At 64.1% G+C, this 56,111-nt stretch carries 54 protein-coding genes and 1 pseudogene (2 of these 55 only partly in view); 26 read left to right on the top strand and 29 right to left on the bottom strand.

Going from position 1 to position 56,111, the window contains the following annotated elements:
- On the top strand, positions 1 to 128 hold the 3' portion of the coding sequence (locus GA0116996_RS28310) for a hypothetical protein (protein WP_167355533.1). Its footprint begins 241 nt before the window's first position; only the last 128 of its 369 coding nucleotides appear in the window; its start codon lies beyond the left edge, outside the window; the stop codon is at positions 126 to 128.
- Positions 129 to 139: 11 nt separating this feature from the next.
- Here GA0116996_RS28310 and GA0116996_RS20615 read toward each other — a convergent pair whose 3' ends face one another.
- The 6 genes and pseudogenes from GA0116996_RS20615 to GA0116996_RS20635 form a co-directional block, all read right to left on the bottom strand.
- Positions 140 to 772 (bottom strand): hypothetical protein, encoded by a 633-nt coding sequence (locus GA0116996_RS20615; RefSeq protein WP_244159929.1) that lies wholly within the window; start codon positions 770 to 772, stop codon positions 140 to 142.
- A 317-nt stretch (positions 773 to 1,089) separates the two neighbouring features.
- Positions 1,090 to 1,497 (bottom strand): annotated as a pseudogene (locus tag GA0116996_RS20620) (transposase); the annotation flags it as partial.
- Between the two features lie 102 nt (positions 1,498 to 1,599).
- Positions 1,600 to 2,148: a hypothetical protein gene (locus tag GA0116996_RS20625; RefSeq protein WP_092315324.1), complete on the bottom strand. Its 549-nt coding sequence runs from the start codon at positions 2,146 to 2,148 to the stop codon at positions 1,600 to 1,602.
- A complete protein-coding gene (locus GA0116996_RS20630) occupies positions 2,145 to 2,765 on the bottom strand; it encodes a hypothetical protein (protein WP_092315326.1) in 621 nt (206 codons plus the stop codon). Before GA0116996_RS20630 ends, GA0116996_RS20625 begins: the two co-directional genes overlap by 4 nt.
- Entirely contained in the window at positions 2,762 to 3,322 is a 561-nt protein-coding gene (locus GA0116996_RS28095) for a PAAR domain-containing protein (RefSeq protein WP_141693750.1), read from the bottom strand. Before GA0116996_RS28095 ends, GA0116996_RS20630 begins: the two co-directional genes overlap by 4 nt.
- A 413-nt stretch (positions 3,323 to 3,735) precedes the next feature.
- The gene (locus GA0116996_RS20635; protein ID WP_092315328.1) at positions 3,736 to 4,518 is read right to left on the bottom strand and encodes a GntR family transcriptional regulator; all 783 of its coding nucleotides are present in this window, start codon (positions 4,516 to 4,518) and stop codon (positions 3,736 to 3,738) included.
- Between the two features lie 95 nt (positions 4,519 to 4,613).
- Here GA0116996_RS20635 and GA0116996_RS20640 point away from each other — a divergent pair, with 95 nt between their 5' ends.
- The 3 genes from GA0116996_RS20640 (at position 4,614) to GA0116996_RS20650 (ending at position 7,831) form a co-directional block, all read left to right on the top strand.
- Complete coding sequence (locus tag GA0116996_RS20640) at positions 4,614 to 5,396, top strand: SDR family oxidoreductase (RefSeq protein ID WP_092315330.1); 783 nt, start codon at positions 4,614 to 4,616, stop codon at positions 5,394 to 5,396.
- Between the two features lie 74 nt (positions 5,397 to 5,470).
- Positions 5,471 to 6,403, top strand: coding sequence for a 3,5-dioxohexanoate:acetyl-CoA acetone transferase (gene kce / locus GA0116996_RS20645; protein WP_092315332.1), 933 nt, complete (start codon positions 5,471 to 5,473; stop codon positions 6,401 to 6,403).
- Positions 6,404 to 6,523: 120 nt separating this feature from the next.
- Positions 6,524 to 7,831 carry an MFS transporter gene (locus tag GA0116996_RS20650; RefSeq protein ID WP_092315334.1) on the top strand — a complete coding sequence of 436 codons (1,308 nt, stop codon included), beginning with the start codon at positions 6,524 to 6,526 and terminating at the stop codon, positions 7,829 to 7,831.
- Between the two features lie 46 nt (positions 7,832 to 7,877).
- Here the strand turns inward: GA0116996_RS20650 and GA0116996_RS20655 are convergent, their stop codons facing one another.
- Genes GA0116996_RS20655 through GA0116996_RS20665 form a run of 3 tightly spaced genes read right to left on the bottom strand, consistent with a single transcriptional unit; the run spans position 7,878 to position 12,055 of the window.
- A complete protein-coding gene (locus tag GA0116996_RS20655) occupies positions 7,878 to 8,771 on the bottom strand; it encodes a hypothetical protein (RefSeq protein WP_167355534.1) in 894 nt (297 codons plus the stop codon).
- On the bottom strand, positions 8,746 to 10,245 hold the full coding sequence (locus GA0116996_RS20660) for a hypothetical protein (protein WP_092315338.1): 1,500 nt from the start codon (positions 10,243 to 10,245) through the stop codon (positions 8,746 to 8,748). Before GA0116996_RS20660 ends, GA0116996_RS20655 begins: the two co-directional genes overlap by 26 nt.
- 25 nt (positions 10,246 to 10,270) lie before the next feature.
- On the bottom strand, positions 10,271 to 12,055 hold the full coding sequence (locus GA0116996_RS20665) for an OmpA family protein (protein WP_092315340.1): 1,785 nt from the start codon (positions 12,053 to 12,055) through the stop codon (positions 10,271 to 10,273).
- A 381-nt stretch (positions 12,056 to 12,436) separates the two neighbouring features.
- Between GA0116996_RS20665 and GA0116996_RS20670 the strand changes: the two genes are divergently transcribed.
- Positions 12,437 to 13,270, top strand: a complete 834-nt coding sequence (locus GA0116996_RS20670; RefSeq protein ID WP_092315342.1) for a YdcF family protein — start codon at positions 12,437 to 12,439, stop codon at positions 13,268 to 13,270.
- Positions 13,271 to 13,478: 208 nt separating this feature from the next.
- Entirely contained in the window at positions 13,479 to 16,121 is a 2,643-nt protein-coding gene (locus GA0116996_RS20675) for a bifunctional diguanylate cyclase/phosphodiesterase (protein ID WP_092315558.1), read from the top strand.
- 54 nt (positions 16,122 to 16,175) lie between these two features.
- On the opposite strand, the gene GA0116996_RS20680 is transcribed toward GA0116996_RS20675, so the two are convergent.
- The 4 genes from GA0116996_RS20680 to GA0116996_RS20695 form a co-directional block, all read right to left on the bottom strand.
- Entirely contained in the window at positions 16,176 to 16,499 is a 324-nt protein-coding gene (locus tag GA0116996_RS20680; RefSeq protein ID WP_092315344.1) for a hypothetical protein, read from the bottom strand.
- Entirely contained in the window at positions 16,496 to 17,191 is a 696-nt protein-coding gene (locus tag GA0116996_RS20685) for a hypothetical protein (RefSeq protein WP_092315346.1), read from the bottom strand. Before GA0116996_RS20685 ends, GA0116996_RS20680 begins: the two co-directional genes overlap by 4 nt.
- Before the next feature lie 3 nt (positions 17,192 to 17,194).
- On the bottom strand, positions 17,195 to 17,743 hold the full coding sequence (locus tag GA0116996_RS20690; protein WP_092315348.1) for a PAAR domain-containing protein: 549 nt from the start codon (positions 17,741 to 17,743) through the stop codon (positions 17,195 to 17,197).
- 338 nt (positions 17,744 to 18,081) lie between these two features.
- Positions 18,082 to 18,411 carry a DUF1484 family protein gene (locus GA0116996_RS20695; protein WP_092315350.1) on the bottom strand — a complete coding sequence of 110 codons (330 nt, stop codon included), beginning with the start codon at positions 18,409 to 18,411 and terminating at the stop codon, positions 18,082 to 18,084.
- Positions 18,412 to 19,507: 1,096 nt separating this feature from the next.
- Here GA0116996_RS20695 and GA0116996_RS28100 point away from each other — a divergent pair.
- From GA0116996_RS28100 to GA0116996_RS20715, 4 genes are all read left to right on the top strand, one after another.
- Positions 19,508 to 20,818: a hypothetical protein gene (locus GA0116996_RS28100; protein WP_141693751.1), complete on the top strand. Its 1,311-nt coding sequence runs from the start codon at positions 19,508 to 19,510 to the stop codon at positions 20,816 to 20,818.
- A gap of 343 nt (positions 20,819 to 21,161) precedes the next feature.
- The gene (locus GA0116996_RS20705; protein ID WP_092315354.1) at positions 21,162 to 22,325 is read left to right on the top strand and encodes a hypothetical protein; all 1,164 of its coding nucleotides are present in this window, start codon (positions 21,162 to 21,164) and stop codon (positions 22,323 to 22,325) included.
- Positions 22,285 to 23,436 (top strand): hypothetical protein, encoded by a 1,152-nt coding sequence (locus GA0116996_RS28105; RefSeq protein ID WP_141693752.1) that lies wholly within the window; start codon positions 22,285 to 22,287, stop codon positions 23,434 to 23,436. The genes GA0116996_RS20705 and GA0116996_RS28105 overlap by 41 nt, the downstream gene beginning before the upstream one ends.
- Positions 23,437 to 23,908: 472 nt before the next feature.
- Positions 23,909 to 24,571 (top strand): Eco29kI family restriction endonuclease, encoded by a 663-nt coding sequence (locus GA0116996_RS20715; protein ID WP_092315358.1) that lies wholly within the window; start codon positions 23,909 to 23,911, stop codon positions 24,569 to 24,571.
- On the opposite strand, the gene GA0116996_RS20720 is transcribed toward GA0116996_RS20715, so the two are convergent.
- The 5 genes from GA0116996_RS20720 to dnaA all read right to left on the bottom strand — a co-directional run bounded on the left by GA0116996_RS20720 (position 24,555) and on the right by dnaA (position 32,371).
- Positions 24,555 to 25,721, bottom strand: coding sequence for a DNA cytosine methyltransferase (locus GA0116996_RS20720; protein WP_092315360.1), 1,167 nt, complete (start codon positions 25,719 to 25,721; stop codon positions 24,555 to 24,557). The genes GA0116996_RS20715 and GA0116996_RS20720 overlap by 17 nt on opposite strands.
- The gene (locus GA0116996_RS20725) at positions 25,718 to 26,209 is read right to left on the bottom strand and encodes a very short patch repair endonuclease (RefSeq protein WP_341845115.1); all 492 of its coding nucleotides are present in this window, start codon (positions 26,207 to 26,209) and stop codon (positions 25,718 to 25,720) included. Before GA0116996_RS20725 ends, GA0116996_RS20720 begins: the two co-directional genes overlap by 4 nt.
- A gap of 144 nt (positions 26,210 to 26,353) precedes the next feature.
- On the bottom strand, positions 26,354 to 28,879 hold the full coding sequence (gene gyrB, locus GA0116996_RS20730; protein ID WP_092315364.1) for a DNA topoisomerase (ATP-hydrolyzing) subunit B: 2,526 nt from the start codon (positions 28,877 to 28,879) through the stop codon (positions 26,354 to 26,356).
- A 253-nt stretch (positions 28,880 to 29,132) separates the two neighbouring features.
- The gene (gene dnaN, locus GA0116996_RS20735) at positions 29,133 to 30,248 is read right to left on the bottom strand and encodes a DNA polymerase III subunit beta (protein ID WP_092315366.1); all 1,116 of its coding nucleotides are present in this window, start codon (positions 30,246 to 30,248) and stop codon (positions 29,133 to 29,135) included.
- Positions 30,249 to 30,616: 368 nt separating this feature from the next.
- Positions 30,617 to 32,371 (bottom strand): chromosomal replication initiator protein DnaA, encoded by a 1,755-nt coding sequence (gene dnaA / locus GA0116996_RS20740; RefSeq protein WP_092315368.1) that lies wholly within the window; start codon positions 32,369 to 32,371, stop codon positions 30,617 to 30,619.
- An 818-nt stretch (positions 32,372 to 33,189) separates the two neighbouring features.
- Here dnaA and rpmH point away from each other — a divergent pair.
- From rpmH to tam, 5 genes are all read left to right on the top strand, one after another.
- Positions 33,190 to 33,324, top strand: a complete 135-nt coding sequence (rpmH, locus tag GA0116996_RS20745) for a 50S ribosomal protein L34 (RefSeq protein ID WP_008650850.1) — start codon at positions 33,190 to 33,192, stop codon at positions 33,322 to 33,324.
- A gap of 172 nt (positions 33,325 to 33,496) precedes the next feature.
- Positions 33,497 to 33,961: a ribonuclease P protein component gene (gene rnpA, locus GA0116996_RS20750; RefSeq protein ID WP_092315370.1), complete on the top strand. Its 465-nt coding sequence runs from the start codon at positions 33,497 to 33,499 to the stop codon at positions 33,959 to 33,961.
- 10 nt (positions 33,962 to 33,971) lie between these two features.
- A complete protein-coding gene (gene yidD / locus GA0116996_RS20755; RefSeq protein WP_092315372.1) occupies positions 33,972 to 34,253 on the top strand; it encodes a membrane protein insertion efficiency factor YidD in 282 nt (93 codons plus the stop codon).
- A 21-nt stretch (positions 34,254 to 34,274) separates the two neighbouring features.
- Positions 34,275 to 35,945, top strand: a complete 1,671-nt coding sequence (yidC, locus tag GA0116996_RS20760) for a membrane protein insertase YidC (protein ID WP_092315374.1) — start codon at positions 34,275 to 34,277, stop codon at positions 35,943 to 35,945.
- Between the two features lie 215 nt (positions 35,946 to 36,160).
- Positions 36,161 to 36,931, top strand: a complete 771-nt coding sequence (gene tam / locus GA0116996_RS20765; RefSeq protein WP_092315376.1) for a trans-aconitate 2-methyltransferase — start codon at positions 36,161 to 36,163, stop codon at positions 36,929 to 36,931.
- A gap of 18 nt (positions 36,932 to 36,949) precedes the next feature.
- On the opposite strand, the gene GA0116996_RS20770 is transcribed toward tam, so the two are convergent.
- Complete coding sequence (locus GA0116996_RS20770; protein WP_092315378.1) at positions 36,950 to 37,336, bottom strand: VOC family protein; 387 nt, start codon at positions 37,334 to 37,336, stop codon at positions 36,950 to 36,952.
- 38 nt (positions 37,337 to 37,374) lie between these two features.
- Positions 37,375 to 37,812, bottom strand: a complete 438-nt coding sequence (locus tag GA0116996_RS20775) for a PaaI family thioesterase (protein ID WP_092315380.1) — start codon at positions 37,810 to 37,812, stop codon at positions 37,375 to 37,377.
- A gap of 178 nt (positions 37,813 to 37,990) precedes the next feature.
- On the opposite strand from GA0116996_RS20775, the gene GA0116996_RS20780 reads away from it, so the two are divergent.
- The 7 genes from GA0116996_RS20780 (at position 37,991) to GA0116996_RS20805 (ending at position 43,035) form a co-directional block, all read left to right on the top strand.
- Positions 37,991 to 38,809 (top strand): CHAD domain-containing protein, encoded by an 819-nt coding sequence (locus GA0116996_RS20780; protein WP_092315560.1) that lies wholly within the window; start codon positions 37,991 to 37,993, stop codon positions 38,807 to 38,809.
- 80 nt (positions 38,810 to 38,889) lie between these two features.
- Complete coding sequence (gene mnmE / locus GA0116996_RS20785) at positions 38,890 to 40,317, top strand: tRNA uridine-5-carboxymethylaminomethyl(34) synthesis GTPase MnmE (protein WP_092315382.1); 1,428 nt, start codon at positions 38,890 to 38,892, stop codon at positions 40,315 to 40,317.
- Positions 40,318 to 40,468: 151 nt separating this feature from the next.
- The gene (gene dinD / locus GA0116996_RS20790; protein WP_092315384.1) at positions 40,469 to 41,338 is read left to right on the top strand and encodes a DNA damage-inducible protein D; all 870 of its coding nucleotides are present in this window, start codon (positions 40,469 to 40,471) and stop codon (positions 41,336 to 41,338) included.
- Positions 41,339 to 41,363: 25 nt separating this feature from the next.
- Entirely contained in the window at positions 41,364 to 41,507 is a 144-nt protein-coding gene (locus GA0116996_RS28315) for a hypothetical protein (RefSeq protein ID WP_167355531.1), read from the top strand.
- Positions 41,508 to 41,522: 15 nt separating this feature from the next.
- Entirely contained in the window at positions 41,523 to 42,101 is a 579-nt protein-coding gene (locus GA0116996_RS20795) for an OB-fold putative lipoprotein (protein WP_092315386.1), read from the top strand.
- A 33-nt stretch (positions 42,102 to 42,134) separates the two neighbouring features.
- Positions 42,135 to 42,335 (top strand): hypothetical protein, encoded by a 201-nt coding sequence (locus GA0116996_RS20800; protein WP_092315388.1) that lies wholly within the window; start codon positions 42,135 to 42,137, stop codon positions 42,333 to 42,335.
- Between the two features lie 154 nt (positions 42,336 to 42,489).
- The gene (locus GA0116996_RS20805; protein WP_092315390.1) at positions 42,490 to 43,035 is read left to right on the top strand and encodes an Sbal_3080 family lipoprotein; all 546 of its coding nucleotides are present in this window, start codon (positions 42,490 to 42,492) and stop codon (positions 43,033 to 43,035) included.
- An 88-nt stretch (positions 43,036 to 43,123) separates the two neighbouring features.
- Here GA0116996_RS20805 and GA0116996_RS20810 read toward each other — a convergent pair whose 3' ends face one another.
- The 3 genes from GA0116996_RS20810 to GA0116996_RS20820 form a co-directional block, all read right to left on the bottom strand.
- Positions 43,124 to 44,101: a M14 family metallopeptidase gene (locus GA0116996_RS20810; protein ID WP_092315392.1), complete on the bottom strand. Its 978-nt coding sequence runs from the start codon at positions 44,099 to 44,101 to the stop codon at positions 43,124 to 43,126.
- Between the two features lie 254 nt (positions 44,102 to 44,355).
- Positions 44,356 to 45,342 carry a Bug family tripartite tricarboxylate transporter substrate binding protein gene (locus GA0116996_RS20815; RefSeq protein WP_092315394.1) on the bottom strand — a complete coding sequence of 329 codons (987 nt, stop codon included), beginning with the start codon at positions 45,340 to 45,342 and terminating at the stop codon, positions 44,356 to 44,358.
- 119 nt (positions 45,343 to 45,461) lie between these two features.
- Positions 45,462 to 46,430 carry a LysR family transcriptional regulator gene (locus tag GA0116996_RS20820; RefSeq protein ID WP_092315396.1) on the bottom strand — a complete coding sequence of 323 codons (969 nt, stop codon included), beginning with the start codon at positions 46,428 to 46,430 and terminating at the stop codon, positions 45,462 to 45,464.
- 94 nt (positions 46,431 to 46,524) lie between these two features.
- Here GA0116996_RS20820 and GA0116996_RS20825 point away from each other — a divergent pair, with 94 nt between their 5' ends.
- Complete coding sequence (locus tag GA0116996_RS20825) at positions 46,525 to 47,361, top strand: MerR family transcriptional regulator (protein ID WP_092315398.1); 837 nt, start codon at positions 46,525 to 46,527, stop codon at positions 47,359 to 47,361.
- Between the two features lie 52 nt (positions 47,362 to 47,413).
- Here GA0116996_RS20825 and GA0116996_RS20830 read toward each other — a convergent pair whose 3' ends face one another.
- The 6 genes from GA0116996_RS20830 to GA0116996_RS20855 form a co-directional block, all read right to left on the bottom strand.
- The gene (locus GA0116996_RS20830) at positions 47,414 to 47,578 is read right to left on the bottom strand and encodes a rubredoxin (protein WP_092315400.1); all 165 of its coding nucleotides are present in this window, start codon (positions 47,576 to 47,578) and stop codon (positions 47,414 to 47,416) included.
- Positions 47,575 to 48,453: a metal-dependent hydrolase gene (locus tag GA0116996_RS20835; RefSeq protein WP_092315402.1), complete on the bottom strand. Its 879-nt coding sequence runs from the start codon at positions 48,451 to 48,453 to the stop codon at positions 47,575 to 47,577. Before GA0116996_RS20835 ends, GA0116996_RS20830 begins: the two co-directional genes overlap by 4 nt.
- Before the next feature lie 48 nt (positions 48,454 to 48,501).
- Positions 48,502 to 49,461, bottom strand: coding sequence for an alpha/beta fold hydrolase (locus GA0116996_RS20840; protein WP_092315404.1), 960 nt, complete (start codon positions 49,459 to 49,461; stop codon positions 48,502 to 48,504).
- Positions 49,458 to 50,348, bottom strand: a complete 891-nt coding sequence (locus tag GA0116996_RS20845) for an SDR family NAD(P)-dependent oxidoreductase (protein WP_092315406.1) — start codon at positions 50,346 to 50,348, stop codon at positions 49,458 to 49,460. Before GA0116996_RS20845 ends, GA0116996_RS20840 begins: the two co-directional genes overlap by 4 nt.
- A 61-nt stretch (positions 50,349 to 50,409) precedes the next feature.
- A complete protein-coding gene (locus GA0116996_RS20850) occupies positions 50,410 to 52,005 on the bottom strand; it encodes a flavin-containing monooxygenase (protein ID WP_092315408.1) in 1,596 nt (531 codons plus the stop codon).
- Between the two features lie 258 nt (positions 52,006 to 52,263).
- Entirely contained in the window at positions 52,264 to 53,343 is a 1,080-nt protein-coding gene (locus tag GA0116996_RS20855; protein WP_092315410.1) for an AraC family transcriptional regulator, read from the bottom strand.
- A gap of 125 nt (positions 53,344 to 53,468) precedes the next feature.
- Between GA0116996_RS20855 and GA0116996_RS20860 the strand changes: the two genes are divergently transcribed.
- The 3 genes from GA0116996_RS20860 to GA0116996_RS20870 all read left to right on the top strand — a co-directional run.
- Positions 53,469 to 54,074 carry a hypothetical protein gene (locus GA0116996_RS20860; RefSeq protein WP_092315412.1) on the top strand — a complete coding sequence of 202 codons (606 nt, stop codon included), beginning with the start codon at positions 53,469 to 53,471 and terminating at the stop codon, positions 54,072 to 54,074.
- Between the two features lie 7 nt (positions 54,075 to 54,081).
- The gene (locus GA0116996_RS20865) at positions 54,082 to 55,677 is read left to right on the top strand and encodes a GMC family oxidoreductase (protein ID WP_092315414.1); all 1,596 of its coding nucleotides are present in this window, start codon (positions 54,082 to 54,084) and stop codon (positions 55,675 to 55,677) included.
- A 272-nt stretch (positions 55,678 to 55,949) separates the two neighbouring features.
- Positions 55,950 to 56,111 carry the 5' portion of a TetR/AcrR family transcriptional regulator gene (locus GA0116996_RS20870; protein ID WP_092315416.1) on the top strand. The gene runs 801 nt beyond the window's last position, so only the first 162 of its 963 coding nucleotides appear in the window; the start codon lies at positions 55,950 to 55,952; its stop codon lies beyond the right edge, outside the window.

Here is a 56,111-nt window from a genome sequence, read left to right on the forward strand (position 1 = left end):
TGATCGAGCGCCGTTCCGATCTCTGTCATCAATTTCCCTACTTTGGCTCGCGGTGTACCGATTCGTGGTTCGACCTCGAGCGGCTCAATGCCTTGCAGATCTCCCTCACGATCCATTGGGGGATGTAAAAGGCCGCTCTTCATCGGATTCGCTTGAACCGATATCTTGCAAAGTGGTTGACCGTCCCAGTTGGAATAGCGCCAAGCAACATGCTCGTGTGAATCTGCGTAGACTTCTCATAGATAAGGTTGCCATTCTCGTCGAAGTAAAGCATAGCCATTGAATCGGATGTATTCGGCCCGAACTCGGAACGACCTCCTTTGCTCGAGCCACCCCAGGCTATCTTTCCCTCAACCCCGGTACAAATGAAGCGCTTCTTGTCTTCAAAGGAGAACCGCTGAATTTCAGATTTTCCGTTGGGATATAAGAATCTACTTTGAAAGAATCGCTCACTGACCCGTGACACTTGTCCATATTCCGGGTATTGAAATCTCCCCGTCTGAGACTTAGAAGCCTTGTCAATCGCGGACACCTCCTCCGCACTCACAAATGGGAATACATTGTCTAAGCGCCTAGTCCTTGCCCAGCCTTGCGCAGTGGCATCACCGTCCAGGAGCACTCCTTTCCCATCATACTGACCAGTTAAATCAAGGCATGCTGCATCAACATAGTGAGATGGATTGATGTTCTCACCGCCCGCACCGGGATAGTTTGGGGGAGAGTGGAAGCAGCCCGAGCAGGCGATCGCTAACAGGAGAACGACGAATTTCACTCCACTCATTTTGCATCCTTCGAGCGCTGGCTCTGATTGCGAAATGCAGACCAGTCCAGGCCGTATTGATTGAGCAATGTCACTCCAGCGAACGGCGCTGCCAGTGGAATGTCGATATCGGTCTGGAGCCAGAACATCATTCGGGTGCCGCCGTCAGGTACAACATCGGCGGCCAGGACGGTCGCGGCCATCGACGCCGCAGCCAGAGCTAATGCTGTGATGCAGGGCCATGTGGCGACGGCACGCCCTAAGGTGCCTGCTTGATCCGTAGTTGCCTGTACTGGATGCATTGACCGCGCTCCCGTCTTGCTGGGTGGGCGCATCTCGCGCACGGTCATGCCCCGGGCGTACCTGGCGATGATCTTGTCGTCGAACCCGGTGAAGCGCCGCTCGTGCTTGGGTATCAGAATTGGATCGAAACTGCCGTCGCGGTCGCGCGGCATGTCTACCCGCAGCGGGCCGTCGTCGGTCAGAAGGGTCTTGGCGCTCTTGCCATTGCGCTGGTTGACCGTGCCAGCCGGGCGCTCGGCGCCAGCCGCGTAGCGCAGGTGATGGCCGAGCTCAGCGCCCAGGGCGCGTTCGATCAGGGCCTTCTTGAACGCCATCGAAGCGTCCTGGACCGCCTCGGCAGTCATCGGGCCCTTGACGAAATGGGCACTCAAGTCCTCGGGGATGGTCGGCAGCTCACGGTCGGCGGCCTGGCTCGTCTTGGTTCTGCGTGGCATACATGCTCCTTCGACATGTCATGGCCTAAACACAAAATTTCTGACAGGTCCGAGCACCAGACGACATCGGCAACGCCGAATTGCGGATTCCAGGCCAGAACCTCATTTACCCGTGTTTCCGATTGACTCGGCTTGTGATGGCTTCACATCGGCCACCTTGTAATACAGCTTCAATTTCGCACCTTGCGACGACGGGATCCGTCCCACGTAGGCTGACCGTACAAAGGCGGCGCTTCCGCTTCCGTTGCTTTCCATTAAGCACACGTATCGTCGCCCGTGTTGGCTAAGCACAGCGTAGGCAGCCAGCATCGGTTGCTCGATTCTCGAGGGTCGGTGCTTTCCAAGAGCGACCGCACGTCTGATGTACCCGCGGCGCGCTCCGACGAAGATGAAGTCGTTGCTACCGCGCTTGCTGCTAGCGTAGCCAACCGGGAGCTTGTTGTTTGCGCCACCGGGGATGAACAACTGATACCCGGGCACAGTAACGTCGTCTATAAGATCCGCATTTCCCTCAATCTGGGAAACTGAGACCGATGCGTCCGACGAGCTGTCGAAGAGCAGGCAACTGTCGATGATGGCCGCCGGCAGTTGCTCGGCGTGAGCGGTAACGGAAAGCGCAAGCAGCGAAGCTACGAGAACGGTTCGCGTCATTTGTACTCCTTCGCGCGTGTAACGGTCATCCAGTCTTGGCCATATCGCCAAAAGATCGTCCCTCCCGCAGCCGCCGTAGACTCATAGACCCAAGAATAGCGCCCAACCTCCTCCCTTACCGTCTTGACTTGTCCGTTGACCTTCTTTCGAACGGTTCTATACAGAATCTTCGTCCTCTCTGACCCGCTGATGCCGTAGATATTGTGCGCTGGATCTGTGAAGTGGATGCCAGACCTTACCTTCGCATGATGCTTGTAATTGGACCTGATGTCCGCCCCATCCCAAAAGTACGCCCCCTTCGAATGGTCCACGCCTCCTGAAAGGGCATTCCTTGCTGCCCTCACCGCATCTGACATGGGCGCGCTCCGTTCGACGTCCTTTTCAGCGGCCTTCATCAACTTGGCGTAGCGTGCGTTACCGTCTGTTCGCACAAAGGAGAAGTTCTTATCCTTCGATGTGAAGGCATCAATAGATGAATAGCCGCGTGCCTTCATCTGACGAACCATAACGCTTGCCAGCGCTGCCATCTCTTCGTATTGATCCAGCGTGGAGGATTCGCCATAGGCGATGGCAGCCAGCAAGCGCTCTTCCGAAGTGAGCTTGGTGGAATCCATCATGCTCGTCCTTCAGTCGGCTTGTCCAGCCATAGGACGATGTGCCCCTCGACATCGCCGCGCACGGCTGCAGACGTCTCGCGAAGTTCGGCATTCCGCGTAAGCGGTTGATCCTTAATGTACAGGTCATATCGGTAGCCATACTCCGGCTTGTCTGTATCGGCATCAACAAGCTCGTAGTATTGCTCAATGACTCGCATGTCCCTGGCCGCTTCGTCTTCGCCATAGCCCAATCCTTGTGAGGATAGCGACAATGTGTGAGGACCGGCCGTTTGCACTTCGATACTAAAGTCGCATTGCGAAGGAATGACGACCGGTCGTGCGGCGCACCTGCAATAGACGCGGGCACCACTTACCAGAATCTGCTTCCCCTGTATGTCGAACGAAGGATGGCAATCGTTCATGACGGGCCCACCTGCCTTGCAAGCGGGACAGGTTGCATAGTCGCCTTCGACACCCACCGTTACGTCATGATGAAACATGCGCTGGCCAGTGGCGATAAGTGTCCCGTTCGAACTGGTCTTATCCCCGTTTCGAAGTGCGTAACGAATGTCAGGCATGGTGGCTTCAGATTGACCGATCTGATACCGAGGTTTAACCAACCTCGGTTCGGGCCTCCATAGGGCTAACCTTAAAGTTGTTCCTCTTCGTGAGGGACCAGCATGCGGGAAAATCGCGGAACAAGCTTTGGTGGGCGGCGGCGAGTTTGTCCAGCCATGCCGGATGTCGGCGTCAGGCACGTGCCCGCAGCTTTGCGCAGGATCCCGGCAATCGGCTGAAGCGCGCCGTTACACGCAAAGAGGTGCTTGCGGCCGCGACGAGCGAGTTATCGTTGGCTCTGCGCAATGCGCCGGCCAAGTCGGCTCGAACGACCTATGACCGGAGTCCCCGCGGTGAAGCATGTTGCTGCGCTATTTGGCTGGCGATTTACGCCTGGCGAGAATTCGCTGATTCTGCTCGCCCGAAGGTTGGCTCAGCGCTTCGCCCCCGCCCGCCCCGCCTTCGCGGCCCGTTTCACTGGCACCAGTGCGACGGCCGCCTCTTCGGCCTTGTCCGCATTCACCAGCACGCCCGCCGAGACAATGTATGCCGCAGCGCTCTCTATATCCCCACGCAGCGCCGCGCAGGCCGCTGCACCATCATGCTTGCGCAGAGCCTCGACCAGCTTGTCGTGATGCTTGACCGCCACGCGTTCTTCCACGCGGCGCGATCCGGAGCGCAGGTCGTGGTTCAGGATCGGGCCGATGCGCAGCCACGTTGACTCGATCATCTGCAACAGGATCGGCATGCGCGCCGCCGCGTAGACGGCAAAGTGCAGGGCCTGGTTCGCGGCGATGACGTCCGCGCCGTCCGGATTGCGCTTGGCCATCTCGTCGGCAAACCGGCGGTGCAGTGCCTGTACCTGCCTCAGTTCCTCATCGGTGATGCGCTCGGCCGCGGTGGCGGTGGCGAGCCCCTCGAGCTCGATGCGGATCTTCGTGATTTCCTCGAACTGGCTGACGCTCATGCGTGGCACCCGCAGCGCGCGGTTAGGCGTGAGTTCGAGGGCCTGCTCGGCCACCAGCCGATGCACCGCTTCGCGCACCGGCATGACGCTGACCCCCAGTGCGGCGGCGATGTTGCGCAGCGAAATCTGCTCGCCCGGCATCATCTGGCCGCTGACCAGCAGGTCGCGCAGCTGTGTGTAGACGTCTCGGCTGAGCGTCTGGCGGACAATAGGCGTGACAAGGTCGTTCAGGGGCATGCCGCGAAGCATAGCACATAGGGTTATTCTCTATATTTGATCTGTGATCACAGTTTTAATCTTCGTCCGGAAGGCAGGCATCGGCCTGTTCCCAGGAGATTGGAATCATGTGGAAGGATGAATCGCTAGACGGCAAACGCGTACTGGTGACCGCTGGCGCGGACGGGATTGGCCTGGAGATTACGCGGGCCCTGGTGGAGGCGGGCGCCCGCGTCGCGGTGTGCGACGTGGCCGGCGACAGCCTCGAACGCGTCGGTGCCCAGTTGCCCGGCGTCGTGGCAATCCGGGCCGACGTGTCGAAGGAAAGCGACGTCGAGGCGCTGTTCCAGGCGGTGGATGACGCCTTCGGCGGGCTGGACGTGCTGGTCAACAATGCCGGGGTTGCCGGCCCGACTGGTGGTGTGGAAACCCTGTCGCTGGCCGACTGGGAGCGCACGCTTGCCGTCAACATCACCGGCCAGTTCCTGTGCGCCCGCGCCGCGGTGCCGCGCTTGCGGCAGGGGCGCTCGCCGTCGATCGTCAACTTGTCTTCCGCTGCCGGACATCTGGGCATGCCGGGCCGTTCCGCCTACTCCGCCTCGAAATGGGCCGTGGTGGGCTTTACCAAATCGCTCGCGCTGGAACTGGGCGCGGATGGCATCCGTGTGAACACGGTGCTGCCCGGTGCCGTCGACGGCCCGCGTATCCGCGCCGTGATCGCCGCGAAGGCCGAGTCGCTCGGCAAGCCGCTCGAGGAAGTCACGCGCAACTACACCTCGCAGGCGGCCTTGCAGCGCATGGTGACGATGCGCGACATCGCCAACATGGTGCGCTTCCTTTGCAGCGACCAGGCCGCCAATGTGCACGGCCAGGAAATGGTCGTCGACGGCCTGACCCAGGCGCTCAGCTAGCGCGCCCGGCGCTTTGCGGGGGCCGACGGATATCCGCGGCCCACCCTCCGACCCAACCCGATCAAGGAACCACCATGGCCAAGCGAGCCAAAGCCATCATCACCTGCGCCCCGACCGGCGCCATCCACACGCCCAGCATGTCGCCCCATTTGCCGGTGACGGCCGACGAGATCGCCAGCGCTGCCATCGACGCGGCACGCGCTGGCGCCGCCATCCTGCATCTGCACGCCCGCGACCCGAAGGACGGACGCCCGTCGCAAGACCCCGAGCTGTTCCGGCCGTTCCTCAGCATGATCAGCGCCGAGACCAACGCCGTGATCAATATCACCACCGGCGGCAGCCCGCACATGACGGTGGAAGAGCGCATGCTGCCGGCCACCACCTTCAAGCCGGAACTGGCCTCGCTGAACATGGGCTCGATGAACTTCGGCCTGTTCCCGATGCTGGAGCGCTTCAAGGATTTCCGTCACGACTGGGAGCGCGAACACCTGGAGAACAGCCGCAACCTGATCTTCAAGAACACGTACCAGGACATCGAGAACATCCTGCGCATCGGCAATGCCAACGGCACGCGCTTCGAGTTCGAGTGCTATGACATCAGCCATCTGTACAACCTGCGGCACTTCCTAGACCGTGGCCTGGTCAAGGGTCCGGTGTTTATCCAGTCCGTGTTCGGCATCCTGGGCGGCATCGGGCCTGATCCGGAAGACCTGATGCACATGCACCGCACCGCGCAGCGCCTGTTCGGCGACCAGTTCCGCTGGTCTATCCTGGGAGCCGGCCGCAATCAGATTCCGCTGGCCACCATCGGCGCTGCAATGGGCGCCAACGTGCGCGTCGGCCTGGAGGACTCGCTCTGGATCGGCCCGGGCCAGCTGGCCGCATCCAGCGCCGAGCAGGTCACGCGCATCCGGACCGTGCTGGAAGCGCTGAACATCGACGTCGCCACCCCCGACGAAGCCCGCGACATCCTCGACCTCAAGGGCGCCGCAGGCACCGCCTTCTGAACCGCCGGGCCGCCACGGCGCGGCCCGGGCAGGCATCGATCACCGAAAGACATCAACCAGGCCGAATGGCAAGCCCGCGCCACGCGCGTGGCGCCGTATCCGCCGATGGAGACCACACCCATGCAGACCGTACCCGCCTCGGGCGCACCGCCGCTGGCCGCGCCGACCGACCGCCCGCTGACCGCGCTACTGTTCCGCAAGCTCATGCCCTTGCTGGTGCTGTCGTACGTGATCAGCTTCCTGGACCGCACCAACATCGCCCTGGCCAAGACCCACATCGCGGTCGACCTGAACATCTCGGCCGCCGCCTACGGCCTGGGCGCCGGCCTGTTCTTCCTCAGCTACGCCTTCCTGGAGATCCCGAGCAACCTGATCATGCATCGGGTCGGGGCGCGCTTCTGGATCACACGCATCATGGTGACGTGGGGCCTGCTATCCGCGGCGATGGCCTTTGTCCAGGGCGAGACTTCCTTCTACATCATGCGGGTGCTACTGGGCGCGGCCGAGGCCGGACTCTTTCCCGGCGTCATGCTCTACCTGACCTACTGGTTCGGCCGCGAAGATCGCGCGCGGGCGGTGGGCTACTTCCTGCTCGGCGTCTGCATCGCCAACATCGTTAGCGGCCCGCTGGGCGGCGCCCTGCTGGCCATGGACGGCATCTGGGGGTTCAAGGGCTGGCAATGGATGTTCGTGCTCGAAGGCCTGCCCGCCGTATTCCTGGCCGCCGTAGTTTGGAAGAAGCTGCCCGACGGACCGGACAGCGCGCCGTGGCTGACGCCCGCTCAGGCCCAGGCCGTGCGCACCCGTCTTGCCGCGGAAGCCGCCGATGCCAGCACCGGCAAGGCCGGCCACTCATTCCTGGGCGCCATGCGCGATCCGCAGGTCTGGCTGGCGATCTTCATCTACTTCTGCCACCAGATCTCGATCTACACGGTGATCTTCTTCCTGCCGGGCATCATCGGCACCTACGGCAAGCTCACGCCCGTGGAGATCGGCTTGCTCAATTCGCTGCCGTGGATCGCCGCCGCCATCGGCGCCGCCTGGCTGCCCCGCCATGCCAATACTCCCGGCCGCGGCCGCCGACTGCTGTGCCTGGGACTGGCGGTGATGGCCGGCGGCCTGCTGATCGCCGCCTTCGCCGGTCCGGTGATGGCGCTGGTGGGCTTCTCGCTGACCGCGCTGATGTTCTTCGTGGTGCAGTCGATCGTGTTCCTGTTTCCGTCGTCGCGGCTGAAGGGTGTGGCGCTGGCGGGCGGGCTGGCGCTGATAAATACCTGCGGGCTGATTGGAGGATTCATCGGGCCGTCGGTGATGGGCGTGATCGAGCAGACGACCGGGAGCACGCGTAATGGGCTGATCATCATGGCGGCGCTGCTGTTGGTGGCGTGTGCGGTGGCGCCTGCGCTGCGGCAGGGGCAGGAGCGTTGACAGGCGTACCGTGGAGCCTGCTCAATCGCCTCCCACCCTAATATCACTATCGAATCGGCGTCAGCAACGCCGGAGCACCGAACCCATCGAGCCGGGCATTGCTTCTTCCAAAGAAGCTTTCCCAGAACGCCTTCAACGCCTCAATGCTTTGCGGCGAGCGATAGGAAGCCGCTGCGTTACGCGCTCCCTTCGGCTCTGGAACAATCCCGGCGCCCATCACATACACGGACGCCCCACCAAAGTCCGCACGCACGTTCGCCTTCTCGACCTTGCGCAACTCCTGCGCAGGGTCGATTTGCCGCATGCGTTCCTGGCTGTAAAAGCTCGAGACCGACGAGTTCTCCAGCATGTCAGACACGATGAGCACAGTCTTCTGCTGCGCCGTCACCTCGCGCACCGCCTGCGATACCGCGGCAACGCTTGCCAGCACGTCAGAGCGGGCCAGCGCTTCGCTGCTTCCTTGCAGGGCTTCCCGAACCGAGTCCGCCACCAGCCTGGTGCCGTAAGCGTATTGCGACTTCAGGCATGCATCGAAGCTTTTCAGTGTCCTGACCGCCGTGGCATCGCGCACTGACTGGTCGAGCAGTGGTGCCTCCAGCGTTCCGCCCGCCAACTGCTGCAGGTAGCGGCCTTGCGCATAGGCGGAGAAGCTGTAGACGCGGAATGTCGTTCCTGGCTTTAGCAGGCCCTGCAGGTGGCGGCCCAGTTCCGCAACGAGCTTATCGTCCAACACCGTAGTCTGGTCGATCATCAGGAACACCGCGCGCTGCGCCGATGCCGGTATGCCGAGCTGGTTGGCGGCATAGCAGCTAGGCATGTCGGGTGCGGCCAGAGCGGGTCCACACAGCAATGTGGTAGCAAGGGCCAGCCATGCCGCGCCCTGCCGTATGCCTGCGGCGGATACGTTCGCCATGTCAGAGAAGTGCTTCCAGGCGTGCACGTTCGGCCTCCTTGTTGCGTTCCTCTTCTTCCTTGCGTGCTTGCTCCTCGGCGCGGCGGGCGGCCTCCTGTGCCGCCTTGCGCTCAGCAAGGCTCGCCGTGACGTCGTTGCGCACAGGGTCCGGCAGGCTCTGGAGCAACGCCACTGCATCCGCCTTGCGGCCGGCAGCAGTCATGGCGTCGATGCGCGCAAGCACACTCGCAGTGTCAGTGAAGTTTTCAGCGGCCGAGGGGATGCTGGCCTGCGCCGCACTGCCGGCAGCGGTGACGCGCGCGCGCGACACGCGCGCATCCATCAGGTAGTCGTCAAAGGTATGTTCGAGCCGCAGACCATCGTTGGCGCGCCGTTCGCTCATCTTCTGCTGCAAGGTCTGCAGCTTCGACTGAGCGACCTGCATGAGCGGCGTGAAGAATGCCAGGTAATCATCATAGGTTGAGAACCCTCCCGTGCCGCGGTAGGCCGCCTTGCTTTCCTTACCGGCGAAGCCCCATTTGTAGCCGCCCGCAATGCCGACCAACTGCGTGATTGCAAAGATGAACGCAAGCATCAGGAAGGCAGCGAGACCTTCGTCGGCATAAGCGGCATGGCCGTCGGCCATGGCTTTGTCGTCGGCCTTCTGCTGGGCCTGGCGAAGTTCGTCCGGCAGAGACTGGCCAAGCTTGTCGAACGGATTACCAGCGCCGGGCGCTTCGGAGACCAGTGCGGTTTGCGCGGTACGCTCGGCTTCCAGGTGCTTCACACGCATTACGGTAGAAACCACCGAGACAAAGACGATGATGACCGCCGCCACGCCCACCATGAAATAGCTGCGACTGGTGCCCACGCGGTTTACACACTGTTTGTACTCGGGCTCAGCATCGTCCTTTTCTTGCGGATCGTTCAGCTTGATGTTGTGGCTGGCAAATTTTCCCGGCTGGCCCTCGCCGCGCCACTCCGAGTCGGCCTTGGCGATCAGGTTGCTGCGGTAGAGCTGGTGTCCGGCACTGTGCATCACGAACACAAAGATCACGCACAGCACGAACACAATTGCCCACATCAGCAACTGGCGCGCGTTCTCGCTGCCGCCTTCGCCGGCCATCCACGTGCCCAGCATGTACGAGAAGCCCAGGCCTTCCGCCAGCACAAGCACGCACAATAGCCCCATCATCCATCCCGGCGTCGGCGAGCGCCCAAGGTCATGTGCCTTGGAAAGATAGGTCAGCCGCTTGTTGAACTCTTCCTCCGTGGTGAAATGAATGAACTGCTTGTATGCGTCGCACAGCGTGCGTTCGGACAAGGTCCAGGACTTGTCCTTGGCAAAGCGCGTCGTATCGCGGGACAGACGCGCGATCTTGCCGATCAGCGGCACGCTGTACCAGAGGTTCATCAATGCAAAGTCGATCCGAAACTTGTTGCCCAGGTACACCATCAGCAACACCGCGAGAGCGAGCGCCGAGTTCAGCGCCGCAAGGTTGTCATTGATCCATTGACTCATTGTCTTGATCTTTATCGTTCGTTAATCAGATCTTGCCGCCAGCCATGCGCGGATTGAATGCGGCGGAGTAGCTGTTGCCGTCTTTGTCGTAGCGCAGCCACGATCCGCGCGCATGGTCAGGCGAGGCGTGCGGGATCACGATGTCCAGGCATTGCAGCGGCGCCTTGTTGACGAACACGCGATAGAGCAGGCCCTTGTCGCCACGATAGGTATTCACCTGTGCCTCGGTGCGCAGATCCGGGTTCTGCTTTGCTTCGTGGTAGTCCTGATAGACCAGCACTTCAGGGCGGCGCGCCGGCGCGCCGCCGTCGCGCAACACCGCCACGCCCTTCAGCGCTACCAGATGGCCATTGACGGTATCCGACCAGCTGGTGTCGTACAGGCCGGGCATGTAGTCGGCGGTGCGATAGGCCTTGTCGTTGCTGAGCGATTTGACGGCGCGCGCCTCGCGTGGCCGGTCCTGGTCGCAGCGTGCCAGCGGCGTGTCGGCTACCGCAGAGGAGATCAAGGCGAAGCCGCCAGGCCGATCGAGCTTGCCGAGATCCGGCACCATCGCGCTGCGGCCCGAAGGCGTGCCACCGAAATCGATCAACGGGGCGCTTGTCATACGTGCCTGCGGCGCAGCACTCTTCTTCTGCGCTGCAGCGGGCGCGCCAGGGCTGGCGCCGGAAGCCATGGCTGGCCGTTCATCGGCCCGCGCCTTTCCAGCATCGCTACGCGCCTCGCCTTGCTGCGGCGGGCGGTTCGAAGCGTTGCGCGCGGAGGGTTGTGATTTCACCTGGTCACCGTGGCGAGTAGTCGCTGCCGCTTTCGCCTGTGTGGCGCCCCTCGGTTCACCGCCTTCCTTGCCGGACTGCACTGGCTCCGCGGCAGACTCGCGATAGAACGCCACGTTCGGCCGGCGCGCGTCGAGATACGTGGCAAAGGCCGCTTCGTCGGTCACATCCACGATTTCGACGCGGCGATTCTTTGCACGCCCCGCTTCGTCGCGATTGTCCGCCAGCGGCATCGTTTCTCCCGCGCCCTGGTAGTAGAGCTGCGCCTCCGCCACCCCCGCATCGCGGAACAGTGCCGCAACGGCACGCGCACGCTGTTCCGACAGCTCAGCGTTCAGCCTGGAACTGCCCGTATCGTCGGTATGCCCGATCAGCAGGATGCGCCGCGACTTCAGCGCCTCGACGGCCTGCCGCTCCTGTGCCGAGGATTGGGGGCCAAGCTGCCTGGCATGCGCCGCATACGCGTACTGCTGGGCGATTTCCGCAAAGGCAACTCGGGCTTCCGGCGCGAGCGCGCTGGATCCGGAAGCAAACTGGGCAGTGCCGCCGGTACCGGTGTCGCGCACCGACACGGACATGCCGATGCCGCCTTGCTCACGCTCCCGCGATGCCGGCGCCATCGCACTGCCGTCGGCTGCAATGTCGACCATCGTGACATCCAGCCCGTGCTTCTTTGCAATGCGCGACAGCTCGCAACGGCGGCGATCCATGTCGGCCCCGATCAGTCCGCCTAACGCCGCACCGACGCCTGCGCCGACCAGTGTGCCCACCTTCTTGTTGCTCGATACGACATTGCCAAGCACGGCCCCCGCGATAACACCCGCCGCAATCCCGATATTGCGGGCGTTATTGGAGCAAGGGTCATCGCTGGCAAAGGTCTCTTTCAGATAGGCTCCCGGCGCGGTTGCGCATCCGGTAACCATCGAACAGGCAACCGCCAGACTGGTCCACCGCCACACGTTGCGTGTAGCTGCCCTTGCCATCGTTTGTGGCGCGCGGTGTGAGCCGCCAACCGTCTTCCTCTCTTTGTGCATCGACCTCTGTTCCCTGGAGCGCCTTGCCCGATCCAATGACAGGCACAATGGGGCGCTACGAGGATATCGGCAGACGTTCGGGAAACTTGAGGGCAGGTCCGCCCGCGGATGGGGGGCTCGCTGATAGGAGAATGGGCAAGGCATTGGCCCGGCCGTCGATGTTAGTGGCGGGTGGTATGCGTGCCAAGCCTCCAGGGACCATGCTTCAGTGGGGTACGAACCGAACCGCCGGGCACAGCGTTGCGACTAAAGCAGTGAGGCCATCCGTTGCGACAGGCCCTCAATAGGAGGCCACTTTCCACGTTCCCGCGCTCGTAAACGTTGCCGAAAGCTTTGCGAAGCTGGCTCGTCTTGGTTACCGCCTGGTTCCACCTGCGATGTATGCCGTTGGATAATCTTTCCATCGACCATCTGGAGCACCCTGCAGTGAAACGAAGCGCGCGCTGGATCCGCCTTGCCCTGGCGCTGGTTGGCGCGGTCCTGCTTGGCGACGCCGTCGCGCTGATGGGAATGGGGCTATTCAACTTCGGCATTGTGTTGCCGGGGTCTATTGGTATCGCGTTCCTGTTGCTCGCCCTGTGCTGGGACGGAGTGGCCCGGTGGCGGAAGTCAGATCGCCGGCGCCAGGTGCTTTGGCGCGCGGGCTGGATTGCGTTTGCTGTGTGGCTGGCGACTGTCGGGGCGTTCTTTTATGACATCCGCAGCGGCATGGGCGTCCCCGCGCCAGCAGGGACTTCGGTAAAGGCGATCGTCATTCTTGGGTCAGGCACGCCCAACTGCGAGGCATCACCGACGTTGATTGCGCGGCTGGATCAGGGGTTGGTGCAGGCGCAGCGATGGCCGGAGGCCAAGGTGGTTGTGAGTGGCGGACAGGACTTCGGGCTGCGATGTGTCGAGGCGGACATCATGGCGGACTACCTTGTAGCGCGTGGGGTGGCGGCGGACAGGGTGATTCGCGAAGGACGCAGTACCAGTACCGAGGAGAACCTGGTGTTCAGCCGGCGGTTGCTGGAGGGGCAGGGCGTCGATGCCACCGCCCCCGTTGTGGTGGTGACCAGCGACTTCCATGTACGGCGGGCGGTGAAGATCGCCGGGAAGGCTGGCTTTGGCAAAGTCGCCGGAGTCGGTGCTGGAACGCCGCTCTACCTTCGATATAACGCCTGGCTCCGCGAGTACTTCGCAGCGATCAGCGGATGGGCGTTGAGGGAGTATTGAGGCTTTTGCGTCCGTTATGTCGTCCCGCACATCCAATCTCTCTCGCGTTTGCGAGCGGAGCGTGGTGGCGACGTGACGCTTTCGTCTCACGTCAGGGCGACTCCACGCGGTGAGCACGGGACTAGAGTGCGTGCAGCTTGTCGGGTTCGCTGACCTCGACTAGCCTGCTATGGCTATCAATCACTCGCTGCGCTGCGATACCCATTTGATGCCAGAACGCTCGACCACCCGCTATGGCAAGGCGCTGCAGCGCCTGCGCCAGGCCTTTTCCCCGTTGAACCTGGCGGCGGCGGCGTGGCTGATTGCAACATGGGCGTTCGTGGCGTTTCAGCTCGTGAGCGAGCGGGACCGCTTGCTGCATGACGCCGCGGAGCGTACCCAGGCGCAGGCCCAGGCGTTCGGCGCGTACTCGAAATCCAGCATCCTGCGGCTGTCCGAGTTCCTGCTCGATCTGCGGGCCAGTTGGCTGGTCGGCCAGCCGGGATTCATCGACATGGTGCGGGAGCGGGAGAACCTGGTGGTGGACCTGTCGTTCCAGGTGTCGGTGATCGACAAGCATGGCCTGCTCATCTACTCGTCCATCGCCCCGCCCACGCCCGGCCAGAAGGTCGACCTGAGCGGGCGCGAGCATTTCCGGGTCCATCAGAACGCGGGCGGGCGCGACATGCTGTTCATCAGCGACCCGGTGAAGGGCAAGGTCTCGCGCAAATGGTCGATCCAGTTCACGCGCCCCATCCTGCGCGCGGGCAGCTTCGATGGGGTCATCGTGGTCTCGGTCAGTCCGGAGCAGTTCGCCAGCTTTGCGCAGACGTTCATAAACCGCGATGGCGAAGTGGCGTCGGTCATCAAGACTTCCGGCCAGGTCCTTGCGCGCGTGCCGACCCTGGAAGGCACGCTGGCCAGGGCGGTCAGCAACAGACCGTACCTCGCCAGCGGGTCGCCGCCGTCCGGTAGTTATCGGGCGGTGTCGGGCTCCGAAGGCGTGGAGCGGATCTTCGGCTATTACCGTTTGCCAGAGTTCGGCCTCAATTTCGTGGTGGGCGAGTCGGTCAGCCTGGTGCTGGCGCCCTACGAGGTCTATCGCCGCGTGGCCCTGGCCGGTGCCATGGCTTCCACGCTGCTGCTTGGCCTGTTGTACTACAGCCTGCGCCGGTCCATGGGGGAGCGACGGCGCCATATGGAGGAGATGAAGCTGGCTTCTCTGGTCTATTCATCCAGCAGCGAGGCCATGATGGTGACCTCGCTCGATGGCGCCATCATCGACGTGAATCCGGCCTTTGCCGCCGCCACCGGCTATACAGCCGAGGAGATCAGGGGCAGCCCGGGCTACAGCGTCAGCGGGGCAGGCAATGCGGCGAGGCTGGTCGAACGCCTGCGGGCCACCGTGGCGGCCACGGGCAGATGGAGCGGCGAACTCTTCATCCGCCGCAAGGACGGCAGCGAGTTTCCCGCCTACCTGACCGTGGATACCTACCTGGCCCACGCGTATGGCGAGCGCCGCCGCGTTGCGCTGATCCATGACATGACCGAGAAACGCCAGGCGGAGGAAGTCATCCGGCACCAGGCGAATTTCGATGCGCTCACGGATCTGCCCAACCGCCGCCTGTTCTTCGACCGGCTGGAGCAGGAGATCGAGCGCTCACGCGGGACGCAGGATGTGCTGGCGCTGCTGTTCATCGACCTGGATCGCTTCAAGGAGGTGAACGACACCCTCGGCCACGACCAGGGCGACCTGTTGCTGCTGGAGGCGGCGCGGCGCATTGCGGCATCGGTGCGCGCGTCGGATACCGTGGCGCGGCTGGCCGGCGACGAGTTCACCGTGATCCTGCCCGCGGTGGGCGATGCCGGCGTTGCCGGGGACATTGCCAAGGCCATCCTGGAGCGGATTGCCGCGCCCTACCGCCTGGCTGGCGAGCTGGTTGTGGTGTCGGCCAGCATCGGCGTGGCGACCTGGCCCAAGGATGCCGACAACGCCGAAGCCCTGCTGGTGTGCGCCGACCAGGCGATGTTCGCCGCCAAGGCTGAGGGCCGCAATCGCTGGAAGGTCTTCACCCAGGCGCTGCTGCAGGTGGAGCGGGAGCGCCTGCGCATCACGCAGGATCTGCGCACGGCGCTGGCGTCCGGGCAGTTCGCGCTGCACTACCAGCCCATTGTCGATCTGAGCACGGGCAAGATCTGCAAGGCCGAGGCCCTGATCCGCTGGAACCATCCGGTGCGCGGGCCGATCCACCCGGCCGATTTCATCGCCGTTGCGGAGGAATCCGGCCTCATCATCGACATCGGCCGCTGGGTGCTGACCGAAGCGCTGGACCAGCTTGCGCGCTGGCAGGTGCTGCTGGGCAAGGGCTTCCAGATCTCGGTCAACAAATCACCCGTGGAGTTCTGCGCGCCTGCGAGCGGGCCCGAGTCCTGGTCCAGCATGATCGAGCGCAGGAACGTGCCGGTGGGCAGCCTCGTCATCGAGATCACCGAAGGCTCGCTGATGGAGCAGAACGCCGATGTCATGGACCAGCTCTCCCGCTTCCAGGCGGCCGGCATCGAGATCGCGCTCGACGACTTCGGCACCGGCTATTCGTCCTTGTCGTACCTGCGGCGCCTGGACATCGACTACATCAAGATCGACCAGTCCTTCGTCCGCTCGCTGACGCGGGGGCCGGACGACGTGGCTTTGTGCGGCGCCATCATCAGCATGGCGCATGCGCTGCGCATCCGGGTGATTGCGGAGGGTGTGGAGACGGAGTCGCAGCGGGACATTCTGGTGGCTGCGGGTTGCGATTACGGGCAAGGGCACTTCTTTTGTCCGCCGGTGGAGGCTAGGGCGTTTGAGGCGTTTGTGAGTGCGGTGACTTGAGGCGAGCGGCGTGCTTCAGTGGCACCGGGGCTCATCTGCGCTTCGTCCTTGCGCTCACGAAAGCCTGAATGCAATCCAGCCATGCCCAAGCGCGAGGCCAAGTGCAAATACCACGACGCCAGCGATGTATGAGGCGGCCAGACGCCTGCGATACCTATGTCGCCGAAACCATGCGATGAGAACCACGGCCAATCCCAGGAGCAGTAGCAACGCCGCGACCAGCAAGGCAGCCGCCAGATATACAACAGGCGCGCCGGTATACAAGTCGCCGCGCTGAAACGGCGTCAACAGCAGTGCCGCCGCGTAAATGACTCCATCCAGTGCCAGGAGCACTGCCACGAGATCGACGCTGCGCACAAGCAGCGGTTTCAGGCTCATCGCAATCCCTCTGATGCCAGCCGCTGTGCCAGTGCAGCCCATCGCTGTTCGCTGTCGACGACGACATGGGCATAGTAGAAATGGCCCTCGCCTCTCCCAGCTACCATTTGCCTGGCGAGCTGCGGTGCGCACGCAACGAGGTCAGCCCATGGCATGCCTGCATAGATGGGATCGCCGAAGCGGGTCAGATCGACTATCACAACTTTGCGTATGCTCTTGTGCTGTTGAAGGTCAGTCAAAAAATCCTTGTCTATCGGTGAGCCTACCAGCACAAGGTGGTCTATGACATGGCCAGCGCGCGCATAGGACCATGCAGTCTGCGCCGCCAGCAGGGAACCGTAGCTGTATCCGATCAGGTTGAATTGTGGCGCCTCCGCGGCCATGCCGCTGGTGATCGTCCACTCGCCATCATCACGGTAGCGGATGCTTAAGCCGGAACGAATCGCATCCAATATGGTTCCAGCCGGCTTTAGCGCGTCCGGAATGTCCGCAGCGGCTGAATTCGTCAAACCTGCAAAGCAGTACGCCATGCCCGCCTTCCGGAATGCTGCCAACTGAGGCTGAACATACGCACCGTCAAGCCCTGCGCCGCCCCAGTAAAGCGTGCCACAGGGTCGCAGCAGATAGACCTTGACCGGGCTCCTGTCCTCGATCGGCGTCAGCTGAACATTCACGGTCTTTACTGGCTGCATGGCTCAGGCGTCCTCACCGTAGATTTCCAGCTTCGCGATCTCAGCTGCGTCGGCGGCGAACTGCCTGGTGAAGCCACCGGCATCAGTACGCCCCTCAAAATATCCGACAGCCCCCGTCACCCGATACTTCCGGTGGGTCAGCGGCACGGATGTCACTCCGTCCAGCAATTGAATCTGCTGATCGTATTGAGGACAGTTGCACTGAAAGAGAGGCCACGCGGTAACGGCTTCCGGCATCGGCATTGCGGCTTCCGCCCCCGTACTGCACACCTCAATCGCGAAGTCCGCTTGCGACGGCAGGACAACAGGTCTTCTTGCACATTTGCAGTAGACCCGTGCGCCGCTCACCAGAATCTGCTTTCCGCCAATATCAAAGGATGGGTAGCAATCGTTCATCACGCGTCCGCCGCTCTTGCATGCCGGGCAGGTGGCATAGTCACCTTCGATGCCGACGATGGCTCCGTGATGTGACATGGTTGTTCCTGCGGCGATGAGCACACCGCCTGTGCTCGTCTTGTCTCCGTTCCGCAAGGCATAACGAAAATCTGGCATGGCGCCTCTCCAGGGAGTTCAGGTCAATACAGCGTATGGGGCAAGGCCTCTCAGCTATACAGAAACGTGAATTCGCTGGGTACACGAAAAGTCCAAGCGATAGGCGGAATTTTCGGCAAGACGCATGTGCCTGATTCTCGGCAACGTGTTTAAGGGTATTCGCCCATGGCTGATACAACACGCACAAGCAGGTTTCGGTGATCGGGGGCTTGGGCTTGAGCTTGACTGGACACCGATGCATCAACTTGCAGCACAACCACCGGGCCACAACCAAAGCGGCGCGAGACCAGCTCGCGCCGTTTTACTGTCAGGCCTGCATTGCGCAGGCCTGTCCCTCGTCAAGCAAGCGCCTGCAGGCGATCCGCGCACCGGTCGATTTGCCGCTTGAGCGGCGAAATCAGGGCGTGCAGGCCGATGCTGTCAGGGGTATCGCCGGCCTGCAGGTCCAGCAAGGTCAGGACGGACTGGAAGCCGGCGCTGACGCGCAGAAGATCGTCGCTAACTTCGAGGATGTGGTCATCGAGGGTGACGGCTTTGCTGGGTTGCGGTGGGGCAGCCTTGGCGCGGCGGCGGAACTGGGCGCGGTCGACTTTGGCCAGGTTTTCGGCTAGCTGGGCTTGTTTTTGGGCGAGGGTGGGCTCTTGGGGAGCTGGGGTGTTGCTAGTCATTGCGACCTCCGTGTGTAAGAGATGGAGGCTCGCCGTCCGCTGTCAATCGGGTGGGCGAGCACGAGGCAGGGTTGACAGACCGGTACACACGAACCGGCGAGCCCGAAGGCTCCCCCGCCGCGACCCGCCCGTATGGGCGTGCGTTGGCGAAAGACGAGAGGATACCGCTTCGTAGCTCGTCCGGTGTGTAGGTCAGGCTGTCAAACCTGGTCGACCATTGGTGTGGCGACACTGACAGTCTCCAACGGCAAGTCGCCGGGAACAATGCAGCGGATTCTCAAAACAACCGAGCCGGCCAACCGGAACTAACCGTATTTGTGACACCGAGCATCGACATCAACATCTAGCCCAAGGACGGCATCGGCCAGAACCAATTGCTGATGCAGGCAGATCTGGCCATGTACGAGGCCAAGGACGAAGGCAAATCAGTTTTACGCTTCTTCGCCGCGCCGACGACTGCGGCCTTTCGCGGGCTGTCATGGCGCTGACGGCAAGAGGCGCAATGGCGCGCGGCGAAGCCGTGGCGCCAATGGCTCTGGGCGGCAGGCTGGGGCGCCTTTGCCGCGTGGCTGGTGACCGTGGGATGGTTCTTCCATGGCATCCGCAGCGGCATGGAACCCGCCATGCCCCGTGCATCGCCGCCCGCAGCCATCGTCGTGCTCGGTTGCGGCTTCCCGGACTGCGAGGCCTCGCCAACGTTGATGGCAAGACTGGAGCAAAGCATGGCGCAAGCGCGCCGCTGGCCGTCGGCCAATGGGCGACGGACAAAAAAGGAGCCGCTGCGCGGCTCCGTCCGGCGTGTGTTGGGCAGGCTGCTAAACCTGATCGTCGTTGTTTCGGCGACAAATCGTTCTCGAGCACCCACGTCGGAGGGGTCAATCAGACCAACCAATTAGCAACTAATTTTGACATACTGAGTGATCAGTCCTACCTATGGGCGTGAGCAGGCACCGCTCAGCCTCGTCTGACGACGAACTCGATGGCTGATCCCTGACGAACAATGAAAGCACTACCTTTCGCTGACGAACCTGCGTATTCCGTGACGCCGTGGCAGGAAGCCTGGCGTCAACACGGTGCTACTGAGTCGGAGCGATATTTGACCAAGCTCGCGCGCCGCGCGTTTTTGACCTTGTGGAGCTACCCAAACGTTTATACGGACGAAGGGCGAGGAGGTGGGACCGGCGACGGTAAAGAGTTGTGCGACCTACTTGTTGTGTTCGGCGATCACATACTCCTGTTCTCTGACAAGGAGTGCGAGTTCTCCGAGCATGCCGATCCCAAAGTAGCGTGGTATCGCTGGTATAGGCGAGCAATAGAGAAATCAGCCAAGCAGCTTGCCGGGGCTGAGGCATGGGTGAGACGCTATCCGGGTCGCATCTTTGTCGATCGGCAGTGCAGGCAGCAATTGCCATTGGATCTTGTCCGTCATGAGCATCTGAAGATCCATCTCATCGCGGTGGCGAAAGGTTCCGCGAAACATGCAAAAGCACATTGGGACGCTTCGGGTAAAGGGAGCTCTGGTAGCCTCATTCTGAATACTGAGATTCGTGGCAGCGAACACTTGGCCCATCCATTTAACGTGGGTTGGCCTCTTTCATGTCGCAAGATGGTTCACGTATTCGATGATGAGACACTAGATATAGTCCTACAAGAACTTGACACCATTGCGGATTTTGTAGCGTATTTGGACGAAAAAGAAAGGCATCTCACCTGCGGACATGCTGAATTTCTCGTCCTCGGCGAAGAGGAACTGCTTGCTTTCTATTTGAAACAAGCACGCCGCCTTCCCGAGGTCCCTGAAGGGGCGCTAGCAGTTATTGGCGAAGGTGAATGGAAGAAGTTCAAATCAAGCCGCCCCTATCGAAAGCAGCTGAAGGCGAGAAAGATCAGTTATCTATGGGATGATATTATTGAGTACCAGATCTCCCACATATTGGCGGGTTCGGCGTATAGCATCGACGAATCCCAATCGATCACGGATATGGAAACTGTTCTGCGCGCAATGGCTGAAGAACCCCGCCACATGCGCACTCACCTAGGCGCGGTTCTACATCGTGCCCGCAAGATCGGGAGAAGCGGCAAGCGCTACGCAACGGCCGTAAAGGCAAGCGGGAGTCAGGATCGAGCGTACGTCGTGATTTCGCTGCCGAAACCCTCCAAGGTGAATTACGATGAATATCGAGAGGCTCGCCAATATCAACTGGTAACTTATGCCGAGGGATGCAAATTGCGGCTTCCGCAGATCCGGGAAGTTATTGGTATTGCGTTTGAACCCTACAGCACGAAGACGATCTCAGTCGACTTTATGCTAATGCGATTTCATGATGATGTGCTTGACGCCAGCTGGCGCATTGACATTGAACGACGGCTTCAACAGGAGGACATGTGGCGTCGGGGGATTGCATGAACGGTGTGCTAGAATTGATCAATTATCAGAAAATTAAATCCAAATTTTTAACGCCCACCATATTTCCTTTATCGCCAGGACAATCCATATATTTATTCAATGCGAATCTCGCTTGAGTTCGCAAGAAGGCTTCAACACACCAAGAGACGGGCTTTCTGAATACATATAGCGGCTTCAAACCTTGTGTGTCTTTTCCGCCAAGTGTAATATACGAATCAAACGTTTCTCACCGGTTTTCGTTATCAAACGAATTTTTAGTTTATGATCAAACAGATTGAGTATCCTGCCAATTTTTTGGCTTGATTCGCACCTTACTATGATTTTTACTTCCAAGGAAATAGAAATGCGAATCGCATCAAAATTGCATGACGGACGCATCAATGCAACGAATTATCTTATCGAGATAGCGATCGGTGATTATATCGACCTAGCCAGACGCGTTCTAGATAATAATGAATTCCAACGAAAACGTGTATCCAATTCAAAGACTGTTTATTCTTTGCTCAAGACGGATGCGGCCCAAGGCTGCGTGATACCGCCAATTGTGTTAGCACTGTCTTCCTCCGAACCAACTGAGTTAACCAATGAAAACCTGAGCGATGCCCTGGTAAGGCACGTCGGAAATATAATGATTCTGGACGGGCTGCAGCGCACTCACTCCTTCATAGATATTGAAGATGAACTGAATCGAAAAGGCGATGAGGTCGGTCTAGCCGCGTACCGAAAGCTTCCGATAAGGTGCGAAATTTATCTCGGAATTAATCGACTCGGCATTTTGTATAGAATGCTTACGCTAAACACTGGGCAAACCCCAATGTCATTGCGCCAGCAGATCGAGATGCTCTATCTGGACTACTCCAAAGAGCCGATCGACGGAGTCTCCCTGATGCGAGAAGTCGATGGATCGAAAGCAAAGGGGCTCAGCTCGTATAACTTCAAAGAAGTAATAGAAGGTTTTAACTGTTATCTCGAAAGAAATGAATTACCACTTGAGCGCGCCGATCTCCTCGAAAATATAAAGAGCCTCGAAAAACTTTCGCAGGAAAATTCCCAAAAGGACTTGTTTCGGGAGTACGTAACATCGTTTAATCGTTTCATCCAAAGAATCAACGATTTGACGGGAGATGAGCTTCTCGAGGATGAGCCGGGAACCGAGGGCGGCGCATGGGGGAGAACTGGCACACAGGTGTTCAAGAAGCAACAAGCGCTCGCAGGATTTGGTGCGGCCATTGGAAAGCTGAAAGACAATGCCGTAATCAACGGATTCCCCGATGTAATGGCGGTCTTGCAGGAGATTAATTTGGGATCCGAACCGCTGAGCTTCTTGACGGAGTTCAACAAAACAATGCGATGGATTTCTGAAAACGCCAAAAAAATCGGCAATGCACAGCGCATGTATTTTCAATATTACTTTCGCGAGCTATTTAATCCCTCAAGTGATGGCCATCTAAATTTGACAGATGCCATTGCACTTGCTCTTCAGAAATACAAGAGCCAAGTATTCTGAAGGTGTCATCGTGCTAAAAATACGTACTGACAATGGGGAGTCGGCAGCCTTCCATGATATGTGGTGTACGACGGACCGAAACAGGGTTCATGCGATCGCGCGTTCGAACGATTTTGAGTCTGATATTTCTGTCACGAGTCAGTACGTCAGTCACCACTCGAAAGACTACCTGATTTTCTTTTTAGCGAGCACGGATCCCAGAGAAGGGCAAATTTTCAATTTACGAGATACGGCTCTTGATGAACGGGTCGGTCTTATAACGCCAATCAATGCTATAGGTTCGCGCGAACACATCTGGAGTGAGGACGAGTACTTCGAAGCGGTAGCTGCATCGGTTTTTTGGGACCTGCTTTCAGATACGAACGGCTACTCGATAGATGCCCCGTTGACGTCCGCTAGAGAGTATGTCATTTCCGATTTCTATGATCCCTGCCTTTCACTGCTTGTTGTCAATCCTCGAGCATTTCCGGATTTTGACATTGAGAGATACCTGCCTGGCTTATTTTCATATGGATATTCTTTATACATCCCAGGGCGCCAGGTCAGTAGCGGCTTTACATTTAAAACCCTACCCACCGGAAAAGATCTTCGAATCCCGCCAGTTCATGACCCATATTTGGGGGAAGGATACCTGAAGAATCTTTACACGGCCATGTTGCCTTATGAGCAAAATTCTATTGCCGGATTTTTGCTGCAGTATCAAGTGTTCGAGATGTTGATGCAGATGATATTTACCGAGAGATTGACTGGGTTTAAAGACGCGGTCAATAAATTCACCGGGACTGCTTCGGATCTTCGCGAGATTCTAGATCAAGTTCAGAAACTGAGCGCGGAACGGGATAGAATCAAGGCATCTATCGATGCGGCGGGCGTGAACGCAGGACTCCTAAAGGACTTGGGGATTGCGTGTAAAGAGTTGCTTGCTGATTCCGGGAAATTTCTTCGAAGCGAACAGGTGAGCGATCTAGTCTACGATGTCAGAAATCTCATTTTTCACAACTATCGCTCGATTCCAACAGGGAGTCTCTCAAAGATTGAGATTATCAATGCGGAGTTGGTATCGGCGATGCCACGATTACTAGCTCGACCGAAGCAGATCAAGTCGGTCTAATTGCGATTAGCCCAGCTCATGGACGAACACGACTGGGATCGTATGGGCATGCGCGCATGCCGGACTCCGCACGCTCACGCTCATTTCCCGAGACCCGACGATAGCCGCAACTCGGAAGGTACAGTGGCACTCCGAACCGAATCCGCAAGGTCCGGGTCGTTGGCATACCTAGCTCCGTGCGCAACTCCATCACCCTCGCCCCCTCACGGAGAATCTCGTTGTCCATCGTCTTCTTGCCAAGTAGACACTGCAAACCCTGATTTGCTTGAGTGCACTGGGCAGCTCCGATGCAGGTCTGCCCCTCGCCCGCGCTGTTACAGACGGCGCCTTGTAGGAGCTCCCCCCGCTTGGGGTTCCCCCCGCTTCCGATTTGTAGACGCGCATGCCCGGCTAAGCGTCGATTTCTACGCCGTCTAGCTTCGCGAGAAGGAATTGGGGTAGTCTTGTCACATTTGTGTCCAAAATGTGAGAAATGGAGCCCTTCGATCCCCTCGCCGTAGAAAATGTCGGCGTCACTCTCGCTGTCGAGCTGCTGGATCAGCCCCTCTACCCCCTGCCCCCTCCTACGTCCTTCGCTGGGGCTGGTGTCTATGCCCTTTACTATACGGGTAGCCATTCCGCGTATGCGGCGTTGCTCGGCCTCGATGGCGCAGGCGGCACAAAGTACCCTGTCTACATTGGGAAGGCGGTGCGTGAGAACGCAAAACAAGGCTTCAATCCCAGACCCACGACCAAGGCCAAGATCTGGGAGAGGCTTGGCGAACATGCTGAATCAATCCGCGCCATCGAGGAGGCAGGAATCGATCCGGACTTCCGGCTAGAGGATTTCCGCTGCCGCTACCTCGTACTGAACGATGCGTACATCACACTCGCGGAGTCAGTGCTCATTGCGACCTTCCGCCCCGCGTGGAACGGCATGGGGTTCGGCAGCAAGGTTGTCGGCGGCGAACGCATGACAGGCCGCCCGTCCCTGTGGGATTCGCTTCACCCGGGCCGCGGCGGTCGGCCAACGGGTACCGTTGAGCGCGGTCAACTTGCGCGGAAGAAGATTGCCGAGAGCATCGAAAAGCTCGCGGCAGAGCCCGGGGATCCACGCTCGGCTAAGATGCTGGAGAAGATCAGACGGTTCCTGTGAGACGGTCGCGCACCTTCTGCACGACAACGTGAGCGAGCCTCGTCGGGACAGCGTTCCCGAGTTGGCGCATTGTTTCACTCCAGGAGCCGTGGAAGATCATCTCGTCAGGGAATGTCTGGAGTCTGGCAGACTCGCGCACAGTGAAATAGCGGACGGAGCCATCTGTCCGACGAAGCATGTTCTCACCGCCAGGGACACCGTGGACGCCGGCCTTCAGAGTCTTGGCAGGTTCATCGAGCGGGCTGCCCGTGTGTCCCGGATAGCTGCGAGCACCGGGCTGGAAGCGATGGTCGGAAAACCGTGCTGCCGCGAGCAAGGGGTGCAGCTCGGGATCGGGAAGATCGGCGATTGCGTCCCGCACCGTCAGCCATGGCGACTCGACAGGTTGTTCACGTAGCCTCATTGCACGGGCCTTACCCTTCGCGTCATTGGGACGACTGCGCCTGGAGACTTTATGCCTGTCCCAATATTCCTCGGTTCGCCATTGGGACCACAGCAGCGCATCGTGCGAGTGGGTGTGATCCGGAAAGTGCCACTCCACGCCGGTATCGGCTCGGAATCCGACAATAAGTACCCGCTCACGCTTCTGAGGAACTCCGTAGTTCGCCGCATTCAATACCCGCATGACGACGTTGTATTGAAGGCCTCGGTACTTTCCACGAGTCTCGTAGTCTTCCAAACGGTCAAGGTGTTCGTGCCAAGTTTCCTTGGACTTTGCCTTAACCTCGGGATGCCGAAGTTGGAGACGAATGTATTCTAGGTAGTTCGCGAAGCTGGCACGAGTCAATCCCTTGACGTTTTCAAAAACGAAGGCCCGGGGCCGAAGCTCCCTCACTGCGCGAATGGCTTGTGGAAACATGTCTCGGTCATCAAGGTAGGCCCTATGCCGGCCGCCCATTGAGAAAGGCTGGCACGGTGGTCCACCAGTTACGATGTCGATGGAACCACTGATCTCCGAAAAGTTGACTTGTCGCACGTCTCCCTGAATCAGAGGCCAACTCACGAAGGGCTCGAGCCCTGCCTTCTGGTTCTCGCGTATGGTGTCGCATGCCCATTGGTCCCAGTCGACCACGAGCTGAGGTTTAAAGCCTGCCTGGCTGACCGCCATGCCTAGCCCACCAGCCCCTACAAAAAGTTCGACTGCATTCATGAATTTAGAAACTCGCTAATCCTAGTTTTGAGAGCCTCGGTATCGCGCACTTGGCATTCCCAGAGAACCATTACTTGCCAGCCCATTGCTTCCAGTCGCTCTTGCGTCTTGGCGTCGCGCTCTGCGTTCGAAACAAGCTTCGGTAGCCAGAAGTCCAATCGTGACTTGGGCAGCCGTGCCAAGCGGCAATTGGGGTCGGCGTGTCTGTGCCAGAAGCATCCATGGACAAAGATCACCTTTTTCCGAGAAGAAAACACCAAGTCGGGCTTGCCGGGCAAGTCCTTCTTGTGAAGACGGTAGCGATAACCCATGCCATGCACAATCCGACGAACGACCATCTCTGGACGTGTGCCAGTCGACCGCACTCGGCTCATTCGCTCACTGCGTTCCCTTGGAGTCAAAGTGTCCATGCACCTTCGCTTAAATCTCGTACGATGGCCACACCGACAATGCCAAACGCGCCCTGAGGGCACGCTCATCCAAAACATGAACCTTACCGCAAGGCGACAGCGGAGTCAGCTGTGCAACAAAAAAAGGCAGCGCCTTGGTGGTCTGCCCTTTTTTGGTCCCCACGGCGGCGGCCGCCACAGGGATGTAGCGACCTCCGGCGCACATAGATTTAAGCTACGCCATCAAACATCAATATTCCGCGCAACCAACGCATTAGATTCAATAAAATTCCGCCGCGGCTCCACCTCATCCCCCATAAGGGTGGTGAAGATTTGGTCGGCAGCAATAGCATCCTCAATCTGCACCTTCAGCAGCCGTCGTTGGGTGACATCCAGCGTCGTCTCAAACAGCTGCTCAGGATTCATCTCACCCAGACCCTTATAGCGCTGACGCGAAACCCCACGCTCAGCCTCAGCCAGCAGCCATTGCATAGCCCCGTGGAAGTCGTTGACCGTCTGATCGCGCAGCTTCTCGCCTTCACCACGCTGTACCTTGGTGCCTTCCGGCGTCAGCCCCTGGAAAGTCTTTGCAGCATTGGACAGCGCAGCGTAGTCAGCCCCGTGAACAAAGTCGGCATCCAGATGTGACAACCGCACATTGCCATGATGACGCCGCGCAATCATCAGTCGATGCTTGTCAGTCTTCTCATCAAACTGCGCATACACATCAGCCGTACCATCGTCGTTGACGGCAGCCCCAATCAACGTCTTGGCATGCATCTCCGCCAGCTTAGCCTTCAGCGCCACCGCCGAAGCCTCCGCCGCAGCAGCACTATCCAGATCCAGCGTCACGCCATCCGCGATAGCACGGAGCGCGTCCGTATCCACAACACGCGACAGACGGCCAATCACGCCTTCAGTCAGCTGGTACTGGCGAGCCAGTTCGGTCAGCGCATCCCCACTGATCTCCGACCCATCCGGCCGCACCAGCACAGCCTTCTCCATCGCCAGCTTCAACAGGTAAGCATTGAGCTCGACATCATCCTTGATATACCGCTCTTCCTTGCCATGCTTGATCTTGTACAGCGGCGGCTGCGCGATATACACATAACCGCGCTCGATGATGTCAGGCATCTGCCGATAGAAGAACGTCAGCAGCAGCGTGCGGATGTGTGAGCCGTCCACGTCCGCGTCGGTCATGATGATGATGCGGTGGTAGCGCAGCTTGTCCAGGTTGTAGTCGTCCTTGCCGATGCCGGTGCCCAGCGCGGTGATCAGCGTCAGCACTTCCTGGCTGGACAGCATCTTGTCGAAGCGGGCGCGCTCTACGTTCAGGATCTTGCCCTTGAGCGGCAGGATGGCCTGGAACTTACGGTCGCGGCCCTGCTTGGCGGAGCCGCCTGCGGAGTCACCCTCGACCAGGAAGAGTTCGGACTGGGCCGGGTCTTTTTCCTGGCAGTCGGCGAGCTTGCCGGGCAGGCCCATGCCGTCCATCACGCCCTTGCGGCGGGTCATTTCGCGGGCCTTGCGGGCGGCTTCGCGGGCGCGGGCGGCGTCGACGATCTTGCCGCAGATGGTCTTGGCGTCGTTGGGCGTTTCCAGCAGGAAGTCGGTCAGGGCCTTGCTGACCAGTTCTTCCACGGGCAGGCGCACTTCGGACGAGACCAGCTTGTCCTTGGTCTGCGAGCTGAACTTGGGCTCGGGCACCTTCACGGAGAGCACGCAGGCCAGGCCTTCGCGCATGTCGTCGCCGGTGGTTTCCACCTTGGCTTTCTTCGCGACTTCGTTCTCTTCGATGTACTTGTTGATGACGCGGGTCATCGCGGCGCGCAGGCCGGTCAGGTGGGTGCCGCCATCCCGCTGCGGGATGTTGTTGGTGAAGCAGAGCACCTGCTCGTTGTAGCCGTCGTTCCACTGCATGGCCACTTCCACGCCGATGCCGTCTTTTTCGGTGTTGGCGTAGAAGATGTTGGGGTGCAGGACGCTCTTGGCGCGGTTGATGTACTCGACAAAACCCTTCACGCCACCGGAGAAGGCAAAGTCTTCTTCCTTGCCGGTGCGCTGGTCGAGCAGCTTGATGTGCACGCCGTTGTTCAGGAACGAGAGCTCGCGGATGCGCTTGGAGAGGATCTCGTAGTGGAACTCGACGTTGGTGAAGATTTCTTCGTCGGCCAGGAAGTGGACTTCGGTGCCGCGCTTGTCGGTGGCGCCGATGACCTTCATCGGGGAGACTTCAACGGGCTGGCCGTCCGGGCCGGGCACGGTCTCGACGATGCGGTTCTGCACTTCGCCCTTGGCGAACTCGATCAGGTGGACCTGGCCGTCGCGGCGCACGGTCAGGCGCAGCCACTTGGAGAGCGCGTTGACGCAGGACACGCCCACGCCGTGCAGGCCGCCGGAGACCTTGTAGCTGTTCTGGTTGAACTTGCCGCCGGCGTGCAGCTCGGTCATGGCGATTTCGGCCGCGCTGCGCTTGGGTTCGTGCTTGTCGTCGAACTTGACCAGGGGCGGGATGCCGCGGCCGTTGTCGACGATGGAGATCGAGTTGTCGCTGTGGATGGTGACCTGGATCTCGGTGCAGTAGCCGGCCAGCGCTTCGTCGATGGAGTTGTCCAGCACCTCGAACACGAGATGGTGCAGGCCGGTGCCGTCGGAGGTGTCGCCGATATACATGCCCGGGCGCTTGCGTACCGCCTCCAGGCCTTCCAGGATCTGGATCGAGGAGGCTCCGTAGGTGTTTTCCTGTTGCGGTTTCTGCTGTTCGGTCATGTCTTTCCTACTTGCGGCGAATGCGGGATCGGGGCCGGGCGGGCATGGCTGGCATGCCGGCGGCGGGGCGCGATGGGTCCGCATGGCGGGTTACTAAAAACGGCAAAAGGGGCGGATCGTCGTAACGATCCTGCCCCCGCGGCGGGATGGTCATCCCCTGGACGTTCCGGCCGGGGCCGGGTGTCGTAGCGTGCCGTTTGCTGCTCCGGTTGCTGTCTGCGCTGGTTGTGGCACAGGTCCTGTCACCGGATCATCAGATGCGCATCGGCATGACGACGTACTTGAAGTTGTCGTCGTCCGGCACGGTGATCAGCGCGCTCGAATTCGAGTCGCCGAGGCTGACCTGCACTTGCTCGGTCTTGAGGTTGGCAAGGACGTCGAGCAGGTAGGTCACGTTGAAGCCGATATCGAGCGCGTCGCCCGAGTAATCGAGTTCCAGCTCTTCCTGCGCCTCTTCCTGGTCGGCGTTGGTGGAGCTGATCTTGAGCATGTGCGTGTCGAGGATGCAGCGCACGCCCTTGAATTTGTCCGTCGTCAGGATCGCGGTGCGCTGCAGCGCCTGCTGCAGCTGCACGCGGTCGATCGCGAAGGCGTTCTTGTAGCCCTTGGGGATCACGCGCTGGAAGTCGGGGAACTTGCCTTCGACCAGCTTGGAGATCAGTTCGATATTGGCGAAGGTGAACTTGACCTGGTTGGCGGCCAGCTGCACCTGCACCGGATCGTCGTTGTCTTCCAGCAGGCGCTGCAGTTCCAGGATGGTCTTGCGCGGGATGATGACTTCCTGGCGCGAGCCCACGCCGCTGGCTTCCTGCTCCAGTTCCACGCCGCAGTAGGCCAGGCGGTGGCCGTCGGTGGCGACTGCCATGACCTTCTTGCCTTCCACCACCAGCAGCATGCCGTTCAGGTAGTAGCGGATGTCCTGCTGCGCCATGGCGAAGTGGACCATCGCCAGCAGGTGCTTGAAGGTCTTCTGCGGCAGCGTGACGCTGGCGTTGAATTCGCTGGCTTCGGCAACGGTCGGGAATTCTTCGGCGGCCAGCGTCTGCAGGGCAAAGCGGCTCTTGCCGGATTGCACGGTCATGCGCTTGTCGTTGAGCGACAGGGCCACGTCGCCGTCGGGCATGGCACGCAAAATGTCCAGCAGCTTGCGCGCGGCCACGGTGGTGGCGACGCTGTCGCTGCCGACGCCGCATTCCGCATGCGTGGTGATCTGGATTTCGATGTCGGTCGACAGGAAGGATACGTTCGACCCGGACTTGCGAATCAGCAGGTTGGCCAGGATCGGGAGGGTGTGGCGGCGCTCCACGATGCCGCTCACGATTTGCAGCGGACGCAGCAGGTTGTCTCGCGAGGTTTTGACCAATTGCATTGAATTTATCCTTCGTCGTTTGTAATCGGCGACCGCAGAACGCAAACAACTCCAAATTCACTTAGGAATCAAGGAGTTAATGTGCCATTGTACCAAGGATAAGCCGCTGCGGTGAAGCGGGGCGGGACCGGCCGGCGGGCCAGCTGTGCCCAAAAAGCCACGCTGGCGCCCACCGTACTTGCCATCCCGTCCCGACTCACCGCAAAGCCTTATCAGTGGCCACTTTCCGGACACTTGCCCCGGCGTCGCTGACGTTAATTCCCCAGGCGCCACGGGATGTCCGTGGCGCGCACCCTACAGTATGCCAGCCCGGCGGAGCTGGCCTTCCAAAACACCTTCCCGGACCAGGCCCGGGCACCGGCCGCGCATCAGCCCTTGAGCGTCTGCTCCAGCACGTGCAGCTCGTGGTTGAGCTGCGCGTCCTTGCTGCGTTCATCGGCGATCTTGCGCACCGCGTGCAGCACGGTGGTGTGGTCGCGTCCGCCGAAGAGCTCGCCGATCTCGGGCAGGCTCTTCTGCGTCAGCTCCTTGGCCAGGTACATCGCGATCTGGCGCGGCCGTGCAATATTGGCAGGCCGCTTTTTCGAATACATGTCAGCGACCTTGATGTTGTAGAAATCCGCGCAGGTCTTCTGGATGTTCTCCACCGAGATCTGCCGGTTCTGCACCGTCAGCAGGTCCTTCAGCGCTTCGCGCGTCACCTCGATGGTGATGTCCTTGCCGTGGAAATTGCTGAACGCCAGGATCTTGCGCAGCGCGCCTTCCAGCTCGCGCACGTTGGAGCGCAGGTGCTTGGCGACGAAGAAGGCGACTTCTTCCGGAACGTTCACGTTCTCGGCGGCGGCCTTCTTCATCAGGATCGCCACGCGCATTTCCAGCTCGGGCGGCTCGATCGCCACGGTCAGGCCGGAATCGAAGCGCGAGATCAGGCGGTCGTCGATGCCGGTGATTTCCTTGGGGTAGGTATCGCTGGTGATGATCACCTGCGCCCGGTTGGCAATCAGGGCCTCGAAGGCGTAGAAGAACTCTTCCTGCGTGCGGTTCTTGCCGGAGAAGAACTGGATATCGTCGATCAGCAGCAGGTCCAGCGAGTGGTAGTAGCGCTTGAACTCGTCGAACGCCTTGCGCTGGTAGGCCTTGACCACGTCGGACACGTACTGCTCGGCGTGGATGTAGCGGATGCGCGCGCGCGGGTTCTCCATCAGCATGTGGTTGCCGATGGAGTGGATCAGGTGGGTCTTGCCCAGGCCGACGCCGCCGTACAGATACAGCGGGTTGTACGACTTGCCCGGGTTGTTGGCGACCTGGATCGCGGCGGCCCTTGCCAACTGGTTGGCCTTGCCGGTGACGAAGTTGTCGAACGTCAGGATCGGGTTCAGGCGCGAGCGCTCGTGGACCGTGTCGCTGGGCTGGTGGCCGGGCATCGGCGCGGCGTTGCCCATCGCGGCATGCGGATGCTGGCCCTGCTGCGGCGCGCGGTAGGAGCGGGCGCTGGCTTCGGCGGGGTCCATCTGGACCACGTCGATCTCGCCCAGGTCGGCATTGTGCTGCGGATGGTGCTGGCCGGGATGCTGGCCCATGCCCTGGCCACGCGCGCCGGCCGGAACCGGGGCGGCGGACGGCATGCCGGCCGGGTTGCCGTAGGGAGGCTGGCCCAGGCCGTACGCGGCCGCGGTGGGGTATTCGCCATAGCCGGGCTGCGCCGGCTGGCCGGGCATGGCAAACGGGGCCTGGCCGCCCATCGGCTGGGCGGGCTGGGCGCCGGGATAGCCGCCCACGCCCGTACCCGGTGCTGCGTGATGTTCCATGCGGTCCATGCCGCCCGCGCCCATGCCAGGCTGGGCCGGCTGCATATAGGCAGCGGCGCGGCCCGACGCGGCGGGATCGAGCACGAACTGGACGCTGACCTGCGCTTCCCAGTACTCGCAGGCCAGTGCGGTGATGCGCCCCGAAAACTGGCTCTTGACCCAGTCGAGCTTGAAACGGTTGGGCGCAGCAATCCGCAGCGCGTGCGTTTCTTCATCGAACGCAACGGGCGCCAGCGGCTTGATCCACGTTTTGAACTGTTGCGGCGTCAGCTCGCGCTCGAGTTGCGCGGCTGCCGCCTGCCAGAAATCTTGCATTGTTTGTTGTTGGGTAATCGCACCCGGCGCCGCCTTGCCAGCAGCACCGGGTACGCCACGGGCGGCGTATGCGCCGCGCGATCCGGGCCGCCCCGACCGTATTGCGAATCAATACTGCTGGTCGAGGCCTCCGCGGCATGCCATGCAGCCGCCAGCGAACCTTCAGGTCCGCCGCACTGGCGTGCGTAAAGTCATGCGTTGCCGCGGTGGGGGCCCGGGTTGCGCCTGCGCCACGCAGCCCGTGTTGTGTTTGGACCCGGATTGTACCCCCGCCCCTGAGTTATCCACAAAGGATAAGTCTGTGGACAACTTGTGCAAATGCAGTGGATTGATGTGCACAACCCCAGCTGCGATGCGGCTTTCCGGGGTGGTGAAATGGGCAAAAATTCAGGCAAAACAGGGACTTCGCCTGTGGATGACCGCGGTAGAGGTGCCCCTCGGGACACTTTCAGTTACCCACCGGCCGTTGTGGACAATGGCGCACCAGACGCCGCGCGGCGGTGTGGCAATTGTGCCGTCGCACACAGACGGGCGCCTTGACAGCGTCGCGGAAAATCGTTTAAATGGCGGGTTCTGCGATGCGGCAGGGGATCACGTATGCGCATCGCCGGGTCTGGCCTGTCCGTGCCGTCCGCGCCCACAGGCTACCAGCCTGCAGCGCGCGCCCTTCGGCCGGCAGCTAAGACAGAACCAGAATCGTCGGACACGCCGCTGCAGTTCCCTCGCAAGCGGCAGCCCCATGCGAACCATACGCGGCGGCCACGGCACCCCGGCACCGGCCGGAGTCGGGCGAGCCAAGATCAACCAGAGAGTGCAACATGAAACGTACCTACCAACCTTCCGTTACCCGCCGCAAGCGTACCCACGGTTTCCGCGTGCGCATGAAGACCCGCGGCGGCCGTGCCGTCATCAACGCTCGCCGCGCCAAGGGCCGCAAGCGCCTGGCCATCTGAGGCCCGGGCGACCGGCCTGACGGCGCGCCCGGCGCCGGCTGCAGCGTACCGCAGCCATGCCGCGCGGCCGTCAACGCCCACCGCCCCGGCTTCAGGTCGGCCGGCAGCTTGCCGCAGGGCGCCGCTTTGCGCCAGCAGTCTTACTTGCCAGCGCTTGCCAGTGTCACCCAGCGTGTCAGCCCATGCCTTCCCCAAAGCCGCGAGGCTTACAAAGACGGATGAGTTTTCATCCGTTTTTGCTTTGCGGCCCCGGCGGCGCAGCACCCACTTCGTGCTCTATGTACGCCCCAACGACCGGCCGGAAGGCCGCCTGGGCGTGGTGGTGGGCAAGAAGTTCGCGCCGCGCGCCGCCGAGCGCAACCTGGTGAAGCGCATGGCGCGCGAGCTGTTCCGCCAGCGCCGCGAACAACTGGCGGGCCGCGACGTGCTGCTGCGCCTGCAAGCGAAGTTTCCGCGCGCGGAATTCGCGACGCGCGCGGCGGTCCGAAGGGCATGCGCGGCGGAAATCGCCAGCCTGCTCGAGGTAGCGGCCAGGCCACTGCCGCCACCCGCGCCGCCTGCCTCGCCCCCGGCACCGCCCACCGCGGCGCCAGCGGCGAGCCCCTCGCAAAGCCAGCCACCAGGCCAGCCAGCCTGACCGCCCCGCCATGAAGCGAATCCTGCTAGTCCTGCTGCGCGTCTACAAGATCGCCCTCAGCCCTTACCTGGGCTCGCAGTGCCGCTTCCTGCCGACCTGTTCCGACTACGCCCGCGACGCCATCGTCCATCATGGCGCCGCGCGCGGCAGCTGGATGGCCGCCTGCCGGCTGTGCCGCTGCCATCCTTTCGCCCAAGGCGGGTATGATCCCGTGCCGGGCACGGAAGCTGACACGCCAGTCCATGCCGCCACTGGCCATGCGCCCGTGGCAATCCGTCTGCCCAGACCCTGATTTTTCCGACCACAGCCAGACATGGATATCAAACGCACCATCCTCTGGGTCATCTTCTCGATGTCCCTCGTGCTGCTCTACGACAACTGGCAGCGCGCCAACGGCCATGCGTCGATGTTCTTCCCGAGCACGACGCAGCAGCAGGCCGCTTCGGCGCCGGCCGCCAGCGGCGCGGCCGCGCAGGGCGACGTGCCCAAGGCCAACGTCCAGGCGGGCGCAGCCGCGCCGGCCGCGGGCGCCGCGCCGCAGGCCGCGGCCCAGCCCACCGGCGAGAAGATCGTGGTGACCACCGACACGGTGCGCGCCGAGATCGACACCGCCGGCGGCATCGTGTCGCGCCTGGAGCTGCTCAAGGAGCATGAGAACGACGGCAAGCCGGTGGTGCTGTTCGAGCGCGACAAGGTGCGCACCTACATGGCCCGCTCGGGCCTGATCGGCGGCGACCTGCCCAACCACACCACGCTGTTCACCGCGACCCCGGGCCCGCGCACGCTGGACGGCGCGGACCAGCTGCAGGTGGTGCTGAGCGCCGAGAAGAACGGCGTGAAGCTGGTCAAGACCTACACCTTCCGCAAGGGCAGCTACGTGGTCGACAGCAAGTTCGACGTGACCAACGCGGGCACCGCGCCGGTCTCGCCTACGCTGTACCTGGAACTGGCGCGCGACGGCACCAAGGTCGAGCAGTCGCAGTTCTACAGCACCTTCACCGGTCCGGCGGTCTACACCGACGCCGACAAGTACCACAAGATCGACTTCGAAGACATCGCCAAGGGCAAGGCCACCGTGCCGGCCGCCGCCAACAACGGCTGGGTGGCGATGGTGCAGCACTACTTTGCCTCGGCCTGGATCCCGCAGACCGGCAAGGAGCGCAGCTTCTACGTGCAGCAGATCGATCCGCACCTGTACCGCGTGGGCGTGCAGCAGCCGTTGGGCGAACTGGCACCGGGCGCGAGCGTGAGCACCGATGCGCGCCTGTTCGCCGGCCCGCAGGAAGAGCACATGCTCGAGAAGATCGCCCCGGGCCTGGAGCTGGTGAAGGACTACGGCTGGCTGACCATCCTGGCCAAGCCGCTGTTCTGGCTGCTGGAAAAGCTGCATGGCTTCCTGGGCAACTGGGGCTGGTCGATCATCGCGCTGACGGTGCTGATCAAGCTGGTGTTCTTCCCGCTGTCGGCGGCAAGCTACAAGTCCATGGGCAAGATGAAGGACCTGCAGCCGCGCATGACGTCGATCCGCGAGCGCTACAAGAACGACCCGCAGAAGATGAACCAGGAGATGATGGCGCTGTACCGCACCGAGAAGGTCAACCCGCTCGGCGGCTGCCTGCCCATCGTGATCCAGATCCCGGTGTTCATCGCGCTGTACTGGGTACTGCTGTCGTCGGTGGAAATGCGCGGCGCACCGTGGCTGGGCTGGATCAAGGACCTGTCGGTGCCGGATCCGTTCTACATCCTGCCGATCGTGATGGCCGTGTCGATGTTCGTGCAGACCAAGCTGAACCCGACCCCGCCGGATCCGGTGCAGGCCAAGGTCATGACGATCATGCCGCTGGTGTTTTCGGTGATGTTCTTCTTCTTCCCGGCCGGCCTGGTGCTGTACTGGGTGGTGAACAACATCCTGTCGATCGCGCAGCAGTGGCAGATCAACCGGATGCTGGGCAAGGGCAAGGCCGCGGTGGTGGCCAAGAGCTGAGCCTGTTGCAAGATGCGGTGATGGAAAGCCCGGCAGAGATGCCGGGCTTTTTGTTTGGTTGATCGCTGATGGCGCAGAACTGTCGCGCGGTTTGCTCCCCTCTCCCGCGCGCGGGAGAGGGGAGCCTCGTTTCCGCGGCGATGGCTGCGGCTGGCCTCTGCTGCCCGCGGCAGGCGTATGCTACTGGCCTGCGCCTCAATGCCTGGAGATCGATCATGAGCTGGTCCGCCCACCAATACGTCGCCTTCGAAGACGAACGCACCCGCCCGGTCCGTGACCTGGTGGCTGCCATTCCCAACGAGATCGCGCGCAGCGCGGTGGATATCGGTTGCGGTCCAGGCAATTCCACCGAGGTGCTGCTGGCGCGCTATGCCGGCGCTTCGGTGACCGGGCTGGACAGCTCGCAGGACATGATCGATGCCGCGCGCAAGCGCCTGCCCGACGTGCAGTTCCGCGTGGCCGACATCGGCGCCTGGGACGAGGCCGGCCCGTACGACGTGATCCTCGCCAACGCGGTGCTGCAATGGCTGCCCGACCACGGCCGCCTGTTTCCCGAGCTCGTCTCCAAACTCTCCCAGGGCGGCACGCTCGCCGTACAGATGCCGGACAACCTGGAAGAGCCCGCGCACCAGTTGATGCGCCGGGTGGCGGCGCAAGGCCCGTGGGCCGACAAGCTGGCCGGCGCCAGCAAGGCCCGCGCCGAACGCGCGCCGGCGCGCTGGTACTACGAACTGCTGCGCCCGCTGTGCCAGCGCGTGGACGTATGGCTGACCACCTACCACCATCCGCTCGCCGGCGGCCCGGCCGCGGTGGTGGAGTGGTTCAAGGGCAGCGGCCTGCGCCCGTTCCTGCAGCCGCTGGACGAGGCCGAGCGTGCCGCCTACCTGGCGCGCTACCAGACCGAGATCGCCAATGCGTACCCGGCGCTGCCGGACGGCTCGGTGCTGCTGCCGTTCCCGCGCCTGTTTATCGTGGCGACGCGCTGAGGACGCGCTGAACCCGCGTTACGCGGGCTTGTGGCACACCGCCTCGATGTTGTGGCCGTCGGGGTCCAGCACGAAGGCGCCGTAGTAGTCGGGATGGTAGTGCGCGCGGATGCCGGGAGCACCGTTGTCGCGCCCGCCCGCGGCCAGTGCCGCGCGATGGAACGCGTCGACGGTCGCGCGGCTGTCCACGCGGAACGCCACGTGCAACGGCGGCTGGTTGGGCGTGCCGCGGTGGATCCAGAAATCGGGATGGCCGGGCGTGCCGAAACCGGCCACGTCGGTGCTGCCGGTGACGCTGGCCGGGAATTCCTTGTCCAGCACGTAGCCGATGGCGCCCAGCGCCGCCTGGTAGAAGGCCCGGCTTTTCTGGTAATCGCTGACGCTGACGCCGGTGTGGTCGATCATGGGTGGCTTCCTTGTCGAGGTTGGAGCGAAAGAAGGGGTCAGGCCAGGTCCAGCACGCTCATGGTGGCGTTGAGCCGGCTGACCAGCACGGACTCGCCGTGGACATCGGCGAACACATCGGCCTCGACCACGATGATGGCGCGGCCGGACTTGAGCACGTCGGCGCGGCAGCGCAGCCGTTCGCTGCGCACGGCCCGCAGCAGGTTGATCTTGAACTCCGCGGTGACCACGTGCTGGCCCGCTTCCAGGATGGTCGACGCCGCCGCGCCGGCGGTGTGGTCGGCCATGGTGGCCTGCACGCCCGCGTGGACGATGCCGCCGTGCTGCAGGTGGCGCGCCGTGATGGCCAGCGTGGACTCGCACCAGCCGGGCCCGCAGTCGGCCAGGGCGATGCCGACGTCGTTGACGAAGGCGGCCTGGCGGAAGCCAGCCTCGATGGTGTCGCGCAGCAGCAGCCGTTCCTGTTCGGTGGTCATGGCGGTTTCCTCGTGGGTCGGGGCACTGGTCCTGGCGGATCTGCGCATTCCAGCGCGAAGGGCAAAGCCTGTCAATCGTCGAAGCGGCGTTGGCGGCGCATGCCGCCCAAGCGCGTGCTGTCGCCTACACTGAAGGCATCTGCGTCCCGCGTGCGCGCCTGACCGCATGCAGTCCGCCATGAACGCTGACGCCAACTCCCTCAAGCTGCGCCGCAAGACGCGGCCCGCCGCTGCCTTTGCCGCGCTAACGCAAGCCAGCCTGGCGCGTATCGACGCGTGCCTGGACCAGCTGCAGCGCCGCGACGACCCGGAAGACCTGCACCAGCTGCGGGTCGCGCTGCGCCATGCGCGCGCGGTGGTCTGGGCCATGGGCCCGGCCTTGCCGCGGCAAGAGCGCGACCGCTGGAAGCGCGACCTGCGCACCCTGGCGCGCGCCACCAGCGCGGTGCGCGACTGGGACGTGTTCCTGGCCGAGACCGTTGGCCCGGCGCGCGAACGGGAGCCGCTCGACACCGTATTGGCCGCGATCGCCGACACCGCCCGGCAGCGCCGCGACACCGCGCGCGAAGCGATGCTGGCGGCGCTGGCCAGCTACCGCGACTGGCCGCTGCCCGCGCTGCATCGCGACCTGGCGCACCTGGCGCACCTCGCCACGCGCGCCCGCGGCGACAGCGCCCGCCTGGCCCCGTTCGCACGCCAGCGCGTGCGCCGCGGCCGTAAGCAGCTACGGGCGCTGGCGAAGAACGCGCGCGGGGGCGATCCCGGCGCGGTGCACGCGCAGCGCATCGCCGGCAAGCGGCTGCGCTACGTGATCGAGGCCCTGGCGCCGGTGCTGCCGGCGCGCTATACCAGGCGCCTGCACCGCAAGCTGGTCAAGCGGCAGGCCCGGCTGGGCCGGCAGGTCGACGGCATCGTCGCGCGCCGCCTGATGGCCGAGTGCCTGGCGGTGCAGGCAATGCCGGACGATGCGCCGCCGCCGCTGCCCGGCGCCAGCTGACCGCTCCGCCAGCCATGGCGGCCCGCCCACCAGGTGCCACGCGAACCGCACCCGCGCACCCGATCTGCGACAATACCGCCATGACTGCTCCCCAGCTTCCCATTGCCGCCATCGCCACCGCGCCCGGCCGCGGCGGCATCGGCGTGGTGCGCGTGTCGGGCCCCGATGTCGGCCCCGTGATGCGCGCCGTCTGCGGCCAGGCACTGAAGCCGCGCCACGCCACCTACCTGCCGTTTCTCGACGGCAACGGCAAGGTCATCGACCACGGCCTGGCGCTGTATTTCCCGGCGCCCAACTCCTATACCGGCGAGGAAGTGCTGGAGCTGCAGGGCCACGGCGGCCCGGTGGTGATGCAGATGCTGCTGACGCGCTGCCTGCAGGCCGGCGACGGCATCGGCCTGCGCCTGGCCGAGCCGGGCGAGTTCACGCGCCGCGCCTTCCTCAACGACAAGCTCGACCTGGCCCAGGCCGAGGCCGTGGCGGACCTGATCGAGGCCAGCACCGAGGCCGCGGCGCGCTCCGCCGCGCGCTCGATGGAGGGCGAATTTTCCAACGCCATCCGCCAGCTGGTGGACAAGGTCATCCACCTGCGCATGCTGGTCGAGGCCACGCTGGACTTCCCCGAAGAAGAGATCGATTTCCTGGAGCAGTCCGACGCGCGCGGCCAGCTTGCCGCCATCCGCAATGAACTGGGCGCGGTGCTGGCGCAGGCGCGCCAGGGCGCGCTGCTGCGCGAAGGGCTGTCGGTGGTGCTGGCGGGCCAGCCCAACGTGGGCAAGTCGTCGCTGCTGAACGCGCTGGCCGGCGCCGAGCTGGCCATCGTCACGCCGATCGCCGGCACCACGCGCGACCGCGTGCGCGAGACCATCCAGATCGACGGCATCCCGCTGCATATCATCGACACCGCCGGCCTGCGCGACGAAGCCGCCGACGAGGTCGAGCGCATCGGCATCGAGCGCACCTGGGACGCCATCCGCCGCGCCGACATCGTGCTGCACCTGGTCGACGCCACGGATTACCTGCGCCATGGCCTGTCCGAGATCGACGATGCCATCGACGACAAGCTCAGCGGCCAGCTGCCGCCGGGCGCGCCGATCGTGCGCGTCGTCAACAAGATCGACAAGGCCCCCGCGGTGGGCGAGGTCATGTTCGGCGGCAACCGCCCGCACGTGGTCGCCGCCAACGGCCCCAACCCGACCGAGATCTGGATCTCGGCCCGCACCGGCGCCGGCATCGAACTGCTGCGCCGCGAACTGCTGCGGCTGATCGGCTGGCAGTCCGGCAACGAAGGCACTTTCCTCGCGCGCGAGCGGCACCTGACCGCGCTGCGGCAGGCGCAATCGCACCTCGACGTCGCCGCCGACCAGAGCGAGCGCCAGGCGCAGGCGCTGGACCTGTTTGCGGAAGAACTGCGGCTGGCGCAGGAGCACCTGAACAGCATTACCGGCGAGTTCACCAGCGACGATCTGCTGGGGACGATTTTTACGCGGTTTTGTATTGGGAAGTAGCGTAATCCGGGCCTGCTTGCCTTCCCGTAGCGCCTCTGGGTGAACGCGTGCATGGCGCCTCAGAGGGCGACCCGCCTATGCCACTGTATATTCATACAGTAGAATGCCTCCGGCACGCTGAGGAACGACCAACGTATCAGGAGGCGATCACATGGCTGATGAACGCGTGGCTGCACAACACCACCAGACCTTCGAGAGCATCCGGCACGAGGACGAGCACGGCTACGAATTCTGGCTGGCAAGACAGTTGGCCGGCGTGCTTGAGTACTCGCAGTATCGCCACTTTGTTCCCGTCATAGACCGGGCAAGGGAAGCCTGCCGCAACAGTGACCAGCCGCCAGACGACCATTTTGAGGACGTCCTCACAATGGTCGAGATCGGTTCCGGTGCGCACCGGAAGATCGAGGATTGCCGCCTCTCTCGCTACGCCTGTTACCTGATCGTGCAGAATGGCGACCCGTCCAAACCGGTGATCGCCAATGGTCAAACATACTTCGCGCTTCAGACAAGACGGCAGGAGTTGGCCGATGAAGCCCGCTTCAGAGTTCTCTCCGAGGACGAGCGTCGCCTGATGCTTCGAGGGGAAATGGCTGAACACAATAAGGCCCTGACGGCAGCGGCGAAGCATGCCGGCGTCGCGAGCGCGTTGGACTACGCGGTCTTCCAGGACCACGGCTACAAGGGACTCTACGGCGGCTTGGGAGCGAAAGACATCCACATCAGCAAGGGGCTGAAAAGGAGTCAGAAGATCCTTGACCATATGGGCAGCACCGAACTGGCCGCAAACTTGTTCCGCGCAACGCAGACGGAAGAGAAGCTGCGACGTGAAAGCGTCCAGGGTAAGAAGCAAGCAAACCAGACTCACTTTGCGGTAGGAGCGAAGGTGCGCCAAACCATCGCCGACCTTGGCGGCACCATGCCAGAACAGCTTCCCACGCCAGAGAAAAGCATCAAGCAGATTGAGCGTGAACAGCGCCAGTTGCAAAGCAACTCAGACAAGTCCGCACCGGAAAATTCTTGATTCGACCGATGCCGTTGCTCTCGCCGTGAAGATCGAAGCGCCGCGGCTGGCAGCGATGATCGCCTTCACCGAGCAGCCAAGCGCGGCGTCGACCATGCCGTCGCGGCGATCGGGCGCTTTTGCGGCAGGCAGGGCGCATAATCCGCCTTTCGCCTTCCGCTTTCACTGACGCAGGACCTTCCCGATGTTGAACCGCACCCAGCAAATCCTCATTGCCATCGTTGCCGTGGCTGTCCTTGGCATGTTGTGGTTTGCCGGCAATGACCGCCGCGACGATGTTGGCGGCGCGGCGCCCGAGGCGCAGGCGGGCGCGCAGTCCGACGTCCAGGCCGCGGCCAGCGAGGTGCGCGGCGTGCCGCGCAACGGCACGCTGGATCCGGTCAGCATCGACCCGCAACGCCCCGCCGACCGCCTGCCGCAACTGCAGGCCGACGCGCTGCTGAATGCGTACCGCGACAATCCCGCGCAAGCCGACCGCAGCTACCTGAACCAGTATCTGATCGTCGAAGGCGTTGCCAGCGGCATCCGCCGCGACGGCGAGCAGGTCTTTGTCGATATCCGCACCAACGACCCCGGCGCCAATGTGCGCGCGCTGCTGCTGCCGCGCCAGATCTGCGGCCCGGCCGGGCGCGAGTGTGAAGTGGAAGCCCGCGCCACCATGGTGCGGCGCGGCCAGAAGGTGGCGGTGGAGTGCAACGGCGCCGGCCTGGCCGACGGCATGCCGCTGCTGCGCGACTGCCTGCTGCGCGGCGGCGCCAACTGAGCGCGCTCGCGACGATTCCGGAGTTACCCAGCCATGCAATCCGTACTGTCCGTCCTTGCCCTCCTGATCATGGTGGCGACCCTCGTCGGCGTGATCTCGCCCGCATGGCTTAGCCAGACGCTGTTCGGCGGCAAACCCGTGACGCGCGTGCAGGTGGCGGTGGTCGGGGTCTGCCTGGCCGCGCTCTGCCTGGTGCTGGTGGGCCGGCTGGCCCAGGGCGGCGCGGGCGGCTGAGGCGTCATCCGCAGCGACGTCCGCAACGCCAGAAGCGACCGTTTTGCGCTTCTGTTTGCCCGATTGGATCGGCCTGCCGGCGCCTACAGTGTGAAGGTATGCGGTGGCCATTGCGCCTTGTGGTGGCGCGCCGCCCAGCCATCCAGGACATTCCATGAAGCTTGCACTGCTGGCGGCCTGCGCGGGCCTGCTGCTCACCGGCTGCTCGACCTACCAGGCCGTGACGCCGGTCGACCGCCTTGACCCCACCGATCCCGTGGTCGCGTTCCAGCTGCCGGCCGGCGGCGGCCCGCTGGGCAACTACGGCGCCCACGGCACGCTGCTGTGCGTAGTGGTGAATCCGGTCAGCGGCAATGACTTTGTCGAGGATTTCCTGTCGTCGCTACGGCGGCGCAATTTCGAGGTAAAGGTGCTGCAGGCGCAGACCTCGATCGCGGCATGCCCGATGGTGGCGCTGTATACGGCGCGCGGCGCCTGGTACTGGAACGCCTACCTGAACAACGCCGACATCACCGTGTTCCGCAATGGCGACCGGGTCGGCAAGGCGATCTACAACGCCAACCGCAGCGCCGGCGGGCTGAACCTGAGCAACTTCGTGCAGCCGTCGGCCAAGCTCGATGAACTGGTCGAGCAGCTGTTCCCCGGCATGCTGCCGCCGCCTCCGCCGACGGCGGGCACGGGGGCCGCGCCGGCCGCGTAGCCGATCTGCAGTCAACCGGAGGGCCGCGCCATGAGCCTGTGCGCAGCATCCTGCCGGGCGCAGCCGCGCCCGGCCCAGCGTACCCGGGTCAGCGCTCCAGCCGGCCCAGGCGCACCACGGTCACGCCCGGGCGCAGCTGGCGCAGCGATGGCATCACCAGCACGCAATCCGGATACGGCGTCACCACCGGCTCGCCGTCGCGCCAGCCGATTACGGTCCCGGCCTCGGTGAAGGTCTCCAGCCCGGTGTAGGGGCCGGCAAAGCGGAAGTCCATGCTGGAAGCCACCACCGGCTCGGTCACGCGCACCACGCGCTGCGCGGCGGGCAGCGGCTGCAGCCAGCCGGCCGGCAGGTCGCTCTCCTGAACCATGCCGGCGTGCAGCAGGAAGCGCGCGGTGCTGTCCTGCGCCACCGTCACGGCGGCCGGTTCCCAGTGCTGGCCGCATTCGATCAGCAGCGCGTTACGCGGGCTGGCGGCATCGCCAAAGCCATCGTAGTCGCGCATGCGGCGGCCTTCGGGATGGCCTTCGTCGACGATCACATCGGCCGGCGCACCAAGCGCGCGCGACAGGGCGATGCCCTTGTCCAGCGGCCCGGAGACGATCAGCGGCCGGCTTTTCTCATGCATGGAATGCAGGTCCAGCAGCAGGTCGACGGTGTCGATCACCGGCCGCATGGCGCGCGCGCGGCGCAGCTCCGACGAATCGAGCCCGGCGTCATCGAGCACCTTCGCGGTCCAGACGCGGTTGAAGTCCTGGTCGACGAAGCGCGAAGCGTCCGGCCGGGCGGGATCGAAGCGCTGGTACGCATCGACGTTGGCAAAGGCCAGCGTCAGGCGGCCGCGGCGCGGGCGCAGACCGTGGTCCAGCAGCGCCTTGACGGCGATGGCGCCGCAGACTTCGTTGCCGTGGGTCAGCGCGTTGACCATCACGTGCGGGCCGGGCTGGCCGCTGTCGAAGGTGTAGAGGTAGGGGATGCCGGTGTTGCCCTCCGCGTAGGGGCGGATGTCGGGGAAGGCGACGTCGACGGGATAGGCTTCGAAGGGTGCGGTGGGCTGGAGGGTCATGGGAGTCGGTGCGTTCAGGATGCCTGGCGGGTCGGTGCCTGCCGGGTCGATGTTCGAGATGGGGGAGGTCAGAGGTACTGCCGGCGCCGGCCCTCACCCCCGCCCCTCTCCCGCAGACGGGAGAGGGGAGCAAAGCGTCAGATTCAATAAGGCCTCAGCCCCGGCTGGTGCCGATTGCGTTCTCCCCTCTCCCGCGCGCGGGAGAGGGGCGGGGGTGAGGGTGAGCGCATGCAAGGGCGATATCGCCCATGCACTTACTGCTGAATCCCCGCCGTCTGCACGATGGTGCGATAGCGCCCGGTCTCGCGCTTGATAAAGCTGCCGAACTGCGCCGGGTTGGCGGGCGCCACTTCCACGCCGGCCTCGGCCAGCTTCTTCTTCACGTCCGGCATGGCCAGCACGGCCTGCATCTCGGTGTTGAGCCGCTCGACCACCGGCCTGGGCAGACTGGCCGGGCCCATCAGGCCGAACCACACGCCCATGTCCACGCCCTTGAGTGCGGGCGTCTCGGCCAGCGCGGGCACGTTCGGCGCCACCGGCGAGCGTTTGGCGCCGGTCACGCCGTAGGCCTGCACGCGGTTGGCCTGGATATGCGGCAGCGCCGACGACAGCACCATCACCGCCAGGTCGATCTGTCCGCCGAGCAGGTCGGTGGCCATGGCCGACGCGCCCTTGTACGGCACGTGCGTGATCTCGACCTTGCCCTGCTGCTTGATCAGCTCGCCCGCCAGGTTCAGCGGCGTGCCGACGCCGGACGAGGCATACGACAGCTTGCCGGGCTGGGCCTTGGCCAGCGTGATCAGTTCCGCCGCGTTCTTCGCCGGCAGGCCGGGCTTGCCGACCAGCACCATCGGCTGGGTGCCGACAAAGGTCACCGGCGCCAGGTCCTTCTCGCCGTCATAGCGTACCGCCGGGTTGGTCAGGCGCGCGATCGACACCTCGCTGCCCGAGCCCATCAGCAGCGTGTAGCCATCGGCTTCGGCCTTGACCACCTTGGCTGCGCCGATGGTGCCGCCGGCACCACCCAGGTTTTCGATCACCACGCTCTGGCCCAGGCGCTTGCCCAGCTCCGGCGCGATGGTGCGGGCCACCAGGTCGACGCTGCCGCCGGCGGTGTAGCCCACCACCAGCGTGATCGGCTTGGTGGGCCAGGCGGCGGTGGCGGCGCCGGCATTGGAAACGGCGCCGGCGGATGCGGCAATGCAAAGTGCGGCAGCGGCCGCGCGCAGGGTGGTCTTCATGGTCTTGGCTCCAGGTCCCGGAATCATAGTTGTGGAGCGATGGTAGAAGCGCGGCACCGGGCCCGCCGTGCGGCTTTGGCAACCGCGGTTGCCAATTCGGCAAGGGGCGCCGGCGCGCCTCAGCGCGGCGCCTGCACCGCCGCCTGCCAGAAGGCCTCGGCCAGCGCACGCATCGGCGCACGCGGGCGGTACAGGCGGATGTCGAGCGCCAGGTCGCCGCCGCCGGCACCTCCGTCGTCGCCGCGCGGGGCGGCGATGGCGCGCACCAGCCGGCCGTCGCGCAGGTCGTCGGCAATCAGCCGCGCCGGCAGCCAGGCCAGGCCCATGCGCTGGCGCACCATCTCATGCACCGACTCGGCAAAGTCGCTGACCGCGATCACGTCGAGGCGCGGCGCCAGCTTGCGGCGCGCGATCTCCTGGTTGACCATGCGGCCCAGCGTCAGGGTCTCGGCGTAGGCGATCATCGGCACCGGCCTGGCCGCGGTCTTGCCCGTGACCTTTCCCGTCCCCAGCCGGTGCAGCGGCGCGCCGCGCGCATCGGCGGCGCTGACGCACACCAGCCGCTCCACGCCGGCCAGGTGGAACTGGTAGCGCGCGTCGTCCAGCATCACCGGCAGGTCGGGCGGGCTGTAGCACAGCAGGAAATCGGCATCGCCCTCGGCGAACATCGCCAGCGCGTCGTGCATCGGGAAGGTGGACAGGCGGGTGCGGAAGCCGGCCGCGGCGGGGTCATGGCGCAGCGCCTCGCGCAAGCCCGCCAGCCAGGCCGGCACCATCGAGCGCGCCAGCGTCTTGCCGGTGGCGATGGTGACGGTACTGGCGTCGGCGCGGTGCGCGGCGCGCAGCGCCAGGCGCGTGTCGTCGAGCGTGCGCAGCGCGCTCTGCGCGGCTTCCAGGAACTGGCGCCCCTCGGCGGTCAGGCGCACCGGGAAGGCGCTGCGGTCGATCAGCGGCGCGCCGGCCCAGACTTCCAGCGCCTGCATGCGCCGGCCAAAGGCGGGCGGGGTCACGTTGCGCAGTTCGGCGGCGCGCGCGAGGCTGCCGGCCTGTGCCAGGCAGACGAAGTCTTCGAGCCAGCGGATATGCATGGGAAGCGGACGGTCGCGGTGGGGGCAATGCCTGCATTATCGGCAAAACCCGCCGCCACTTTGCCTGCCGCGTTCCTCGGTTAGAATTTTTGGCATGACACTGACCCGGCGCCGCCAACCTTCGCCTCCTTCCCGCCCGGCGTCCGCAGCATCCGGACCGCCGCCCGCCCCGGAATACACCATCGACGAACTGGCGCGCGTGGCCGGCACCACGGTGCGCAACGTGCGCTCGTACCAGGACCGCGGCCTGATCGACCCGCCGCAGCGGCGCGGGCGCGTGGGCATCTACACGCAGGCGCACCTGGGGCGGCTCAAGCTGATTCACCACTTGCTGGCGCGCGGCTACACGCTGGCCAATATCACCGAGCTGCTCAAGGCCATCGTCGAAGGACACGACCTGCGCTCGATCCTGGGGCTGGAGACGGCCATCAGCAGCCCGTGGACCAACGAAACGCCGCGCCACTATTCCTACCTGGCGCTGGCGCGGCTGTTCGGCCGGGCGATCTCGCGCCCGGCGCTGGCCAAGGCGATCTCATTGGGCCTGCTGGAACCGGACGGGCTGGGATACCTGGCGCGCAGCCCGCGCGCGCTGGCCGCGGGCGCCGAAATCGCCCACGCGGGCTTTGCGCTGGAAGACGTGCTGGAGATCATCGCGCAGTCGCGCGCGCATTTCCAGGCGGTTTCAGACCAGATCGTCGCCACCGTGGTGCGCGAGCTGGACCGCTTCGGCGAAGGCAAGCTGCCGCCGCCACAGGACGTGCCGCGGCTGGTCGACATCCTGTGGCGCATCCGCCCGCTGGCGCTGGTGATGGCCGAGACGGAAATGATGCGGGCGCTGGAGATCTCGGCCAACAAGTACCTGGGCGACCGGGTGGCGGCGATCATCGAGCATCTGCATGATGACGAGGGTGGGGGGCCCGCAAAGCCCTAGCAAGCCACGGCTTTGCGGATTGCCTCAGCCCTTGCCGACCTCTCCCCCGCGCCTATAGCGCAACCATGTCGAAATCCGCTTTCGCCATGCCGCAGTCCGGGCAGCTCCATTCCGGCGGGACCGCGCCCCACGGTGTGCCGGGCGCGATGCCGTGCTCGGGCATGCCGAGCGCTTCTTCATAGACGAACCCACAGATTTGGCACTGCCAGATGGTCATGCCGTCCTCCCCCGCAGCGAAGGTGCCCGGGTGGAGACGCCGGCGGCGCGCGCGGTGTCTTCGATCTCCCGGACCAGCGGATCGATGCGGGCCAGCTCGGCGCGGTTATCGTCGTCCCACGGATGGAAGCCGGGACGGAAGTAGCTGAGCCACTCCGGAATCATGCGCGGCAGCGCCCCGGGCGACGCCCACAGGAAGCGCAGCGCGGTGCCAAACCCGCGCAGCTTGTTGCGGCAGCCCTTGTCGCCCATCACCAGCGCGATATGGAACACGAACACCATGGCCCAGAACGTCACCGTGGTGGTCAGCATGGTGAAGGTGCGCACGAAATAGCGATACGGGCCGGGCTTCATCACGGTGTTCCAGACGTCGTAGGCCACCGCCTTGTGCTCGGTTTCCTCCAGCGCGTGCCAGGTCCACACCTGCCGGTACCCGGCCTGCGAGGCTGCGCCCAGGTGGCGCACGTCTTTCAGCACGCCGCCGGCCAGCATCGCCGTGTAGTGCTCCAGCGCGATGGTATGCGCCAGCTGCCATGACTTGGGCAGGATCTTGCGCAGCAGGTCGAGCAGGATCCAGACCGCGCGGTCCAGCGCCGCGGCGGGCAGGCCGGCGTCTTCCATCAGCCGGTTATAAAGGATGTGCTCGCGCGTATGCATCGCCTCCTGGCCGATAAAGCCGGCGATGGCGCGGCTGAGCTCGGGGTCCTTCACCTGGTCGCGGTAGTTGCGCACGCTGTCCATGAAGAAGCGCTCGCCGGCCGGGAAGAAGATCGACAGCGTGTTGAGGAAATGGGTGACGTGACGGCCCCGTTCGTGCCAGTCGCTGATGCGCTCCGGCGGCAGGTGGGGATGCACGTCGCGGCGGACTGGCATCATGGCGGTCTCCTTGGGTGACAGCCGGCGCGCGCGGCGCCGGCGCGATTGTCAGTTGGCGAGAAATGGCAGCAGGTCTGCGGCCACGCGTGGCGGGTCTTCTTCCATCGGCACATGGCCCAGCCCCGCGTAGCGGCGCAGCTGCGCGCCGGGAATGCGCTCGGCGAAGGCCTGCGCGTGCGCGGGCGGGATCCAGCGGTCGCGCTCGCCCCACAGCACCAGCGTGGGCGCGCGTACGCTGCCGAGCAGGTGGGTGTCCAGCTGGGCAAAGTCGAGCCTGGGCACCATCTTGCCGACGGCCTCGCGGCTGCCTTCGGCATAGAAGAAGTCCACGTAGCGGCGGAAGGTGGCCTCGGGCACGCGCGAGGCATCGCCGTAGACGTCGCGCGTGGCGGCGCGGATGATGAATTCGGGCAGCAGCCACGGCGCCGACCAGCGCACCGGCGCATGGCGGAACAGGTCGATATAGATCGGCAGCTTCATCGGGAAGCCGGCGGCATCGATCAGCACCAGCTTGTCCACGGCACCCGGGCGCCGCACCGCGAGGTCCCACGCGATCAGCCCGCCCAGCGAATTGCCGATGACGCTGGCGCGGCGCACGTTCACCGCGGCCAGGAAGGCGTCGATGAAGTCGCGGTAGCGGTGCACGTCCATGGTCTCGATGCGCCCGCGCGCATCGCGCAGCGGCCCGGTCAGCCCGAACGGGGCCAGGTCCAGCCGCAGCACGCGATAGCGTTGCGCCAGCGCCGGCACCAGCCCCTGCCACGTATGCAGCGACGCGCCGAAACCGTGGATCAGCACCAGGGTCTCGCCGTCGGCGGGGCCTTCATCGGTGTAGTGCACCATCGCATCGAGCACGCGCACCCAGCGCGAGGCCGGCAGCGCATGGCGCTGCGCCAGGGTCGCGCGCGACAGGCTGAACAGGCCCACGCGGCCCTGCCCGAACCAGCGCGTCAGCATGCCCGGCGGCGCCAGCAGCGCGGCGTCGGCTTCCATCGCCAGGCGGTTCACGGGCGCTCTCCCTGGCCCACCGAAGCGGGCTGCACCACGTTGCCGAGATCGCGCTTGCGGCGGGTCTCGCGCACCACCAGCGACTGGTAGGCGGCGGGCAGCAGCCGCGCCATGGCGTCGGCGGCATAGGCGTCGGGCCCGATCAGCACGCGCCGGCGGTTGCGCCGCACGCCTTCCAGGATCACGCGCGCGGCCTTGTCGGGCGAGGTGATGAAGAACTTCTCGAACTCGTCCTTGCCGTGCTGCGCGTCGCGCACCAGGAAGCCGTTGACGCTGGCCGAGACCCGGCTGGCCTGCGCGATATTGGTCTTGATGCCGCCGGGGTGCACGGTGGTGGCCGACACGCCGCAGTCCATCAGGTCCAGCTCCTGCCGCAGCGATTCGGTAAAGCCGCGCACCGCGTACTTGCTGGCGTTGTAGGCGCCCATGCCGGGCTGGGCAAAGATGCCGAAGATGCTCGAGGTATTGACCACGTGGCCATCGCCGCTGGCCTTCAGGTACGGCAGGAAAGCCTTGGTGCCGTAGACCACGCCCCAGAAGTTGATGCCGATGATCCATTCCAGGTCGTCGTAGCTCATGCCCTCGACCGTGCTGGACAACGCCACGCCGGCATTGTTGAAGATCAGGTTGATGCGGCCGTGCGTTTCGGCGGCGGCCGCGGCCCACGCATAGACCGCGGCGCGGTCGGCCACGTCGACGCTGTGCTGCGTGATGCGGGCATGCGGTGCCGCCGCCATGGCCTGCGCCGCGGTCTGCGCCAGCCCGGCCTCGTTGCGATCCGACAGCGCCAGCTGGCAGCCCTCGCGCGCCAGCGCCAGCGCCAGTGCGCGGCCGATGCCCGAGCCGGCGCCGGTGATCGCGGCAACCTTGTTGCGGAAGTCCTTCATGTCCGGTCTCCTTGCGGTGTGTGTCGTTGTTCTGGGTGTACGCAGGGGAAAGGCGCGTGCGTCATGCACCCGCGGCGCTGGCGATGTCCGCCGCCGGCTGCCGCGCGCCCTCGTCCGGCACCGCGCGGCGCACCGGGTACAGGTCGTAGTCGGTCATGCGGAAGCTGGCCGTGGCGCGGCGGAACTGCCAGGTGAAGCCCGGCCACAGCGTGGTGTTGCGGCCGCTGCGCGGGTCGATGTACCAGCTGGCGCAGCCGCCGGCGGACCAGATCGCATGGCCCAGCCGCGCCTGCAGCCGTTGGTTGAAGCGGCGCTGCACCGGCTCGCGCACGTCCACTGCCTGCACGCCTTCGCGGCGCATCTGGCGCAGCGCGTCGGCGATATAGGCCACCTGCGACTCGATCATGAACACCATCGAGCTGTGGCCCAGCCCGGTGTTGGGCCCGACCACGAAGAACAGGTTGGGAAAGCCCGACACCGTGGTGCCCAGGTAGGCCTGCGCGCCGTCGCGCCACGCATCGACCAGGTCGACGCCGCCGATGCCGGCGATCACGCCCCGCGGCAGCGGGTCGGTGGCGTGGAAGCCGGTGCCGAGGATGATGCAGTCCGCCGGCCGGCGCGTGCCGTCGCGCAGCACCACCGCGTCGCGCTCGACCCGCGCGATGCCGGTGGTGACCACGTCGACGTTGTCGCGCGTGAGCGCCGGGTAATAGTCGTTGGAGATCAGCACGCGCTTGCAGCCGATGGTGTAGTCCGGCGTCAGCGCCGCGCGCAGCGCCGGGTCGCGTACCTGCCGGGCCAGGTGGCGGCGCGCGACGCGCTCGACCACCTTCATGATCTTCGGATGCAGCACGAAGCCCAGCACGCGCGACTCCAGCATCCAGTAGATGCCGGTGCGCACCAGCGTCTGCGTGAACGGCAGGCGGCGGAACAGCCAGCGCTCGGCGGCGCTGACCTCGCGGTCGGGCTTGGGCATGATCCACGGCGGGGTGCGCTGGTACAGGTCCAGCTGCGCCACCTGCGGCGCGATCTGCGGCACGAACTGGATCGCGCTGGCGCCAGTGCCGATCACCGCCACGCGCTTGCCGCCCAGCGCATAGGCGTGGTTCCAGTGCTGCGAGTGGAAGCATTCGCCCTCGAACGTGTCCAGCCCCGGGATGTCGGGATACGACGGCCGGCTCAGCCCGCCCATGCCGGACACCAGCACGCGCGCCCGCACCACCTTGCCGTCGGCCATCTGCAGCCGCCACAGCTGCGCGGCCTCGTCCCAGGCGGCGTGGCGCAGCTCATGGTGCAGCCGCAGGTGCGGACGCAGGCCGAAGCGGTCGGTGCAGTCCTCCAGGTAGGCGCGGATTTCCGGCTGGGTGGAGAACATGCGCGACCAGTCCGGGTTGGGCGCAAAGGAGAAGGAATACAGGTGCGACTGCACGTCGCAGGCGCAGCCGGGGTAGTGGTTGTCGCGCCAGGTGCCGCCGACCGAGCCGGCTTTCTCGAACACAAGGAAGTCGTGCTCGCCCCGCTCGCGCAACCGGATCGCCATGCCCAGGCCGGCAAAGCCGCTGCCGATGATGGCGATGTCGGTGTGCTCGGGGGCAGGGGGTGCCTGTGGTGGCCACTGCGGCGACAACGCCGGCGGCAACTCCGCGGGTGCATTCATGCGCGCTCCTCACTTTTACGACAGTGTTTATTGTGACATTGATGGATGTCATCGTAGGAAGCGCGGCCGGGGTGGTCAATGCCGTGAATCGAAGGATGGTTCTAATTTTTGTGGTTTGCCAGCGGCGCCTGGCGCACATCAAACGGCGACAGAGGGCGGCAACGCCCTTTGCAAACGGCGACGGCCGAGTGCGTTTGAAACCGCAGGATTTTTTCCGGCCTTCGCCGATGACGAAGGCGTGTCCGCAACAAACGGGCGCTAGGAAGCCCGGCCCTTGCGCCAGCCATGCGGCGTTTCACCGGTCCAGCGCTTGAACGCGTGGGTGAAGGCGCTCTGTTCGGAATAGCCGAGCCGCATCGCGCATTGCGCCAGGCTCAGGCCGGGTTCGGCCAGATACTGTTGGGCCAGCGCTTGCCGCACGTTATCCACAAGCTGTGAATAACTGATGCCCTGCGCCTGCAGCCGCCGCTGCAGCGTGCGCACCGGCAGGCCCAGGTGCGCGGCGACGGCGGCGATCGGCACCTCGCCCTGCGGCAGCCGCGCGCGGATGCAGGCACGCGCCTGCGCCAGTGCGTCGGCGCCCGCGGGCACGACCTGCTGCAGCTGGGTGTCGGCGATGCGGGTCATCTGCGCCTGCATGCCGGCATCGGCCTGCAGCGAGGGCAGGTCCAGCAGGGCGCGGTCGATATGCATGGCATGGCGCGCGGCGTTGAAGACCACGGGACAGCCGAACACCTCGGCATGCAGACGGGTGTCGGCGGGGGCGGCGTGCGGGAATTCGACCTGCGTCGCCACATGCTGGCTGCCGATCAGCCAGCGCGCGAACACCACCCACGTGGCCATATGCAGCTCATGCGCATGGCGCGACAGCGGCCCATGCCGCGCTTGCCACGTCATGCACGCAGCCTGCGGCGTTTCGATCAGGCGGGTGCCGCCGATGTCGTTGGCCAGCACTTCATAGCGGATGCCCTGCAGGATGGCGTCGCGCACCGTGGGCGTAGTCAGCACCACGTAGCCCATCTCGGCATAGTGGCGCGGCGCGAAGGCGGCGCCGGCGCGCAGGCCGACATCGGCATCGCCGGTGGCTTGCGCCAGCCAGTCCAGCAGCGCGAGATAGGCCGCGCCGGGAACGCGCGTGGCGGTCTGCGCCTGCGCCCCCGCGTCCAGCAACTCCGGCGGCACGCCGACGGCGCGCAGCTGCGCGGCCGGGGCAATGCCCTGGCGCTCGCCGTGGTCGAGCACGGCGCGAAGGTAGGCGAGCGAGACGGTGCCGGATGTGGTGCCGGCCTGCGTACCACCGGCACTGGCACCGCCATCGGGCGGAGTGGCGCGTGGCATCAAATCACCTGTCATGCGGGATCAAGACCGGGCACCGATCTTTATCCAAACTCCGGCTAGCGTCAATGCGGGCCTGCCCGCCCGCACAGCACCGCGAAGACAAGAAACTGACGCAAGGAGACCCGATGCGCCCCAACCCTCATCACCGCCGCGCGGTGGCCGATGCCAATGCGCTGCACGCGCTGACGCGGCGCGGCTTCCTCAAGGTGGGCCTTGGCTTGTCGGCCGCGCTGGCGTGTACCGCGCTGGTGCCGTCGCTGGCCGGCTGCTCGTCCGCCGATCCCGCCCCGCAGGCGGGCATGTCGTTCCTGCGCCCGGACGACGTGGCGATGTTCCACGCGCTGCTGCCGGCCATCGTCACCGAACTGGCCGAAGCCCCGCCGCCGCGCCAGGCCGCGCTGGCGCACGACGCGCTGCGCAATATCGACGCCACCTGCGCCGCGATGGGCGCGAACGCGCAGGTCGAGCTGCGCAAGCTGTTCGGCCTGCTGGCCAGCACGCCGCTGCGCTGGGCGCTGACCGGCATCCGCCAGGACTGGAACGCCGCCACGCCGGCGCAGGTGCAGGCCTTCCTGGCGCGCTGGCGCGCCAGCCGCCTGGCCACGCTCAATGCCGGCGCGGTGGTGCTGGTCAAGCTCGCCAGCGTGGGCTACTACGCGCTGCCGGCCGCCTGGGCGGGCAGCGGCTATCCCGGGCCCAACGCGGCCATCTACCAGGCGCTGCACGCCTGACCCCGACATGGCCATCGACAATCTCTACGATGCCGGCATCGCCGCCGGCTGGAAGGTCTTCGACGCCAGCACCTTCACCGCCCCGCGCACGCTCGATGCCGACGTCGTCATCGTCGGCAGCGGCGCGGGCGGCGGCATCAGCGCCGAGGCCCTCAGCCGCGCCGGCCTGCGCGTGGTGCTGCTGGAAGAGGGCGCGCTGCGCACCTCCGACAGCTTCCGCGACATGGACGAGAACCGCGCCTACCGCGAGCTGTACCAGGAGGCCGCGGCGCGTACCACCGCCGACGGCGCCATCGCCATCCTGCAGGGCCGCGCGGTCGGCGGCAGCACCACGGTCAACTGGTCGTCGAGCTTCCGCACGCCGCCGCAGACGCTGGCGCACTGGGCCACGCACCACGCCGTCACCGGCCACGGCGAGGCCGAGATGGCGCCATGGTTCCAGCAGGTGGAAGCGCGCCTGGGTATCGCCCCGTGGGCGATGGCGCCCAACCCCAACAACGACGTGCTGCGGCGCGGCTGCGAGACGCTGGGCTGGGAATGGCACGTGATCCCGCGCAACGTGAAGGGCTGCTGGAACTCGGGCTATTGCGGCTTTGGCTGCCCGGTCAACGCCAAGCAGTCGATGCTGGTCTCGACCATTCCCGCGGCGCTGGCCAGCGGGGCAACGCTGGTGCACCGCGTGCGGGTGCGCGCGCTCGACCACGACGGCAAACGCGTGCGCTCCGTCACCGGCGAAGCGCTGGGCGCCGACGGCTATACGCCCACCGGCATCAGCGTGGTCGTGCGCGCCCGGCACGTGGTCGCCGCCGGCGGCGCCATCAACACGCCGGCATTGCTGCTGCGCTCAGGCGTGCCGGACCCGCATCAGCGGCTGGGACAGCGAACGTTTATCCACCCGGTGAATATCAGCATCGCCAAAATGCCGGAGCGCATTGATCCCTATTATGGAGCGCCACAGTCGGTTGCCTCTGACCATTTCCAGTGGAAGGACGGCGCGACCGGGCCGATGGGCTACAAGCTCGAGGTGCCGCCGATGTTTCCGGGCATCAGTGCCGGCGTGGTCAACGGCGTAGGCGAGGCGCTGCGCCGCGACATGGCGCAGCTGCCGCATACCAACGCCATGCTGGCGCTGCTGCGCGACGGCTTCGTGCCGGACAGCCCGGGCGGGCAGGTGCGCCTGGCGCGCGATGGCAGCCCGCTGCTGGATTACGAAATGACGGACTACGCCTGGGACGGCGTGCGGCGCGCATGGCTGAGCATGGCGCAGACGCAGTTCGCCGCCGGCGCCGAACGCGTGCGGCCCGCGCACCTGGACGCCGCCGAATACCGCAGCTGGCCCGAAGCGCGCGACGCCATCGCGCGGCTGCCGCTCAAGCCGTTCCGCACCGCGCTGTTCACCGCGCACCTGATGGGCGGCTGCGGCATGAGCGACGACCCGCGCGGCGGCGTGGTCGACAGCCGCGGCCGCCATCACCAGCTGGCCAACCTGTCGGTGTTCGATGGCTCGGTGTTCCCGACCAGCGTGGGTGCGAACCCGCAATTGTCGGTGTTCGCGCTCGCCGCGCAGAACGCCGACGCGCTGGCGCAAAACCTCACGTCATGATGGATTCGCGCGAGGCCGGCACTGCCTTGTCTGGTTGCGCAGCCATGCGGCCAGCGTGCCCGCTGCATGGCGCGGCGGACAATGCCGTGCGATGGCCCACACAACATCGGTTTTTAGAATGTCCATTCCAATTCAAGTCTTGTGAAACGCCCGAAGCCGTGGATAGGCTTCGTACAGCTGTTTCAAGCATCCGTATGCCGTCAGAGCAGGGAGCGGACAGCGCAGCCAATTGCAAAGGGGTTTATCGCGGTACAGAAGAGAGAAGCGCCCCCATGAAGACCGGCAAAAGCTCGGCAGGAGACACCAAGGCCCGGATTCTCGACGCCACGGAAAAGCTGTTCACCGAGGTCGGCTACGAAGCCACCTCGCTCAGGCAGGTCACGTCGCGAGCCATCGTCAACCTGGCCGCCGTGAACTACCACTTCCGCAGCAAG

It is taken from the genome of Cupriavidus alkaliphilus (assembly GCF_900094595.1).
Lineage (GTDB): Bacteria > Pseudomonadota > Gammaproteobacteria > Burkholderiales > Burkholderiaceae > Cupriavidus > Cupriavidus alkaliphilus.

Bases quoted from the DNA above. Each gene is read 5' to 3' on its own strand.
- GA0116996_RS20715 (WP_092315358.1), top strand. From the start codon at position 23,909: ATGGAGCCCTTCGATCCCCTCGCCGTAGAAAATGTCGGCGTCACTCTC.
- GA0116996_RS20720 (WP_092315360.1), bottom strand. From the start codon at position 25,721: ATGAATGCAGTCGAACTTTTTGTAGGGGCTGGTGGGCTAGGCATGGCG.
- GA0116996_RS20810 (WP_092315392.1), bottom strand. From the start codon at position 44,101: ATGACCCTCCAGCCCACCGCACCCTTCGAAGCCTATCCCGTCGACGTC.
- dnaN (WP_092315366.1), bottom strand. From the start codon at position 30,248: ATGCAATTGGTCAAAACCTCGCGAGACAACCTGCTGCGTCCGCTGCAA.
- GA0116996_RS20725 (WP_341845115.1), bottom strand. From the start codon at position 26,209: ATGTTTTGGATGAGCGTGCCCTCAGGGCGCGTTTGGCATTGTCGGTGT.
- GA0116996_RS20830 (WP_092315400.1), bottom strand. From the start codon at position 47,578: ATGACCATCTGGCAGTGCCAAATCTGTGGGTTCGTCTATGAAGAAGCG.
- GA0116996_RS20670 (WP_092315342.1), top strand. From the start codon at position 12,437: ATGCCGTTGGATAATCTTTCCATCGACCATCTGGAGCACCCTGCAGTG.
- GA0116996_RS20635 (WP_092315328.1), bottom strand. From the start codon at position 4,518: ATGCTTCGCGGCATGCCCCTGAACGACCTTGTCACGCCTATTGTCCGC.
- dnaA (WP_092315368.1), bottom strand. From the start codon at position 32,371: ATGCAAGATTTCTGGCAGGCGGCAGCCGCGCAACTCGAGCGCGAGCTG.
- GA0116996_RS20680 (WP_092315344.1), bottom strand. From the start codon at position 16,499: ATGAGCCTGAAACCGCTGCTTGTGCGCAGCGTCGATCTCGTGGCAGTG.
- GA0116996_RS20780 (WP_092315560.1), top strand. From the start codon at position 37,991: ATGAACGCTGACGCCAACTCCCTCAAGCTGCGCCGCAAGACGCGGCCC.
- GA0116996_RS20850 (WP_092315408.1), bottom strand. From the start codon at position 52,005: ATGAATGCACCCGCGGAGTTGCCGCCGGCGTTGTCGCCGCAGTGGCCA.
- yidC (WP_092315374.1), top strand. From the start codon at position 34,275: ATGGATATCAAACGCACCATCCTCTGGGTCATCTTCTCGATGTCCCTC.
- GA0116996_RS20695 (WP_092315350.1), bottom strand. From the start codon at position 18,411: ATGACTAGCAACACCCCAGCTCCCCAAGAGCCCACCCTCGCCCAAAAA.
- GA0116996_RS20685 (WP_092315346.1), bottom strand. From the start codon at position 17,191: ATGCAGCCAGTAAAGACCGTGAATGTTCAGCTGACGCCGATCGAGGAC.
- GA0116996_RS20805 (WP_092315390.1), top strand. From the start codon at position 42,490: ATGAAGCTTGCACTGCTGGCGGCCTGCGCGGGCCTGCTGCTCACCGGC.
- GA0116996_RS20770 (WP_092315378.1), bottom strand. From the start codon at position 37,336: ATGATCGACCACACCGGCGTCAGCGTCAGCGATTACCAGAAAAGCCGG.
- GA0116996_RS20815 (WP_092315394.1), bottom strand. From the start codon at position 45,342: ATGAAGACCACCCTGCGCGCGGCCGCTGCCGCACTTTGCATTGCCGCA.
- GA0116996_RS20690 (WP_092315348.1), bottom strand. From the start codon at position 17,743: ATGCCAGATTTTCGTTATGCCTTGCGGAACGGAGACAAGACGAGCACA.
- GA0116996_RS20630 (WP_092315326.1), bottom strand. From the start codon at position 2,765: ATGATGGATTCCACCAAGCTCACTTCGGAAGAGCGCTTGCTGGCTGCC.
- GA0116996_RS20775 (WP_092315380.1), bottom strand. From the start codon at position 37,812: ATGACCACCGAACAGGAACGGCTGCTGCTGCGCGACACCATCGAGGCT.
- tam (WP_092315376.1), top strand. From the start codon at position 36,161: ATGAGCTGGTCCGCCCACCAATACGTCGCCTTCGAAGACGAACGCACC.
- gyrB (WP_092315364.1), bottom strand. From the start codon at position 28,879: ATGACCGAACAGCAGAAACCGCAACAGGAAAACACCTACGGAGCCTCC.
- GA0116996_RS20640 (WP_092315330.1), top strand. From the start codon at position 4,614: ATGTGGAAGGATGAATCGCTAGACGGCAAACGCGTACTGGTGACCGCT.
- GA0116996_RS20665 (WP_092315340.1), bottom strand. From the start codon at position 12,055: ATGCACAAAGAGAGGAAGACGGTTGGCGGCTCACACCGCGCGCCACAA.
- GA0116996_RS20860 (WP_092315412.1), top strand. From the start codon at position 53,469: ATGCGCCCCAACCCTCATCACCGCCGCGCGGTGGCCGATGCCAATGCG.
- dinD (WP_092315384.1), top strand. From the start codon at position 40,469: ATGGCTGATGAACGCGTGGCTGCACAACACCACCAGACCTTCGAGAGC.
- GA0116996_RS20705 (WP_092315354.1), top strand. From the start codon at position 21,162: ATGCGAATCGCATCAAAATTGCATGACGGACGCATCAATGCAACGAAT.
- GA0116996_RS20825 (WP_092315398.1), top strand. From the start codon at position 46,525: ATGACACTGACCCGGCGCCGCCAACCTTCGCCTCCTTCCCGCCCGGCG.
- GA0116996_RS20845 (WP_092315406.1), bottom strand. From the start codon at position 50,348: ATGAAGGACTTCCGCAACAAGGTTGCCGCGATCACCGGCGCCGGCTCG.
- GA0116996_RS20855 (WP_092315410.1), bottom strand. From the start codon at position 53,343: ATGCCACGCGCCACTCCGCCCGATGGCGGTGCCAGTGCCGGTGGTACG.
- GA0116996_RS20820 (WP_092315396.1), bottom strand. From the start codon at position 46,430: ATGCATATCCGCTGGCTCGAAGACTTCGTCTGCCTGGCACAGGCCGGC.
- kce (WP_092315332.1), top strand. From the start codon at position 5,471: ATGGCCAAGCGAGCCAAAGCCATCATCACCTGCGCCCCGACCGGCGCC.
- mnmE (WP_092315382.1), top strand. From the start codon at position 38,890: ATGACTGCTCCCCAGCTTCCCATTGCCGCCATCGCCACCGCGCCCGGC.
- GA0116996_RS20800 (WP_092315388.1), top strand. From the start codon at position 42,135: ATGCAATCCGTACTGTCCGTCCTTGCCCTCCTGATCATGGTGGCGACC.
- GA0116996_RS20795 (WP_092315386.1), top strand. From the start codon at position 41,523: ATGTTGAACCGCACCCAGCAAATCCTCATTGCCATCGTTGCCGTGGCT.
- GA0116996_RS28095 (WP_141693750.1), bottom strand. From the start codon at position 3,322: ATGCCTGACATTCGTTACGCACTTCGAAACGGGGATAAGACCAGTTCG.
- GA0116996_RS20835 (WP_092315402.1), bottom strand. From the start codon at position 48,453: ATGATGCCAGTCCGCCGCGACGTGCATCCCCACCTGCCGCCGGAGCGC.
- GA0116996_RS20650 (WP_092315334.1), top strand. From the start codon at position 6,524: ATGCAGACCGTACCCGCCTCGGGCGCACCGCCGCTGGCCGCGCCGACC.
- rpmH (WP_008650850.1), top strand. From the start codon at position 33,190: ATGAAACGTACCTACCAACCTTCCGTTACCCGCCGCAAGCGTACCCAC.
- GA0116996_RS20675 (WP_092315558.1), top strand. From the start codon at position 13,479: ATGCCAGAACGCTCGACCACCCGCTATGGCAAGGCGCTGCAGCGCCTG.
- GA0116996_RS20865 (WP_092315414.1), top strand. From the start codon at position 54,082: ATGGCCATCGACAATCTCTACGATGCCGGCATCGCCGCCGGCTGGAAG.
- GA0116996_RS20660 (WP_092315338.1), bottom strand. From the start codon at position 10,245: ATGAGTCAATGGATCAATGACAACCTTGCGGCGCTGAACTCGGCGCTC.
- GA0116996_RS20625 (WP_092315324.1), bottom strand. From the start codon at position 2,148: ATGACGCGAACCGTTCTCGTAGCTTCGCTGCTTGCGCTTTCCGTTACC.
- yidD (WP_092315372.1), top strand. From the start codon at position 33,972: ATGAAGCGAATCCTGCTAGTCCTGCTGCGCGTCTACAAGATCGCCCTC.